55 protein-coding genes and 1 tRNA gene (1 of these 56 running past the window's edge) are annotated in these 55,380 nt (G+C 65.5%); 37 read left to right on the top strand and 19 right to left on the bottom strand.

The features are described from left to right. The 6 genes from rluB to truB form a co-directional block, all read left to right on the top strand. Positions 1–557, top strand: the 3' portion of a protein-coding gene (gene rluB, locus AC5WJ1_RS10120) for a 23S rRNA pseudouridine(2605) synthase RluB (RefSeq protein WP_195427496.1). Its footprint begins 1,324 nt before the window's first position; 557 of the gene's 1,881 nt are visible here — the last part of the coding sequence; its start codon lies beyond the left edge, outside the window; it ends in the stop codon at positions 555–557. 302 nt (positions 558–859) lie between these two features. Beyond that, positions 860–1,348, top strand: a complete 489-nt coding sequence (gene rimP / locus AC5WJ1_RS10115; RefSeq protein WP_029046198.1) for a ribosome maturation factor RimP — start codon at positions 860–862, stop codon at positions 1,346–1,348. Continuing rightward, on the top strand, positions 1,345–2,820 hold the full coding sequence (gene nusA / locus AC5WJ1_RS10110) for a transcription termination factor NusA (protein WP_029046199.1): 1,476 nt from the start codon (positions 1,345–1,347) through the stop codon (positions 2,818–2,820). Before rimP ends, nusA begins: the two co-directional genes overlap by 4 nt. Positions 2,821–2,913: 93 nt before the next feature. Continuing rightward, the gene (infB, locus tag AC5WJ1_RS10105; RefSeq protein ID WP_133096490.1) at positions 2,914–5,808 is read left to right on the top strand and encodes a translation initiation factor IF-2; all 2,895 of its coding nucleotides are present in this window, start codon (positions 2,914–2,916) and stop codon (positions 5,806–5,808) included. 59 nt (positions 5,809–5,867) lie between these two features. Further along, positions 5,868–6,236 (top strand): 30S ribosome-binding factor RbfA, encoded by a 369-nt coding sequence (gene rbfA, locus AC5WJ1_RS10100; RefSeq protein ID WP_029046201.1) that lies wholly within the window; start codon positions 5,868–5,870, stop codon positions 6,234–6,236. A gap of 85 nt (positions 6,237–6,321) precedes the next feature. Next, a complete protein-coding gene (gene truB, locus AC5WJ1_RS10095; protein WP_135705486.1) occupies positions 6,322–7,278 on the top strand; it encodes a tRNA pseudouridine(55) synthase TruB in 957 nt (318 codons plus the stop codon). Between the two features lie 24 nt (positions 7,279–7,302). Here the strand turns inward: truB and AC5WJ1_RS10090 are convergent, their stop codons facing one another. The 9 genes from AC5WJ1_RS10090 to AC5WJ1_RS10050 all read right to left on the bottom strand — a co-directional run bounded on the left by AC5WJ1_RS10090 (position 7,303) and on the right by AC5WJ1_RS10050 (position 16,800). Next, entirely contained in the window at positions 7,303–8,295 is a 993-nt protein-coding gene (locus tag AC5WJ1_RS10090) for a Bug family tripartite tricarboxylate transporter substrate binding protein (RefSeq protein WP_434033644.1), read from the bottom strand. Between the two features lie 67 nt (positions 8,296–8,362). Beyond that, entirely contained in the window at positions 8,363–9,070 is a 708-nt protein-coding gene (locus AC5WJ1_RS10085; RefSeq protein ID WP_135705484.1) for an AroM family protein, read from the bottom strand. Beyond that, the gene (locus tag AC5WJ1_RS10080) at positions 9,067–9,990 is read right to left on the bottom strand and encodes a DUF1177 domain-containing protein (RefSeq protein ID WP_135705483.1); all 924 of its coding nucleotides are present in this window, start codon (positions 9,988–9,990) and stop codon (positions 9,067–9,069) included. The genes AC5WJ1_RS10085 and AC5WJ1_RS10080 overlap by 4 nt, the downstream gene beginning before the upstream one ends. A 37-nt stretch (positions 9,991–10,027) precedes the next feature. Then, entirely contained in the window at positions 10,028–10,744 is a 717-nt protein-coding gene (gene pepE, locus AC5WJ1_RS10075) for a dipeptidase PepE (RefSeq protein WP_494476061.1), read from the bottom strand. Between the two features lie 21 nt (positions 10,745–10,765). Beyond that, entirely contained in the window at positions 10,766–11,554 is a 789-nt protein-coding gene (locus AC5WJ1_RS10070; protein ID WP_133096483.1) for an IclR family transcriptional regulator, read from the bottom strand. A 178-nt stretch (positions 11,555–11,732) separates the two neighbouring features. Next, on the bottom strand, positions 11,733–13,343 hold the full coding sequence (locus tag AC5WJ1_RS10065; protein WP_255519689.1) for a DHA2 family efflux MFS transporter permease subunit: 1,611 nt from the start codon (positions 13,341–13,343) through the stop codon (positions 11,733–11,735). 2 nt (positions 13,344–13,345) lie between these two features. Beyond that, positions 13,346–14,614 (bottom strand): HlyD family secretion protein, encoded by a 1,269-nt coding sequence (locus tag AC5WJ1_RS10060; protein WP_434033646.1) that lies wholly within the window; start codon positions 14,612–14,614, stop codon positions 13,346–13,348. A 44-nt stretch (positions 14,615–14,658) separates the two neighbouring features. Continuing rightward, a complete protein-coding gene (locus AC5WJ1_RS10055) occupies positions 14,659–16,215 on the bottom strand; it encodes an AdeC/AdeK/OprM family multidrug efflux complex outer membrane factor (RefSeq protein ID WP_133096480.1) in 1,557 nt (518 codons plus the stop codon). Positions 16,216–16,314: 99 nt separating this feature from the next. Further along, a complete protein-coding gene (locus AC5WJ1_RS10050; protein ID WP_195427502.1) occupies positions 16,315–16,800 on the bottom strand; it encodes a MarR family winged helix-turn-helix transcriptional regulator in 486 nt (161 codons plus the stop codon). 210 nt (positions 16,801–17,010) lie between these two features. On the opposite strand from AC5WJ1_RS10050, the gene typA reads away from it, so the two are divergent. Then, positions 17,011–18,831 carry a translational GTPase TypA gene (gene typA, locus AC5WJ1_RS10045; RefSeq protein ID WP_133096478.1) on the top strand — a complete coding sequence of 607 codons (1,821 nt, stop codon included), beginning with the start codon at positions 17,011–17,013 and terminating at the stop codon, positions 18,829–18,831. Positions 18,832–18,909: 78 nt separating this feature from the next. Here the strand turns inward: typA and AC5WJ1_RS10040 are convergent, their stop codons facing one another. Beyond that, positions 18,910–19,770 (bottom strand): sterol desaturase family protein, encoded by an 861-nt coding sequence (locus tag AC5WJ1_RS10040; protein ID WP_434033647.1) that lies wholly within the window; start codon positions 19,768–19,770, stop codon positions 18,910–18,912. Positions 19,771–20,029: 259 nt separating this feature from the next. Between AC5WJ1_RS10040 and AC5WJ1_RS10035 the strand changes: the two genes are divergently transcribed. From AC5WJ1_RS10035 to AC5WJ1_RS10010, 6 genes are all read left to right on the top strand, one after another. After that, the gene (locus AC5WJ1_RS10035) at positions 20,030–21,598 is read left to right on the top strand and encodes a methyl-accepting chemotaxis protein (RefSeq protein WP_494476060.1); all 1,569 of its coding nucleotides are present in this window, start codon (positions 20,030–20,032) and stop codon (positions 21,596–21,598) included. A 115-nt stretch (positions 21,599–21,713) separates the two neighbouring features. Next, positions 21,714–22,802: an enoyl-CoA hydratase/isomerase family protein gene (locus AC5WJ1_RS10030; protein WP_195427504.1), complete on the top strand. Its 1,089-nt coding sequence runs from the start codon at positions 21,714–21,716 to the stop codon at positions 22,800–22,802. Positions 22,803–22,961: 159 nt separating this feature from the next. After that, a complete protein-coding gene (locus AC5WJ1_RS10025) occupies positions 22,962–23,525 on the top strand; it encodes an NADPH-dependent FMN reductase (RefSeq protein ID WP_133096474.1) in 564 nt (187 codons plus the stop codon). 288 nt (positions 23,526–23,813) lie between these two features. Further along, complete coding sequence (dusA, locus tag AC5WJ1_RS10020) at positions 23,814–24,851, top strand: tRNA dihydrouridine(20/20a) synthase DusA (RefSeq protein ID WP_135705478.1); 1,038 nt, start codon at positions 23,814–23,816, stop codon at positions 24,849–24,851. A 962-nt stretch (positions 24,852–25,813) separates the two neighbouring features. Next, positions 25,814–26,092 carry a hypothetical protein gene (locus AC5WJ1_RS10015; RefSeq protein WP_135706287.1) on the top strand — a complete coding sequence of 93 codons (279 nt, stop codon included), beginning with the start codon at positions 25,814–25,816 and terminating at the stop codon, positions 26,090–26,092. Positions 26,093–26,195: 103 nt separating this feature from the next. Next, positions 26,196–26,271: transfer RNA gene (locus AC5WJ1_RS10010), tRNA-His, on the top strand. 445 nt (positions 26,272–26,716) lie between these two features. On the opposite strand, the gene AC5WJ1_RS10005 is transcribed toward AC5WJ1_RS10010, so the two are convergent. Then, a complete protein-coding gene (locus AC5WJ1_RS10005) occupies positions 26,717–27,241 on the bottom strand; it encodes a DUF1643 domain-containing protein (protein WP_135705476.1) in 525 nt (174 codons plus the stop codon). Between the two features lie 60 nt (positions 27,242–27,301). Here AC5WJ1_RS10005 and AC5WJ1_RS10000 point away from each other — a divergent pair, with 60 nt between their 5' ends. The 4 genes from AC5WJ1_RS10000 to AC5WJ1_RS09985 all read left to right on the top strand — a co-directional run bounded on the left by AC5WJ1_RS10000 (position 27,302) and on the right by AC5WJ1_RS09985 (position 31,224). Beyond that, positions 27,302–27,523 carry a hypothetical protein gene (locus tag AC5WJ1_RS10000; RefSeq protein WP_133096470.1) on the top strand — a complete coding sequence of 74 codons (222 nt, stop codon included), beginning with the start codon at positions 27,302–27,304 and terminating at the stop codon, positions 27,521–27,523. A gap of 420 nt (positions 27,524–27,943) precedes the next feature. Continuing rightward, positions 27,944–28,312, top strand: coding sequence for a hypothetical protein (locus tag AC5WJ1_RS09995; RefSeq protein ID WP_167884590.1), 369 nt, complete (start codon positions 27,944–27,946; stop codon positions 28,310–28,312). Between the two features lie 1,785 nt (positions 28,313–30,097). Next, positions 30,098–30,337 (top strand): hypothetical protein, encoded by a 240-nt coding sequence (locus AC5WJ1_RS09990; RefSeq protein ID WP_133096468.1) that lies wholly within the window; start codon positions 30,098–30,100, stop codon positions 30,335–30,337. Positions 30,338–30,873: 536 nt separating this feature from the next. Then, positions 30,874–31,224, top strand: a complete 351-nt coding sequence (locus AC5WJ1_RS09985) for a hypothetical protein (RefSeq protein ID WP_240745881.1) — start codon at positions 30,874–30,876, stop codon at positions 31,222–31,224. Here the strand turns inward: AC5WJ1_RS09985 and AC5WJ1_RS09980 are convergent, their stop codons facing one another. Then, positions 31,225–31,392, bottom strand: a complete 168-nt coding sequence (locus AC5WJ1_RS09980; protein WP_165971523.1) for a hypothetical protein — start codon at positions 31,390–31,392, stop codon at positions 31,225–31,227. 113 nt (positions 31,393–31,505) lie between these two features. Next, positions 31,506–32,162, bottom strand: coding sequence for a transcriptional repressor LexA (gene lexA / locus AC5WJ1_RS09975; protein WP_029048697.1), 657 nt, complete (start codon positions 32,160–32,162; stop codon positions 31,506–31,508). Positions 32,163–32,442: 280 nt separating this feature from the next. Between lexA and AC5WJ1_RS09970 the strand changes: the two genes are divergently transcribed. The 8 genes from AC5WJ1_RS09970 to AC5WJ1_RS09935 all read left to right on the top strand — a co-directional run bounded on the left by AC5WJ1_RS09970 (position 32,443) and on the right by AC5WJ1_RS09935 (position 38,482). Next, a complete protein-coding gene (locus AC5WJ1_RS09970; RefSeq protein ID WP_195427574.1) occupies positions 32,443–33,435 on the top strand; it encodes an asparaginase in 993 nt (330 codons plus the stop codon). Between the two features lie 112 nt (positions 33,436–33,547). Continuing rightward, positions 33,548–33,922 carry a 30S ribosomal protein S6 gene (gene rpsF / locus AC5WJ1_RS09965; RefSeq protein ID WP_029048699.1) on the top strand — a complete coding sequence of 125 codons (375 nt, stop codon included), beginning with the start codon at positions 33,548–33,550 and terminating at the stop codon, positions 33,920–33,922. Positions 33,923–33,999: 77 nt separating this feature from the next. After that, the gene (gene priB / locus AC5WJ1_RS09960; protein ID WP_133096466.1) at positions 34,000–34,299 is read left to right on the top strand and encodes a primosomal replication protein N; all 300 of its coding nucleotides are present in this window, start codon (positions 34,000–34,002) and stop codon (positions 34,297–34,299) included. Positions 34,300–34,302: 3 nt separating this feature from the next. Further along, positions 34,303–34,581, top strand: coding sequence for a 30S ribosomal protein S18 (rpsR, locus tag AC5WJ1_RS09955; RefSeq protein WP_006575387.1), 279 nt, complete (start codon positions 34,303–34,305; stop codon positions 34,579–34,581). Positions 34,582–34,612: 31 nt separating this feature from the next. Further along, entirely contained in the window at positions 34,613–35,065 is a 453-nt protein-coding gene (gene rplI, locus AC5WJ1_RS09950) for a 50S ribosomal protein L9 (RefSeq protein ID WP_135705474.1), read from the top strand. A gap of 185 nt (positions 35,066–35,250) precedes the next feature. Continuing rightward, complete coding sequence (locus tag AC5WJ1_RS09945) at positions 35,251–36,642, top strand: replicative DNA helicase (RefSeq protein ID WP_063238032.1); 1,392 nt, start codon at positions 35,251–35,253, stop codon at positions 36,640–36,642. A gap of 192 nt (positions 36,643–36,834) precedes the next feature. Beyond that, a complete protein-coding gene (locus AC5WJ1_RS09940; protein ID WP_029048703.1) occupies positions 36,835–37,461 on the top strand; it encodes a DUF47 domain-containing protein in 627 nt (208 codons plus the stop codon). 13 nt (positions 37,462–37,474) lie between these two features. Further along, complete coding sequence (locus tag AC5WJ1_RS09935) at positions 37,475–38,482, top strand: inorganic phosphate transporter (protein WP_133096464.1); 1,008 nt, start codon at positions 37,475–37,477, stop codon at positions 38,480–38,482. A gap of 70 nt (positions 38,483–38,552) precedes the next feature. Here the strand turns inward: AC5WJ1_RS09935 and AC5WJ1_RS09930 are convergent, their stop codons facing one another. The 5 genes from AC5WJ1_RS09930 to AC5WJ1_RS09910 all read right to left on the bottom strand — a co-directional run bounded on the left by AC5WJ1_RS09930 (position 38,553) and on the right by AC5WJ1_RS09910 (position 42,888). After that, the gene (locus tag AC5WJ1_RS09930; RefSeq protein ID WP_135705473.1) at positions 38,553–39,224 is read right to left on the bottom strand and encodes a C40 family peptidase; all 672 of its coding nucleotides are present in this window, start codon (positions 39,222–39,224) and stop codon (positions 38,553–38,555) included. A 47-nt stretch (positions 39,225–39,271) separates the two neighbouring features. Continuing rightward, positions 39,272–39,679, bottom strand: coding sequence for a hypothetical protein (locus tag AC5WJ1_RS09925; protein WP_133096462.1), 408 nt, complete (start codon positions 39,677–39,679; stop codon positions 39,272–39,274). Between the two features lie 129 nt (positions 39,680–39,808). After that, complete coding sequence (locus tag AC5WJ1_RS09920; RefSeq protein WP_133096461.1) at positions 39,809–41,512, bottom strand: PhoH family protein; 1,704 nt, start codon at positions 41,510–41,512, stop codon at positions 39,809–39,811. Positions 41,513–41,886: 374 nt separating this feature from the next. Next, complete coding sequence (locus AC5WJ1_RS09915; RefSeq protein ID WP_133096460.1) at positions 41,887–42,351, bottom strand: peroxiredoxin; 465 nt, start codon at positions 42,349–42,351, stop codon at positions 41,887–41,889. A gap of 147 nt (positions 42,352–42,498) precedes the next feature. After that, positions 42,499–42,888, bottom strand: a complete 390-nt coding sequence (locus AC5WJ1_RS09910; protein WP_133096459.1) for an Mth938-like domain-containing protein — start codon at positions 42,886–42,888, stop codon at positions 42,499–42,501. 366 nt (positions 42,889–43,254) lie between these two features. Here AC5WJ1_RS09910 and AC5WJ1_RS09905 point away from each other — a divergent pair, with 366 nt between their 5' ends. The 7 genes from AC5WJ1_RS09905 (at position 43,255) to crcB (ending at position 49,934) form a co-directional block, all read left to right on the top strand. Then, positions 43,255–44,490, top strand: coding sequence for a pyridoxal phosphate-dependent aminotransferase (locus AC5WJ1_RS09905; protein ID WP_133096458.1), 1,236 nt, complete (start codon positions 43,255–43,257; stop codon positions 44,488–44,490). Positions 44,491–44,539: 49 nt separating this feature from the next. Continuing rightward, the gene (locus tag AC5WJ1_RS09900; protein ID WP_494476059.1) at positions 44,540–45,850 is read left to right on the top strand and encodes a homoserine dehydrogenase; all 1,311 of its coding nucleotides are present in this window, start codon (positions 44,540–44,542) and stop codon (positions 45,848–45,850) included. Between the two features lie 32 nt (positions 45,851–45,882). After that, the gene (thrC, locus tag AC5WJ1_RS09895) at positions 45,883–47,328 is read left to right on the top strand and encodes a threonine synthase (protein ID WP_133096456.1); all 1,446 of its coding nucleotides are present in this window, start codon (positions 45,883–45,885) and stop codon (positions 47,326–47,328) included. A 185-nt stretch (positions 47,329–47,513) separates the two neighbouring features. Then, on the top strand, positions 47,514–48,755 hold the full coding sequence (locus AC5WJ1_RS09890) for a molybdopterin molybdotransferase MoeA (protein WP_494476058.1): 1,242 nt from the start codon (positions 47,514–47,516) through the stop codon (positions 48,753–48,755). Between the two features lie 36 nt (positions 48,756–48,791). Then, positions 48,792–49,049: a molybdopterin converting factor subunit 1 gene (gene moaD / locus AC5WJ1_RS09885; protein ID WP_029048714.1), complete on the top strand. Its 258-nt coding sequence runs from the start codon at positions 48,792–48,794 to the stop codon at positions 49,047–49,049. Position 49,050: 1 nt separating this feature from the next. Then, positions 49,051–49,554 (top strand): molybdopterin synthase catalytic subunit MoaE, encoded by a 504-nt coding sequence (gene moaE, locus AC5WJ1_RS09880; protein WP_133096454.1) that lies wholly within the window; start codon positions 49,051–49,053, stop codon positions 49,552–49,554. After that, a complete protein-coding gene (gene crcB, locus AC5WJ1_RS09875) occupies positions 49,554–49,934 on the top strand; it encodes a fluoride efflux transporter CrcB (protein WP_133096453.1) in 381 nt (126 codons plus the stop codon). Before moaE ends, crcB begins: the two co-directional genes overlap by 1 nt. Here the strand turns inward: crcB and AC5WJ1_RS09870 are convergent. Further along, positions 49,916–50,782, bottom strand: a complete 867-nt coding sequence (locus AC5WJ1_RS09870) for an alpha/beta fold hydrolase (protein ID WP_240745880.1) — start codon at positions 50,780–50,782, stop codon at positions 49,916–49,918. The genes crcB and AC5WJ1_RS09870 overlap by 19 nt on opposite strands. A gap of 239 nt (positions 50,783–51,021) precedes the next feature. Between AC5WJ1_RS09870 and AC5WJ1_RS09865 the strand changes: the two genes are divergently transcribed. From AC5WJ1_RS09865 to AC5WJ1_RS09845, 5 genes are all read left to right on the top strand, one after another. After that, complete coding sequence (locus tag AC5WJ1_RS09865) at positions 51,022–51,666, top strand: TetR/AcrR family transcriptional regulator (protein WP_135705470.1); 645 nt, start codon at positions 51,022–51,024, stop codon at positions 51,664–51,666. Further along, on the top strand, positions 51,663–52,445 hold the full coding sequence (locus AC5WJ1_RS09860; RefSeq protein ID WP_133096450.1) for an enoyl-CoA hydratase/isomerase family protein: 783 nt from the start codon (positions 51,663–51,665) through the stop codon (positions 52,443–52,445). Before AC5WJ1_RS09865 ends, AC5WJ1_RS09860 begins: the two co-directional genes overlap by 4 nt. A 78-nt stretch (positions 52,446–52,523) precedes the next feature. Next, on the top strand, positions 52,524–53,711 hold the full coding sequence (locus tag AC5WJ1_RS09855; protein ID WP_133096449.1) for a substrate-binding domain-containing protein: 1,188 nt from the start codon (positions 52,524–52,526) through the stop codon (positions 53,709–53,711). A 116-nt stretch (positions 53,712–53,827) separates the two neighbouring features. After that, entirely contained in the window at positions 53,828–54,598 is a 771-nt protein-coding gene (locus tag AC5WJ1_RS09850) for an ABC transporter ATP-binding protein (protein ID WP_494476539.1), read from the top strand. Next, the gene (locus AC5WJ1_RS09845; RefSeq protein ID WP_133096448.1) at positions 54,591–55,331 is read left to right on the top strand and encodes a branched-chain amino acid ABC transporter ATP-binding protein; all 741 of its coding nucleotides are present in this window, start codon (positions 54,591–54,593) and stop codon (positions 55,329–55,331) included. The genes AC5WJ1_RS09850 and AC5WJ1_RS09845 overlap by 8 nt, the downstream gene beginning before the upstream one ends. Positions 55,332–55,380 lie beyond the last annotated feature (49 nt).

Genomic DNA, 55,380 nt, shown 5'->3' with positions numbered 1-55,380 from the left:
CGCGCTACGGGCAGTTCCTGCTTCCGCGCGGCCTCAAGCGCGGCCGCTGGCAGGAGGTCGAGCCCAATGACGTCAAGGCGCTGATGACCGCCGTCGGCCTGAAGGTGCCAGGCAAGGGCGAGCAGTCCGGCAAGGGCGCGACCAAGGTCGGCGGGCGCAAGCAGCGTACCGAAGCGGCGATTGCCGGCATGCCGATGCATACCGGCATGGACGGCCTGCCGCGCTACGAGCAGGGCGGTGCGCGGGGCGGCAGCCGCGGCGGCCAGCCGGATCCGATGAAGACGTCGATGGGCTACATCAGCCACGGCCCCACGCTGCTGACCTCGCACGCGGCCAACCTTGGCGGCGGCCGCGGCACCGGCGCGCGCCAGGCGCGTGGTGGCGGTGGCGCCGGGCTTGGCGGGCAAGGCAAGCCGCAGCGTCGTGGCGGCGGCGAGGCGAACGGAAACGTCATGCCGAAGGCGGCGAAGGCAGGCGGAAATCGCGGCCAGCGTGGCGGCGGCGGTGGTGGCAATCGCGGAGGCAGCCGCGGGGGCAATCGCGGCGGCAATCGCTGAGTGCCTGATGCCGCGCACGGCGGGGTGACGACCCGCCGGCGCGGCGCGTAATCCGCGAGTATGTCTGGCTTTTGCCTTTTCGACATAATCCGCGTATAATTCAAGTCTATTCAAAAAGCCATCCTCGCCGAGGGTGGGCGAATGATGGGCATTGCGCCCATTTTTTTTTGGTTCGCCCGAATTCGGTCCCGCGCCCCGGCGCGTGCGGGATGGCGGACAGGCAGCACTGCAGCAGGGTCGTCCCGGACGGCAGCGGCGGGTTTGCCTGCCAACGGTGTTGATGGCCATTACTCGGGATAACAGTGCATCTGGCAGATTTGATCGAAACCACCCTTAACGGCATGGGATATGAGCTGGTTGAGCTCGAGCGTGCCCCGGCCGGATTGCTGCGTGTCTATATCGATCAGCCTGAAACCGGCATCGCCATCGAGGATTGTGAAAAGGTGAGCCGCCAGCTCACCCACGTGTTCACGGTCGAGAACGTCGACTACGAACGCCTCGAGGTCTCGTCGCCCGGACTGGACCGGCCGCTGAAGAAGCTGGCCGACTACGTCCGCTTTGCCGGCGCCGAGGCGCGCGTGACGCTGCGCCTGCCGGTGAACGGGCAGAAGAACTTCACGGGCATCCTGCGCGAACCGGCCGGCGAGGCTGGCGCGGAGAAGGTCGGCCTGGAGTTCGAGGGCAAGGATGGCCCGGCACTGCTGGAATTTGCCGTATCCGATGTCGACAAGGCACGCCTGGTGCCGGTATTCGACTTCAAAGGAAATCAAAGAAAAGGGAACAAGCAATGAGCCGCGAAGTTCTGTTGCTCGTCGATGCGCTTGCGCGTGAGAAGAACGTCGACAAGGATGTGGTATTCGGTGCCCTGGAGGCGGCGCTCGCCTCGGCCACCAAGAAGCGTTTCGAAGAAGACGTGGATATCCGGGTCGCGATCGATCGCGAGTCGGGCGAGCATGAAACCTTCCGCCGCTGGCTGGTCGTTCCCGACGAGCAGGGCCTGCAGGAGCCGGACAAGCAAATCCTTCTGTTCGAAGCCCGCGATGAGAACCCCAGCCTTGAGCTTGGCGACTACATCGAGCAGCAGATCGAGTCGGTCGAGTTCGGCCGTATCGGCGCGCAGGCCGCCAAGCAGGTGATCCTGCAGCGCATCCGCGACGCCGAGCGCGAGCAGATCCTGAACGACTACCTGGATCGCGGCGAGAAGATCATGACCGGCACGGTCAAGCGCGCCGACAAGAAGGGCCTGATCGTGGAATCCGGCCGCGTCGAAGCGCTGCTGGCCCGCGACCAGATCATCCCGAAGGAAAACCTGCGCACCGGCGATCGCGTGCGTGCCTATATCCTGAACGTGGACCGCGCCGCGCGCGGCCCGCAGATCGAGTTGTCGCGCACGGCCCCCGAGTTCCTGATCAAGCTCTTCGAAAACGAAGTGCCGGAAATGGAGCAGGGCCTGCTGGAAATCAAGGCCGCCGCGCGTGATCCGGGCGTGCGTGCCAAGATCGCGGTGGTGGCGCATGACAAGCGCATCGACCCGATCGGCACCTGCGTGGGCGTGCGCGGTACGCGCGTGACCGCGGTGCGCAACGAGATCGGCGGCGAGGCCGTGGATATCGTGCTGTGGTCGGAAGACCCGGCGCAGTTTGTGATCGGCGCACTGGCACCTGCGCAAGTGCAGTCGATCGTGGTCGATGAAGAGAAGCACAGCATGGACGTGGTGGTCGACGAGGAAAACCTCGCCGTCGCCATCGGCCGCAGTGGTCAGAACGTACGCCTGGCGTCCGAGCTGACCGGCTGGCAGATCAACATCATGACGCAGGAAGAATCGGCGCAGAAGCAGGCCGAAGAGAGCGATGTCGTGCGCAAGCTGTTCATGTCCAAGCTGGACGTGGATGAGGAAGTGGCAGACATCCTGATCGAGGAAGGCTTCTCCACGCTGGAAGAAGTGGCCTATGTCCCCATCAGTGAAATGATGGAGATCGAGGCCTTTGACGAAGACACCGTCAACGAGCTGCGCAACCGCGCGCGTGATGCGCTCCTGACGATGGAACTGGCCCGGGAAGAAAAGGTGGAAGAGGTGTCGCAGGATCTGCGCTCGCTCGACGGCCTGAACCCGGAACTGATCGGCAAGCTGGCCGAAGGTGATATCCACACGCGTGACGACCTGGCCGAACTGGCCGTCGACGAACTGGTCGAGATGACCGGCGTCACCGAGGAAGAAGCCAAGGCGCTGATCATGAAAGCACGGGAACATTGGTTCAACTGAGGGACACGGGGCCGGGCTGGCCAATACCAGCCCGGGCGCGCTTTCCGCATACGATTTGTCCCGACGAAGACACCAAGCATTGAAAGGGTTTGAATGGCAAGCACAACAGTTGCCCAACTGGCCGCAGAACTGAGTCGCAGCGCAGCTGCCCTGCTGGAACAATTGCAGGCGGCTGGGGTGGGCAAAGCTGCGCCAGAAGACATCATCACGGAATCGGATAAGACCAGGCTGCTGGACTATCTGAAGCGTTCGCACGGCCAGGCCGACGACAGCTCCCGGAAGAAGATCACGCTGACGAAGCGCGAGACGTCCGAGATCCGCCAGTCGGATGGCGCCGGCAAGACCCGCACGGTCCAGGTCGAAGTGCGCAAGAAGCGCGTCCTGATCAAGCGCGACGAAGCCCACCCCGAGGCGCACGCTGATACGGCCGAGGCTCAGCCCCCGGTTGTCGACACGGCCGAGCAGGCACGCCGCGAAGAGGAAGAACGACGCCAGGCCGAACTGCTGGCGCGCCAGGAAGCCGAAGCCAAGGCCGCCCGCGAGGCTGCCGAGCGCGAGGAAGCCGAGCGCCGTGCCCGCCAGGAAGCCCTGGAAGCGGAACAGCGCCGCCAGGCCGAACTCGCCGCCAAGAAGGCGGAGGAAGAGGCTGCTGCGTCGCGTGCCGTGACCGAGGCTGCGGAAGACTCCTCGCGCAAGAAGGCCGAGGACGAGAAGGCCCGTGTGGCCGCCGAGCGCGCCGAGGCCCAGAAGGCCGCCGACGAGGCCAAGGCTGCCGCCGACAAGGCTCGTGCCGAACAAGAGATTGCCGCGCGCAAGCGCCGCGAGGCTGCCGAAGCCGAAGCCCGCGCCATCCAGCAGATGCTGAATGCACCGGCTCGCGTGTTGAAGGCGCCGTCCGAGCGCAAGGCCGAAGAAAAGAAGGCCGAGCAGACCGGCACGCTGCACAAGCCGGTCAAGCCGGCTTCCGCGACCGCGACCGAAGCCAAGGCTGGCGACAAGAAGCCCGCCACCACGGCCACGACCACCACCACCGCCGACAAGAAGGGCAAGGTGGGTAAGCCTGGCACGTGGCAGGACGAAGGCAGCCGCAAGAAGGGCGGTGGCCTGAAGACGCGCGGCGATTCGTCGGGCGGCGTGGGCGGCTGGCGCGGTGGCCCGCGTGGCCGCGGCGGCCGTCAGCAGCAGCATGACGACAGCCGCAGCAGCTTCCAGGCGCCGACCGAACCGGTGGTGCGTGAAGTGCACGTGCCGGAAACCATCTCGGTGGCGGATCTCGCCCACAAGATGGCCGTGAAGGCGTCCGAGGTCATCAAGCAGATGATGAAGCTCGGCCAGATGGTGACGATCAACCAGGTGCTGGACCAGGAAACCGCCATGATCGTGGTGGAAGAAATGGGCCACAAGGCGTTCGCCGCCAAGCTGGACGATCCGGAAGCGCTGCTGGTGGTGGACGGTGAAGAGCACACCGACGCCGAACTGCTGCCGCGTCCGCCGGTGGTGACCGTGATGGGTCACGTCGACCACGGCAAGACCTCGCTGCTGGACTACATCCGCCGCACCAAGGTTGCCGCGGGCGAAGCCGGCGGCATTACGCAGCACATCGGTGCCTACCACGTGGAAACCGACCGCGGCGTGATCACCTTCCTGGACACCCCGGGTCACGAGGCCTTTACGGCCATGCGTGCCCGCGGGGCCAAGGCGACCGACATCGTGATCCTGGTGGTCGCGGCCGACGACGGCGTGATGCCGCAGACCAAGGAAGCGATTGCGCACGCCAAGGCTGCCGGCGTGCCCATCGTGGTGGCGATCAACAAGATCGACAAGCCCGAAGCCAACCCGGACCGCGTCAAGCAGGAACTGGTGGCCGAGCAGGTGGTGCCGGAAGAGTACGGCGGCGACTCGCCGTTCGTGCCGGTGTCCGCCAAGGCCGGTACCGGTATCGAAGACCTGCTGGAGCAGGTGTCGCTGCAAGCTGAAGTGCTGGAACTGAAGGCGCCGGTCGACGCCCCGGCCAAGGGCCTGGTGGTGGAAGCCCAGCTCGACAAGGGCAAGGGCCCGATCGCTACCATCCTGGTCAGCAGCGGCACGCTCAAGCGTGGCGACGTGGTCCTGGCTGGCAGCGCCTACGGCCGCGTGCGTGCCATGCTCGACGAGAACGGCAAGCCGACCAAGGAAGCCGGCCCGTCGATCCCGGTGGAAATCCAGGGCCTGTCGGAAGTGCCTGCCGCCGGCGAGGAAGTGCTGGTGCTGCCGGACGAGCGCAAGGCGCGCGAAATCGCGCTGTTCCGCCAGGGCAAGTTCCGCGACGTGAAGCTGGCCAAGCAACAGGCCGCCAAGCTGGAGAACATGCTCGAGCAGATGACGGAAGGCGAAGTGCAAACGCTGCCGCTGATCGTCAAGGCCGACGTGCAGGGTTCGCAGGAAGCGCTGGTGCAATCGCTGCAGAAGCTGTCGACCGCCGAAGTGCGCGTGCAGATCGTGCACGGCGGCGTGGGTGGCATCTCCGAGTCCGACGTCAACCTGGCGACGGCCTCGAAGGCGGTCATCATCGGCTTCAACGTGCGTGCCGACGCTGGCGCGCGCAAGCTGGCCGAGCACAACGGCATCGATATCCGCTACTACAACATCATTTACGATGCGGTAGACGAGATCAAGGCGGCGATGTCGGGCATGCTGGCGCCGGAGAAGCGCGAGACCACGACCGGCACGGTCGAGGTGCGCCAGGTCTTCCGCGTGCCGAAGGTCGGTGCGGTGGCGGGCTGTATGGTCACCGACGGCGTGGTCAAGCGGAGTTCGCTGGTGCGCGTGCTGCGCAACAACGTGGTCATCTTCAGCGGCGAGCTCGATTCGCTGAAGCGCTTCAAGGACGACGTCAAGGAAGTGAAGCAAGGCTTCGAGTGCGGTCTGTCGATCAAGAACTTCAACGATGTTCAGGAAGGCGACCAGCTCGAAGTGTACGAAATCACCGAGGTGGCGCGTACGCTGTAAGCGTCGCAAGCAACGGCAGGCCTCGGCCTGCCGTTGTCATCTCAGCAGAACAGTATTGAATGGCCAAGAAAGGCAATATCTCCTCCCGCAACCTCCGCATCTCCGACCAGATCCAGAAGGACCTGGCCGAGATGATCCAGCGCGAGCTGCGCGACCCGCGCCTGGGCCTGGTCACGCTGCAGTCGGTCACGCTGACGCCGGACTATGCCCACGCCAAGGTGCACTTCACCGTGCTGGGTGCCGAGCCGGCGACGGCCGAAGCCATCCTCAACGAGAAGGCCGGCTTCCTGCACTCGCTGCTGTACAAGCGCCTGCACATCCATACCGTGCCGACGCTGCGCTTCCTGCACGACACCTCGGTCGAACACGCGATTGAGATGTCCAAGCTGATCAACGAAGCGAACGCCACGCGTTCGAAAGACGACTGAGCCGGTGCCCGTGCCGCCAGGCATGGGCAACGCGACCGCCAGGGTCGCACGCCGCGCCGCATCAGCGTCGCTCCTGTTTCCTCCGATGACCGATTCCAACGCCGCCCGTCCGCCGCGCCTGCCGCGCCGCGATGTCCATGGTGTGCTGCTGCTCGACAAGCCGCTGGGCCTGTCGTCCAACGATGCGCTGGTGCGCGCCAAGCGCCTGTTGCGCGCCAACAAGGCCGGGCATACCGGCACGCTTGATCCGCTGGCCACCGGCCTGCTGCCACTGTGCTTTGGCGAGGCCACCAAGTTTTCGCAGGACCTGCTGGAAGCGGACAAGACCTATGACGCCGTGGTGCGGCTGGGTGCGCGCTCCAGTACCGGCGACGCCGAGGGCGAGTTGCTCGATGTCCGTGAGGTGACCTGCGACCGCGCCGCGGTGGAGCAGGCGCTGGCGCGCTTTACCGGCGAGATCGAACAGGTGCCGCCGATGCATTCGGCGCTGAAGAAGGATGGCCGCCCGCTGTACGAGTACGCGCGCGCTGGGCAGACGGTCGAGCGCGCCGCGCGCCGCGTCACCATCCATGCGATCGAACTGCTGGGTTGCGCGCTGCCCCCGGCGTTCACCACGGCCGCGTTCACCATGCGCGTGACCTGCAGCAAGGGCACCTACATCCGCACGCTGGCCGAGGATATCGGCGAGGCGCTGGGCTGCGGCGCCCACCTGACCGGCCTGCGCCGCATTGCCGTGGGCGACCTGACGCTGGACGGCGCGGTGACGCTCGAGCAGATCGAGCAACAGGACGATGCCGCGCGGCCGGACATGCTGGCCCCCGTCGACGCCTTGCTGCAGAAAAGTCCGCCCGTGACGCTGGACGAAGCTGCCGCTGCGCGCTTCCTGCAGGGACAGCGCATTGCGCACCGGGACCTGCCCGATGGCACCGATATCGCGGAAGGCGTGCTGGCGCGCGTCTATGCCGGCGCGCCGGCGCGCCTGCTCGGCGTTGCTCGCATGCGCGAGGGAGCCTTGCGGCCGGAGCGGCTGGTCAAGCTGTAGGCGCCGCTCCTCGCCGGGAGCGGATCAGTCGAGCGTGATTTTTGCTGCCTTGATCACGTCGGCCCACATCTTGCGATCCTGCGCCAGGAACCCGGCGAAGTGCTCGGGCGTGCCGCCGACCGGCTCGGAGCCGAACTCCGCCATCTTCTTCTTCACTTCCGGATTCGCCAGCGCCTTCACCAGTGCCTGGTTGTAGCGGGCCACGATCGGCTTGGGCAGGTCCTTCGGGCCGAAGATCCCTTGCCAGGTCGGCATATTGAAATCCTTCAGGCCGCTCTCGGCCAGCGTCGGCACGTCGGGCAACAGCGGCGAGCGCTTGCTGCCGGTGACGGCGATGGCGCGGACCTTGCCGGACTTGGCCAGCGATGCCGCCGTGGTGATGTTGTCCACGGTCATGGCGATATGGCCGCCCATCAGGTCGGTGATCACCGGCGTGGCGCCCTTGTACGGCGCGTGGACCATGTCGACGCCGAGGCGGTGCAGCATGGTCTCGGCGATCAGGTGGTTGGACGTGCCGACGCCCGCCGTGCCATAGGTGACCTGCGGCGTCTTCTTCACGTACGCGGTGAAGTCGGCCATCGACCTGACCGGCAATGCCGGGTTGATGATCACTACGTTGGGCTGCGTCGCCAGCATGGCGATCGGCGTGAAATCGTCCGGCTTGTACGGCGTGCCCTTCGCGTTGAGCACATGCGTGACCGCCATCGCACCGGCCGCGCCCATGCCGATGGTGTAGCCATCAGCCGGCGCCTTGGCCAGCTTGTCGGCAGCGATGTTGCCGCCCGCGCCCGGGACGTTTTCCACCACCACCGGCACACCGAGGCTTTCGGACAACGGTCCCTGCACCAGCCGCGCCAGCAGGTCGGCAGAACCGCCCGGCGCGAAGCCCACCAGCAACCGCACCGGCTTCGACGGCTTCCACTCCTGTGCATGCGCGCCCGTGGCCGCTACCGCGCCCAGGCTCATGCACACCATGCCGCGCAGCAGCGGCCCCATCCACTTCGCCACCTTTTCCATCGTTACTTCCACTCCAGCAGTGTCACGGGCAATCTGTCAGCGGGCTTGCCCTTACCCGTAAGCCACATCACAGGCGGCTTCCGGCGCGGCCTTCCAGCACCTGGCCGAGCAGCCTGGCCACCATCCGGTTCGAGAGCAGCACCGGCGCGCCGGCATGGCGCGCGACTTCGGCCCGCATCGCCTCGGTGTAGCCCATGCAGTGCATCATCACCAGGTCGCAGCCGCGCAGCGTCTCGCCTGCCTGTGCGAAGCGCCCCGTGCCCATATCGGTATAAGGCGAGGCATGCGTGACGCGCAGTTCGCAGGACACCGCCTCGATCAGGTGAAAACTGTCGACCTGGCCTTCGAGCGGCAGCACGATGCCGAGCCGCTTGCATCCCTGGGCGAGCGCGACGGTCAGGTGGTCCACCACCTGCTGCGGCTCAATTACCAGCGTGCGCATCGGTGGCAGCGCGGTGCCCGTGCATAGCGGCACGAGTGCGTCGAAGCGGCCATCGTCCAGCGATGCCATCAGCCGCGCCAGCATCGCCTCGGCCACGGGCTTGCCCATCACGGCCTGCGAGCCGTCGCGCAGGCGGCTGGCAAAGCGGTATTCGCCAGCGGCCGGAGCGAGTGCGGCGATCTGGTCCGCGTCGAGGTCGTCGAGGATGCCGAATTCTTCCGCCGCCACCGGCAGTCCCAGGTCGGCCAGCATCTGCGGGACCACGTCGGTCCGCGGCGCCTGGCCGATGGTGACGAAGGCCACGCGCGGCAGCCGTTCGGCCGTGGCGGTCATGCAGCCACCCCGACGGTTTGCAGGTGCGCCAGCGAGCCGTAGCGCCGTTGCAGTTCGGCCCACTCGTCCACGTCGTAGAAGGCGCACTGGCCCTGGCCGAACAGCTTCGCGACCTCGATACAGAAGCGCGTGGCCACATCCAGGTCATGGGCATTGGTCACGCCGGTCGCGCAGCCAGGCACCGTGGTCTGCGCGGTCAGCGCCACGCCGACCACCGGCGCATCGGTGACGATGGCCGGCTGCATGATCGAATTGACGTGCCACAGCCCGTTCTCGTAGGGCGTGATGTCCTGCGTGGTCAGCGGCAGCACCACCGGCAGCTCGCCGCTGACCCAGCCGATCAGGTCCAGCATGCGTTCGGGCAGGCGCAGCAGCCAGCCCTCCTTGGCCACCGGCGTCAGCGCGACGCCGCGCCGGTTGACGAAGCGGTTGCCGCGCGTGGTGTCGACCGACAGGATCGCCGCCATTTGCGGATGGACCTCGTGCGACATCATCGTGCGCATGGCGAAGGGCGACTTCATCATTGGCACCGGCTGGTGCGGCCGGGTGGCGGCATGCGGGCAGATGTGGGTGTGGATGCGGACCGGGCCGGCCAGCACGTCGCCGCCGGCGGCCATGTCGGCCAGCTTCAGCGCGGTGGCGACCGCGACGATCGCACCGTCGGCATCGGACACCAGGCCGGTCACGGCCGGGCGTGCGCCCACGCCGCCAAGGCGGCCGACCACGCCCAGCGCGGGCGCGTCGGGGTTGCGGCCGGGCAGGGTGCAGGCGAGGAAGTCGGTGCAGAGGCCGTTCTCTTCCACGCGCGTCACCGTTACGTCGCTGATGCCGCGCGCGCGCAGCAAAGCGGCAACGGCTGCGCCGTCGACATTGGCTGCGGACAGCAGCTCGATCGATTCAATCACCTGCTTGATGGACATCTTGCTTGGGTTCCTTGCTTTCCTGTATTGCGATGGCTCAGATGGCAGCGGCGCAGGCCGGCACGGACAATGCGCCGGGGGCGACGTCTACGATCTCCTGGCCAAGGAACCAGCGTGCGCCATGCGCGCCGCCCATCTCCATGCGATCGCCCGATACGCGCACCCAGTTGCCTTCGGGCAAGCCCAGCACCGGCACCTGCGGCTGCAGCACCGTGAACTCGGCCAGCCGCTGGTCACGCGTTTCGCCGCGGAAGCCGGGCACCATCAGGTTGAAGTAGTGCGGGTTGATCTGGAATGGGACCAGCGCGAGCGCATCGAGGCCGCCGGGGTCGGCGACCGGCATGTCGTTGGTGGTGCGGATGGTCGGGCAAGCGACGTTGGTGCCGGCGCTCCAGCCGATATAGCGCGCCGCGCCCGCAGCCACCTGGCGCGCGATGACGGGCAGCAGGCCGCGTTCGCGCAGGCATTGCAGCAGGCGGAAGGTGTTGCCGCCGCCGATGACGATCAGTTCGGCCGCTTCCACGGCCCGCACGCATTCGGCATCGGAGAGCCGGTGGGGCGAGTGCGCTTCGATGCCGGCCGGGGCCAGCGCGTCGCGCACCAGCGCTTCATAGGTGTCCCAGTCGCGCGTGACGCCGGCGAACGGGAGGAAGCAGGCGCGGGTGCGCCCGCCGGCCAGTTCGCGGAGCGCGTCGTGGGCATGGACGAGGTAGCCCGCGTCGCTGGTGGAGTTGCTGAGTAACAGGAGTTCCATGGGATTGAGCTGCCGGGATTGCTATTGCCCGGCGGTGTCGCCGGGATGAAGCCAGAGCGGATCGCCGATGCGCTGCCCGACCGGCGCCACTGCCTGCACCAGCGTTTCACGCAGCGCGTGGGCCTGGGCCTGGCTGACCTGCATCGCGGTGAACGACAGGCACAGGCCGCGCACATCTCCGGAAAGCGGATCGGCCAGCGTGGTGGCCACGGCGCCAATGCCCGGCATGCCTTCATTCACGGCGATCGCGCTGCGCTCGCGGCTGGCGCTTGCCACGCGCTCGGCCAGTTCGGCCACGGTAGCGGGGCAGCCAGCCGGCGCCTCGGGCAATTTGCGCGCGCCGGAAGTGCCATAGCGTGCGCTGAATTCGGCTTCCGGCAGGCGCGAGAGCAGGACGCGGCCCATCGCGGTGGTGAATGCCGGCCGGCGCGCGCCTGGCGGCGACAGCACTTGCACCGGGTTGCTGCCGTTCAGGCGCTGCAGCACCACGGTGTCGGTGCCGTCGAGCATCGACAGGTAGGCGGTGAAGCCGGTGGAGTCAGACAGCGCGGCCAGGATCGCCCGGCATTGCTCGTCGAACGGATGCGCCTGTGTCGCCGCCTGGGCGGCGCGGATCAGCAGTGTCCCGGGGCGGTAGCGCCGCGTCGATGGCTGCAGCTCCAGCAGCCGGTAGCGCACCATCTGCGCCAGCAGCCGCGAAGCCGAACTCTTGGCCAGGCCGAGTTCGTCAATGACGTCGTTGAACGTGACCTCGTGCCGGCCTTGTTCGAACATGGCCAGCACGCTTTCCACGCCCTCGAGAATGCTCACACCGTCGCTCCGTCTCTTTGGTTTTCCGTTTGGTTCCGTTTTTCGGAACCGTGGTTCCGTAAATCGGTTTGGAAATCATAGGACGGCCGAGGCCGGAATACAAGGGGTGCCGGTGGGTTCCGGCGAGAAGACAAAAAAGGGACGCTCGCAAGCGTCCGTCCCTAAGCAGGTGTATGCGTCAGTGTGCCGCCATCGCGTCCGCCGAACCGCCGCCGCCCTTGGCTGGCCGCGTGAGCCAGACAAAGCCGATCAGCACGAAGAACAGCATCCCCGAGATCCAGAAGATATCGTTGGCGCCCAGCATGGCTGCCTGCTGGCTGATGTTGCGCTCGATCACCCCCACGGCCTGCGCCTGGCTCATGCCCATCTGCGTCAGGTGGCTGAGCTGGCCCTGATAGGCCGGGTTGTACGGGTTCACCTGCTCGACCAGCTGCGCGTGGTGCAGCGCCGTGCGGTTTTCCCATACCGTGGTCGAGATCGAGGCGCCGATGCCGCCGAAGGTAATCCGCACGAAGTTCGACAAGCCCGATGCCGCCGGAATCTTCTCGGCCGGCTGTCCCGACAGGATGATCGACGTCAGCGGGATAAAGAACATCGCCATCGCCGCGCCCTGGATCAGCGTCGGCACCATCAGCGTCCAGGTATCGACCTGCGTGGTGAAGCCCGAACGCATCAGGCTGACGATGCCGAAGGTGATGAACGCGGCCGTTGCGACCCAGCGCGCATCCATCTTCGGCAGGTTGCGCCCGATCACCGGCGACAGCAGGATCGCGAAGATCCCCACCGGCGCCATCACGATGCCGGCATCCGTCGCCGTATAGCCGATGATGGTCTGCAGCCACAGCGGCAGGATTACCAGGTTGCCGAAGAACAGCCCATATGCCACCGAGATGGCGATCACCCCCGAGCTGAAGTTGCGGCCCTTGAACAGGCTGATGTCGACGATCGGATGCTTCTCATAGCTCTCCCATGCCAGGAAGAACAGGAAGCCGACAATGGCGACCAGCGTCAGCACCACGATCTCGGTGGAGTGGAACCAGTCCAGCTCCTTGCCCTTGTCGAGCATCAGCTGCATCGACCCCACCCAGATCACCAGCAGCGCCAGGCCGATGCGGTCGATCGGCAGCACCTTGGTCGGCGTCTCGCGGTCCTTGTAGATGGCCCAGGTGGCGTAGGCGGTGATGATCCCCACCGGCACGTTGATGTAGAAGATCCACGGCCACGTCATGTTGTCGGAGATCCAGCCGCCCAGCAGCGGGCCCATGATGGGCGCCACCAGCGTGGTCATGCCCCACAGCGCCAGCGCCATGGTGCTTTTCGCGGGTGGATAGCTCGACAGCAGCAGCGACTGCGACAGCGGGATCATCGGCCCCGCCACCGCCCCTTGCAGGACCCGCGCGGCCAGCAGCGTTTCCAGGTTGGGCGCGACGCCGCACAGCCACGACGCCAGCACGAACAGCAGGATCGACGTGATGAACAGCCGCACCGCACCGAAGCGCGTGGTCAGCCAGCCGGTCAGCGGCACCGAGATCGCATTGGCCACCGCGAACGAGGTGATGACCCAGGTGCCCTGGTTGGGCGCCACGCCGAGGTCGCCCGAGATTGCCGGGATCGACACGTTGGCGATCGACGAGTCCAGCACGTTCATGAACGTGGCCAGCGACAGCGCGATGGTGCCGATCACCAGCTTGCCGCCGGTCAGCGGCTGCGGCTGCTGCGGCGCCAGCGGCGCGGCAGGCCGCGCCGGCGAGCCGGCGCCGTGCTGCGCGGCGGTGATGGAGTTGGCCATGATCAGGTGCGGGCAGGCTTGGCGTTGGCGTTGTTGGCCGCGCTGGCGCCGTCGGTCCCATTGGTGGCGGGCAGGCTGACGGCGCGGCCGCCGTTGTTGGCGGTGATGATCTGGGCGATCAGCTGGTCGGCGTCCTGCGCCACCTTGTCATAGACGTCGGTCTGCATCGGCCTGGCCGGCGCGGCGTTGGCCATGGCGGCGCCTTCCTCGCGGCGCACGTCGACCTTCACCGTCATCGACAGGCCCACGCGCAGCGGGTGGTCCTTGAGCTGCTGCGGATCCAGCGCGATACGCACCGGCAGGCGCTGCACCACCTTGATCCAGTTGCCGGTGGCGTTCTGTGCCGGCAGCAGCGAGAAGGCGGAACCGGTACCGGCCGAGAAGCCCGCGACCTTGCCCTTGTACTCGACCTTGGAGCCGTACACGTCAGCCTCCAGCGTCACCGGCTGGCCGATGCGCATATGGGTGATCTGCACTTCCTTGAAGTTGGCGTCGACCCAGACCTGGTCCAGCGGCACCACCGCCATCAGCGGCGCGCCCGCGGCCACGCGCTGGCCCACCTGCACCGAGCGCTTGGCCACGTAGCCGGTCACCGGCGCCGGCATGGTCGAGCGCGCGAACGACAGGTAGGCCGAGCGCAGGTTGGCGGCGGCGCGCTGCACGTTAGGGTGCTTTTCCACGGTGGTCTGGTCGGTCAGCACCTTGTTCGAGGCCAGCTGCTCGCGCGCTGCCAGCAGCGCCGATTCGGCGGCCTTGACCGCCGCCTGCGCGTGCGAGATTTCTTCATTGGAGACCGCGCCCGAGCCGGCGATGGCCTGGCGGCGGCGCAGGTCTTCGCGCGCCTTGGCGACATCGGCCTCGCGCAGCGCCACATTGGCGGCGAGCGAGCCGTTGTTGACGTACAGCGTGCGCACCTCGCGCACGGCCTGCGCCAGCTGCGCCTCGGCCTGTTCCAGCGACACCTGGGTATCGGCGCGGTCCAGCTGGATCAGCGGCTGGCCGGCGGTGACGAGTTGCGTGTCGTCGGCGGCGATCGACACCACCGTACCGGCGACCAGCGGGGTCACCTGCACCACGTTGCCGGCGACGTAGGCATCGTCGGTGGTTTCGAAATGGCGGGCGTACATGCCCCAGTACACGCCGTAGCCGATGCCGGCGACAACGATCGCCGCGGTCAGCGACAGCAGCATGCGCTTGCGCTGGCCGTTGCCGTTGGGGGCCGGGGCTTGCTGGGGATTGCTGGTGCCGGCCGCTTGCTGGTTGTTGCTCATGATGTTCTCTGGTGAATCCTGTCTGCAATCACCGGGTGCGCGGATCAGCCGCGGGCGCCCGCCTGGGTCTTGTCCTGTTGCTGCGCCGTGCCGGCCTGGCTGTGGCCGGCGTGGCTCTCTTCGCCTTCGGCAGGTTCCTGGTAGCCGCCGCCGAGGGCCTTCATCAGGCCCATCTGCAAGTCGAGGCGGCGTGCCTGCAGGTCGGTCGCGAGCCGGCGCTGCTGCAGCACGTTGCTTTCCGCGTTCAGCACGGTCAGCTGCGTGCCCAGGCCCGCCTTGTAGCGCGTGGTCGCCAGTACGTAGGCGTGCTCGGCCAGGTCCAGTGCTTCGCGCTGGCTCTCGATCTGCTTGTCGACGCTGCGGATGCTGGTCATGGTGTCGGCGGTTTCGCGCAGCGCATCGACCAGCGCCTGGTTGTAGTTGGCCACGGCGATGTCATAGCCGGCATACTTGCCCTTCAGGTTGGCGCGCAGCCTGCCGCCCTCGAAGATCGGCAGACGGATGGTCGGGCCGATGCCGAAGGTGCGGCTGATGCCCATCAGCAGATTGGACGGGTCCAGCGCGGCCAGGCCGGCGAACGCTGTCAGGCTGACGTCGGGCAGGAATTCCTTCTTGGCGACATTGATGTCCTTGGATGCCGCTTCGACGCGCCAGCGCGCCGCCACCAGGTCGGGACGGCGGCCAAGCAGGCCGATGGTCAGGTCGTCGGGCAGGGTGGGTGTGGACTGGGCCAGCAGCACCGGCGGCTGGATCTGCAAGCCGCGGTCCGGGCCCTTGCCCAGCAGCGCGGCGAGCTGGTTGCGGGCCAGCGCGATCTCTTCGTCGACGCGCTGCAGGTCGGTCTGCGACGCGGCCACGGTGCCGCGTGCCTGCGTGGTCTCGACCTGCGTGTCCAGGCCGGCGGCCAGCCGCTGGCGCGACAGCTCGGTCAGGTCGCGGCGCTGCGCGATGGCGCGCTCGGCGACGTCGCGCTGGGCATACAGCGCGGCCAGGCGGGCGTAGTTGCGCGCGATCGAGGTCGCCAGGATCAGGCGCGAGGCCTGGCTTTCCGCCTCGGCGGCACGGTCGTCCGACAGCGCGGCTTCGAGCGCGTCGCGGTTCTTGCCCCAGAAGTCGAAGTCATAGGAGAGGCCGACCTGCAGCCGCGACTGGTTCTGCCACGAGCCGGCCAGCGGCGTGCCTTCGAACAGATCCTTCTCGGAGAAGCGCTGGCGGATCAGGCTGCCTTCGAACTCCACGTGCGGATATAGCGCGCTGCGGGTGGCATCGGCCATGGCGCGCGAAGCTTCCACACGCGCAAACGCAGCCTGCAGGCTGGGGTTGTCCTTGACCGCTTCATCAACCAGCGCGCTCAGCTGCGGGTCCTTGAACTGGTCTACCCAGTCCTGCGTGGGCCACTGGCCGTGTTCGCCGGGCAGGGTTTGCGAGCTGGCCATCGCGGCCGGCTCGGCCATGGTCTGCGTGCTGTGCGAATTGCCGAGCGCGGCGCAGCCGGCCAGCACCGCCGCGGCCACGGCGGTCACTGCCAGCATGCCCGCGCGGCGTGCCAGCTGGTGCGGGCGTGCCGACAGGGGGGCTTGTGAAGAGAGTGCTTGTTTCATGGTGTCGCTCCGTGTGCGGAGCCATGCTTTGTGACGGGTGGTGCGGTGTGGTCCGGCGTGCCGGACGGTCTGCCTTGCCGGGTTCCGGCCGGCATGCCGCTAGCCGCTGTTGTTATCGATGACCCGGCGCAGCATGGTCTTCAGCAACTGGAGTTCGTCGGCGGAAAACCCCCTGAAGTGCTGGGAAAGTACTTTGCAGAAGATGGTCGGCAGCAGGTCTGCCAGGGCCTGGCCCTGTTCGGTCAGCAACAGGTCGACAACGCGGCGGTCGTCGTCGCGGCGCTGGCGTTCGACCAGGCCGCGTTTTTCCATGCGGCTCAGCAGACGCGTAACCGAGCCCATGTCGGTGTTCAGTTCGCGCCCCAGGTCTGTGACGGTAGCGGCACGCCCGGTGGCAATCATGATCAGGCAGCTGGCCTGCGCATGCGTGATGTCCAGGCTGCTGACCTCCTGCTCGACGCTATGTGCCAGCGTGTTCTTCGCGCGTTGCAGCAGATAGCCGACGCTGTCGCACATCTGGTACTTGGCGGGATCGAACAGTGTGGTATCTGCTGCCGACGGTCCGGAGGTAGGGTCCTTTGACATCTTTGCCTTTGCAATCTTTGCTGAGGCAAATATATGTTCATGTTTAAGGATGCGCAAGAACGGAAATTCGTTATTTCGTTTTGTGAAATAATATTTGCTAAGGGAGTGACGGTTGAGTCAACGCATCTTGCGCCGCAACATGCTAGAATGTTGGGTTACCTCAGATTCTCCGACCCTCCTTGCGAGGGCCGCTCTTAGCGAGACGCAGCAATGACCCGCGCCATCCGAAACATCGCCATCATCGCCCACGTCGATCATGGCAAGACCACCCTGGTCGACCAGCTCCTGCGCCAGGCAGGCACCTTCCGCGACAACCAGCAAGTCGCCGAGCGGGTGATGGACTCGAACGACCTGGAAAAGGAACGCGGGATCACGATTCTCGCGAAGAACTGTGCCGTCGAATACAACGGCACCCATATCAACATCGTCGACACCCCGGGCCACGCCGACTTCGGCGGTGAAGTGGAGCGCGTGCTGTCGATGGTCGACGGCGTGCTCCTGCTGGTCGACGCGGTCGAGGGCCCGATGCCCCAGACCCGCTTCGTCACGCGCAAGGCGCTGGCGCTGGGCCTGAAGCCGATCGTGGTGGTCAACAAGATCGACCGTCCGGGCGCGCGCCCGGACTGGGTCATCAACCAGACCTTCGACCTGTTCGACAAGCTGGGTGCGACCGATGAGCAGCTCGACTTCCCGGTGATCTACGCATCGGGCCTGAACGGCTTTGCCGGCCTCACCGAAGACGTGCGCGACGGCGACATGAAGCCGCTGTTCGAGACCGTGCTGGACAAGGTGCCGGTGCGTGACGACGACCGGGACGGCCCCCTGCAGCTGCAGATCATTTCGCTGGACTACTCCAGCTACGTCGGCAAGATCGGCGTGGGCCGCATCTCGCGTGGCCGCGCCCGTCCGCTGCAGGACGTGGTGGTCAAGTTCGGCCCGGAAGGCAACCCGATCAAGGGCCGCATCAACCAGGTGCTGAAGTTCCAGGGCCTGGAGCGCGAGATCGTGCCCGAGGCCGAAGCCGGCGACATCGTGCTGATCAACGGCATCGAAGAACTGGGCATCGGCTGCACCGTGTGTGCGCCGGACGCCCAGGACGCGCTGCCGATGCTGAAGGTGGACGAGCCGACGCTGACCATGAACTTCTGCGTCAACACTTCGCCGCTGGCAGGCCGTGAAGGCAAGTTCGTGACCAGCCGCCAGCTGCGCGAGCGCCTTGACCGCGAACTGAAGTCGAACGTGGCGCTGCGCGTGGCCGATACCGGCGACGACACCGTCTTCGAAGTGTCGGGCCGCGGCGAACTGCACCTGACCATCCTGCTGGAAAACATGCGCCGCGAAGGCTACGAGCTGGCCGTGTCGCGTCCGCGCGTGGTGTTCAAGGAAATCGACGGCGTCAAGCACGAGCCGTACGAACTGCTGACCGTGGACGTCGAAGACAGCCACCAGGGCGGCGTGATGGAAGAGCTGGGCCGCCGCAAGGGCGAACTGCTCGACATGGCGTCGGACGGCAAGGGCCGTACCCGCCTGGAATACCGCATCCCGGCCCGCGGCCTGATCGGCTTCCAGGGCGAGTTCCTGACGCTGACGCGCGGCACCGGCCTGATCAGCCATATCTTCGACGACTACGCGCCGGTGCGCGAAGGCGGCCTGGGCGAGCGCCACAACGGCGTGCTGATCTCGCAGGACGACGGCGATGCGGTGGCCTACGCGCTGTGGAAGCTGCAGGACCGTGGCCGCATGTTCGTCAAGCCGGGCGATGCGCTGTACGAAGGCATGATCATCGGCATCCACAGCCGCGACAACGACCTGGTGGTCAACCCGATCAAGGGCAAGCAGCTGACCAACGTGCGCGCTTCGGGTACCGATGAAGCCGTGCGCCTGGTGCCGCCGATCCAGATGTCGCTCGAGTACGCGGTGGAATTCATCGCCGACGACGAACTGGTCGAGCTCACGCCGAAGAGCATCCGCCTGCGCAAGCGCCACCTGAAGGAGCATGAGCGCAAGCGTGCCGCACGCGAAGGCGCATAAGCGCTTTCGGTGTCAAAAAAACCGCGCTTTCGAGCGCGGTTTTTTTATTCCCGCCGCGTCACCAGATGCATCTGGCTCCTACGTTCCCGGAAGCACCTCCGTGGCAGACGCACGCGGGCTGCGCCATTCCGGCGGCTTCCACAGGTAGCGCAAATCCCGGTCGCGCCACGCATCCACGAACATGTCGCGCCATTCGTGGAAGGTCAGCGTCAGCGGATTGTGCGTGCGCACCTGCCGCGTGATGCCGTACACCGGCGCCTCCCGCTCGGGGACGAAGGTGCCGAAGAGCCTGTCCCATACCGTCAGCACGCCGGCGTAGTTGCGGTCGATGTACCGCGGGTTCCTGGCGTGATGCACGCGATGGACCGAAGGCGTATTGAACACCGATTCGATCCACGGCCGGCGCCGCCCCAGCCGCGTATGGACGAAGAACTGGAATGCCAGATTCAGGCCCACGGCCAGGATCACCCAGTCCGGCGTGAAGCCGATATACGCCAGCGGAATCCAGAACAGCCACATCCCGGACAGCGGATATGTCAGGCTCTGCCGGAACGCCGTCGAGAAATTCATGCCTTCCGACGAGTGATGCGTCACGTGCGACGCCCATAGCCAGCGCACGCGATGGCTGGCGCGGTGGAACCAGTAGTACAGGAAGTCCTGCAACAGCAGCAACAGCGCGAACGACCACGCCGTCTCCGGGACTGCATGCAATCCATGCCGGTAACACCAGCTATACACCGTCCGGATCATCAGCCAGAGGAAGAAGGCGTCCGAGGCCTGGTGCATTAGCGCGAGCGTCGCATTGGAGACGGTATTGCGCAGGCTGTACACCGACCGGTCGCGGCGTGCCCAGTACCAGGCCTCGCCGGCAATGGCCAACAGGAAGACCGGCGCAAACGCCAGCAGCACGAGTTCGGGATCGAGCGATTCGGTGGTCATCCCGCAAGTGTGCACATTTCATGCGGAATTGCTACGAGGAGTTCCTCCAAACATGCGCGATGACGCGGGTGAGCCGCATCGGGCGTATCCCCGCATTGCTGTACTGATGCGCAGTTGTGTCGCGCATTGGAAGGCAAGTAATCCGGGTTAAGGAACCGTTGTGCGCGCCGTAGATGAGCAGGGGGGCGGCATGCCACGTCCCCTGGTTTCGCAAACGCCTTCGCCCCGCATTTTTCGCCCTTCTAACCCCGGAGCTTCAATGTTCAAGAACACCACCATCGGAGCCAGATTGTGGTTCCTGACCATCGTTACCAACTTGTTGCTTCTGATTGTCGGTGCCGTCGGTTGGCTCGGCATGTCGCGCAGCAACGATGCCACGCGCCAGATCTATTCGCAGCAGCTGTCGGCAGCGGTGCATCTTGCCGAGGCGCGCTCGAACCAGCTGCTGGTGCGGGTGCTGCTCGACCAGGCCACCTTTGCCACGGACCCCGCCGACGCCAAGGCCCGCGCCGCGACCGCCGAGGGTTTTGCGCGCGATTCCGAGAAAGCATGGAAGGCCTACCTTGCGCTGCAGCGCCCGGCTCATGAGGAGAGAATGGTCGATGATGTCACCGCCAAGCGCGACGCACTGTTCAAGCAAGGTGTGGCACCCATGATCGCCGCGTTGCACGCGGCCGATCGCGATGCCGTGATGAAGTACGTGCTCGAGGAAATCCCCAGGCTCGACATCGCCTTCACCGCGGCCAATGCCGAACTCAACAAGCTGCAGCTGGCCAGCGCGAGGGAGGTCTACGAAGCGTCGCAGCACCGTTATCGCAACCTGTTCACGCTGTCGGTCATGGCACTGGTGCTCGGGCTGGCGTTCAGTACCGTGGTGGCGTGGCGCCTGCGCGGTTCGATCGTGCAGCCCCTCGATGTCGCCATCGCGCGCTTCGACAGGATCGCCGGCGGCGACCTGAGTGTCCAGGCAGCGGACGGCGGTGGCGTGCAGGCCGATGAGTCGGCGCGCAACGAAACCGCGCGCATGCTCGGCATGCTGGGCCGCATGCAATACAGCCTGGTGGCGATGGTGGGTGAAGTGCGCGGTGGTGCCGACGCCATTGCCTCGGCCAGCAAGCAGATCGCCAGCGGCAACGCCGACCTGTCGCAGCGTACCGAGCAACAGGCCGCATCGCTGGAAGAAACCGCATCGAGCATGGAAGAGCTGACCAGTACCGTGCGCCAGAATGCCGACAGCGCGCGTGAGGCGCGCACGCTGGCCACCGACGCCAGCGCGCTGGCAGAGCGGGGCAGCGAGGCGGTGTCGCGCGTGGTCGATACCATGCGTTCGATCGACGGCAGTTCGAGCAAGATCGTGGACATCATCGACGTGATCGAGAAGATCGCGTTCCAGACCAATATCCTCGCGCTCAATGCCGCCGTCGAAGCGGCGCGCGCCGGCGAGCACGGCCGCGGCTTCGCGGTGGTCGCGGGCGACGTGCGCGACCTGGCGCAGCGCTGCGCCGGCGCATCGAAGGAAATCCGCACGCTGATCGGCGCTTCGGTGGCGAACGTGCGCGAAGGAACGGGACTGGTCGACGATGCCGGCCGCGCCATGGAGGACATCGTCCACGCCGTGCGGCGCGTGAGCGGCATCATCGGCGATATCAGCGCGGCGTCGGACGAACAGTCGCACGGCATCGAGCAGGTCAACGTGGCGGTGTCGCAGATGGACAGCATGACCCAGCAGAACGCGGCGCTGGTCGAGCAGGCCGCCGCCGCGGCCGCTTCGCTGGAAGACCAGGCGCAGCGCCTGACGGCGCTGGTGGCGACGTTCAGGCTGGCCTGAACGCGGCCGCCGGCGGCGCACGCGCATGGCCCTTGCATGCGCCGCAAGCCGCCCACGGGGTACGCCTGCCGGTGCGACTGGCGTAAAATCGCCAGTTGCATTGGAGGAGCAAGACATGACTGAATTCGTCACGACCGAAGTCCACGGTGGCATCGGATACCTGACGCTGAATCGTCCGCAGGCGCTCAACGCACTGTCGCTGGACATGATCCGCGCCATGACCCAGGCGCTGCAGGCGTGGGCTTCGGCGCCCGAAGTGGTGGCGGTGGTGGTTGCCGGTGCCGGCGGCAAGGCATTCTGCGCTGGCGGCGATATCCGCTACTTCCACAAGGCGGCGCATGAAGGCGATCCGCTGCTCGACCAGTTCTTTGTCGAGGAATACGCGCTCAATTTCCTGATCCACCGCTACGCCAAGCCTTATATCGCGCTGATGGACGGCGTGGTGATGGGTGGCGGCATGGGTATTTCGCAAGGGGCCCGGCTGCGCCTGGTCACCGAGCGCACCAGGATGGCCATGCCCGAGACCAATATCGGCCTGTTCCCCGATGTCGGCGGCGGCTGGTTCCTGGCACGCACGCCGGGCCATATCGGCGAATACCTGGGGCTGACCGGCACCGCGATCAGCGCGGCCGATGCGCTGTACGCAGGCCTGGCCGATGCCTACCTGCCGGGCAACCGGCTGGCCGAGCTGGTCGCTTCGCTGCGCGCGCAGCAGTTTGCCAGCGGCGAGGCCGTCGTCGCGCATATCGATGGCTTCACCGCACCGCACCGCGCAGACTGCCTGCCTGCGCAAAGCACGCTGGCTGGCCTGTCCGCACAGATCGACGCATTGTTCTCCGGCAATACCGCGCAGGACATCCTGGCGGCCGTCAGCGATGCGCCGGGCGACTGGGCCGCGCAGACCGCTGCCATGCTGCGCAGCCGCTCGCCGCTGATGCTGTGCGTGTCGCTGGAGCAGATCCGGCGCGCGCGCGGCATGTCGCTCGAAGATGAGCTGCGCATGGAACTTGACATGATGTACTACGTGTTCCGCAATGGCGACGGCGTCGAAGGCATCCGCGCCCTGGCGATCGACAAGGACCACAAGCCGCGCTGGCAGCATGCCCGGCTGGATGAGGTTGGCCGCGAGACGATCCAGTCGTTCTTCGACAGCCCGTGGCGTACGGAAGACCATCCGCTGGCCGCGCTGGGCAAGGGCGCCTGACCGCCCGTTCACATGGCCGGGCGGCCGTGCGCGCCGCTCGCTTCGCGGCGGACCAGTCGCGACTCGGGTAGAGTGGTGGCTGGACCGGCGCGGCTAGCCATGCCAGCCATGGCGCCCGCACCGTCCGCTTCAAGTGTCCACACAGACAAGGGAGCCGTGATGAGCAATCCTCGTGATGTCGTTGTACTGGTGGGAAGCCTGCGCAAGGAGTCGTATAACCGCAAGCTGGCCAAGGCGCTGATCGCGCAGGCGCCGGCACAACTCAAGCTGGAGATCGTCGAGATCGGCGACCTGCAGCTCTACAACCAGGACCTGGACGACAAGCCGCCGCAGACCTGGGTCGCATTCCGCGACCGTGTGCGTCGCGCCGATGCGGTGCTGTTCGTCACGCCCGAGTACAACCGCTCGGTCCCCGCACCGTTGAAGAACGCCATCGACGTGGGCTCGCGCCCCTATGGCAGCAGCGTCTGGGACGGCAAGCCCGGCGCCATCATCAGTGCCTCGCCGGGTGCCGTCGGCGGGTTTGGCGCAAATCATCACCTGCGGCAGTCGATGGTTTTCCTCAATGTTCCGGTCCTGCAGCAGCCCGAGGCCTATATCAGCGGTGTCGACAAACTGCTCGACGAGCAGGGCGGCATTGCCAACGAATCCACGCGGGGGTTCCTCGACAAGTTCCTGACCGCGTTCGCCACGTGGATCGACAAGACTGCTGCCACACGATGAGCCCCTGGGCCCGGCCGCGTCCGGGCATTACTGATCGTTCATGGTCAGGATCGTCGAGTAGATTCAGATTTCGCCGCGCCGGCTGCGACCTTCGTTGCAGCCTGGTCGTGGCGGCCTGCGTCTCAGGCGAAAGATCTGCCAGGGTGGTAAACTCGTGCGCCTCCCGAAAAGCCGCAATACTGCTGCGGCTGCATTGTGCGACGCCTCCGCCGCACGGGAATCGCCTCCACCGGGCGTTGTTGATATCTGCGAGTAGCATGAGGATTGGTCGCGCCGATCCGTTCCAAGATGACCCATTTTCAAGGTAAACCTGCCGCGGCAAGTCCGCGCCGCGTCTCCGTGGCGCCGATGATGGACTGGACTGACCGCCATTGCCGCACCTTCCATCGCCAGCTCAGCCGCCATACCTGGCTGTACACCGAGATGGTGACCACCGGTGCGCTGCTGCATGGCGACGTGCCGCGCCACCTGGATTTCGATGCGGCCGAGCAGCCTGTCGCGCTGCAACTTGGCGGGAGCGAGCCGGCAGACCTGGCCGCGGCGGCGAAGTTGGGCGAGCAATGGGGCTACAAGGAGATCAACCTGAATTGCGGCTGCCCGTCCGAACGCGTGCAGCGCGGCGCTTTCGGCGCCTGCCTGATGGCGGAGCCCGAACTGGTTGCCGATTGCGTGAAGGCGATGCGCGATGCGGTCAGCATCCCGGTGACGGTAAAGCATCGCATCGGCATCGATACCATCGAGCACTACGATTTCGTGCGGGATTTTGTCGGCATGGTCGCGGAGGCGGGCTGCGACACATTTATCGTCCATGCGCGCAATGCCATCCTGAAAGGCCTGAGTCCAAAGGAAAACCGCGAGATCCCGCCGCTGCGCTATGAAGTGGCATACCAGCTGAAACAGGAATTTCCGCAGCTGGAGATCCTGATCAATGGCGGCATCGCCACCTATGACGAGATGGCTCGGCACCTGCAGCACGTCGATGGCGTGATGATTGGCCGCGAGGCCTACCACCAGCCCTATCTGCTGGCGGAAGTGGACGTACGCTTCTATGGCGACGCCGAGGCGGCAGTGCGATCGCGGCTGGATGTAGAACTATCGATGCAGGGTTACATCGGCGACATGGTCGAGCGCGGCGGGTACATGGGCGCCGCTACTCGGCATATGCTGGGGCTGTACCGCGGCGTTGCGGGAGGACGAGGCTGGCGCCGCGTGCTGTCCGATGCAAAGCGCATGCATGCCGCGCGCACTCGCGCCGATGTGGATGCACTGTTTGCAGAGGCGCGTACACACCTGCGTCCCCTGGCGTCACAGCCGCTGGCGGCATAGGGCGAGTCGCGCTGAGCGATCGAGCACCGGCCTGCTTTTGGGCGCTTGAATCGCTGCTCTAACACCGAATCGCCAAACTGTGCATGCCTCCCGGGAGCGTAGCGCACTCGACACTTGCAATGTCCGATCGCCCCGGAACTGGCGCCCGCAAAGGGATTCCCCTAATTCGCCGAGGCAGGGCACTTTTTTACACTGTGCCTGCCCTCGAATACAGGGCTTTCTTCAACTGATTATTCGGCCCGCTTCGGCGGGCTTTTTTTCGTCGGCGCGTCCGGCGCTCTTCGTTTACCCGAATGGTGCAATCCCCGGATGACAGTTACATTGCAACGGCCTTCAGGGCATTTGAGATCGCTAAAGTTAAGAGTCCGCGCTGCGGACTCTTTTTTTGGCCTTCTGCGGCCTTCTGCGATCGCGCCAGTCGAGCCGGTTTGACCGGACTGCATGAAAAAGAGTTCCATCGGTCATGCCGGCAGCGTTGGATCTATCGCGAAGTACGGCTGATGCCCACGTCCAGCGTTCCGTAGGCCGTAATTCCCGACTCCTGTCCATCGGCTCCGCCGGCCGCACAGCCCCCCAGGGCCGCGACCATCCCCAGCAGCAGCAAGACTCCCGCCAGACGTCCAAGCATCGTTGGCATGCTCCTTCCCCGCAATTCATCCTGAAGATGGTTGGGCCACTGCCAGTGCGCCAGGTTCCAGCGAATCATTGCAATAGCGAACCCCCGATGGGGCGGGCCGCCTGAGGGGAAGATCGAGGGGGGGCAATATCCCTCGGAGCAGAGTATCGCTGTGCGCACGACCGGCAAGAACCCTGCAGAGGTGGGGCTGTGCACGCCAAATCGCCTGTGGATTGGTGACTTACCGCAAAGGCCTCTCGCTGCCGCGCTCCGCGCCCATGTCTGGCGCCCTGGCCTGCGTGCTACGATTCTTCGCATCGCCACGGGCGAACGGACGGCAGCAAGCGTGGACAAAGGGAACGCAAACAACGAAGAGTCATTCGGCGAAGTGTTTGAGGACTTCAGGCTGGTCTGGGTCGCCGAACAACTGCAGGATGGCAAATGGACGGCGCGCTACTGCTGGCACCACGGCACCTCGGCAGCCGCGGCCAGGGCATTGCAGGAGGCCGTCCTCAACGGAAAGTCGCGCCGGTTGCTGGGCCACTTCGACACCGAGGCGGAGACCATTGCTGCAATCAAGGAGGCAGTGCTGCTGGAGGCCAAGTGGCAGCCGCGCAAGGTGTGATGCAAGCCCCCGAAAAAAATTTGTGCGGGATACTAGCCATCTCGGAAAAGTGTTTGTATAATCTTGGTTTTCGTCGATCAGCGCTTCGCTGATGACCTCTACGGTGGCTGTAGCTCAGTTGGTAGAGTCCAGGATTGTGATTCCTGTCGTCGTGGGTTCGAGTCCCATCAGCCACCCCAAAAATTCTTTGCAAAACAGCCGCTTACAAAAGCGGCTGTTTTGCTTTCTGGACATCCATACAGTGGTCTGTTCCCGCCATATTCCCACGGTGGGAATAGCCTTCCAATCTCGCCCCGGTCTCATGTTACTTTTCCGTAACAATGAGGAGAGAACATGGCGGGCGCGAAGGACTGGCAGAAGCTCGAGCACTTGGTCGCGGAAATTCAAGCGCGGTTGGCGCCTGGTGCGAAGGTCACGCACAACGCTAAGTTCCCGGGCTATGAATCGGAGACGCTCCGCCTTGACGCTGCACGGCTCTAGAGTGCCTTGCGTCTGACCATTTTGCTCCGGTCGTAGACCCGCGCTGTAATTGCTGGGTAGGCGTGTAGATCGGGCAGGGTACCGCGCTCGGATTTATGCATCCCTGTGTTGCGGGGTTGTCTCGATGATATTTCGCGGGTCCGGTCAGGCGGTGTACGGCCGCGGTTGGACTGTGGCCGCGACGTAGAGCGGATGCCTTGGACTGCCGTCATGGTTGAGTCCGAGGTGGTAAAGCAGGTTGCCGCGGCCGCACATGCGGACGATTCGCAGCACTTCCGCCGCACGCGCCGGTGCCGCTCTGTGCGATCCCCACGCGCAGATGACCGTCGAGCAGCCATCGATTGCATCCATGACAGCGCCGTCGTTGCGACCCGGCGGATCTCCGAGCGGATCCGGATGACTCAGCAGGCCATCCGGATCCGTCGATCGCAGTGGGAACAGGTTGACGACTTCGAGCCGGCCATACTTGCCGGCCAGCGCGCGCTGCAGGCACCTGGTGATGGTCGGGTCGCTGACGTGGTGGTCGGCCGTCGACGGGTTCAGCATGATGAAGCCGAGCGCTGGGCGGTTGTCGTCCCAGGCGCGCCAGAGGCGGTACCGGTACTGCTCGCAATCCGACAGGATGCATCCGCCCTCACCGTCCAGCGTGGTCTCGGTCAGTCGTTTCATAGCGGTTCCTGGGGGATTTGATCATGCTACGATCCTGAGACATTAGAAGTGGAGGCTGCCATGGAAGATGAGCTTTTTGCCACGGACACGCATGTGGCCCGGATAGCGGTTATGGAGACCGCTCCTGGACGGTTCAGAGGGTATGTGTATATCCGCCGTTTGGAAGAAGAGCCGGATGCAGAAGTGCCACACCAAACCGTGGAGGATTTCCCAACTAGAGATGAGGCGAAGGAAGCTGCGACATACCTGGCCACCAGGACGCTGAAAGAACTCGAGTTTTAAGTCTGTCGCTCGACCCTCCTGAACCCCACCACCCACACCGACGGATCGGGCGTCCCGCGCGCCGGCGCCGGTGATCGGGTCCGGCGAAGAGGGGATCCAGGACCAGTTCCTCCTCGACGTCGCCATCAACCCCGATGGCTGTGGCGATGCACGCCATGAACGATCATCAACGGGACACGATTTCTTACAACTGGGGGAGTCGCCCGTCGGTATTCTTGCGGCAAATTCGCCAACCGCAAACGCAGGTCACCATGAAACCCCCTCTCGTGCTCACCGTAGCTACGGCAGCACTTCTCACCGGCTGTGCTGTCGCTCCCTACGATGACGGCTACTACCACGGCGGATACTCGCGCCCATACTACGGCGGAGGTTACTCTGATTGGAGCGGCGCCAGGTACTACGGCGGTAATCGCAAATGGGATGGTGACTGGAATCGCGGCTGGGACCGGGACGAGAAACGCAGCAGGGGCCGCGATTGGAACGACGGTGACAACCGCAGTTGGAATCGTGGTGGAAATCAAGGCGAAAACCGCGGTGAGAAGCGTGGGTGGAATCGCGGCGATGAGCGAGCGGAGAATCGCGGCTCGGACCGCCGCGCCGAGCGTGGCGAAGACAGAAGCAGTGGCCGCGGCGGCAACCGCGCTGATGACCGTGGAGGAAATCGCGGGGGCGACGGCGGTAGAGGTCGAGGCGGAGATCGTGGCAACGATTGACAGGCCTGGAGCGCACAGAAGGTCGCGGATGTGGAAGCAAATTGCGCCGACTGCTCGCCAAAGGAACGCAAGATGAGGCAATCCAGCTTTCCGTACTTGGTCATGTTTGTTCCTGCTACGTTTGTAAGCGTGCCGGTCTCTGCCGGCTGTCACGCCTGGTTCTCACACGCGCGGCGCTCCGCTCTCGGGGTTTAGTCGTCGCCTTTCTTCAGGCGCTCGAATTCCGCTCGAAGCTCATCCTGTTGCACCATGTCGGGCACGTACCTGACAGGTCTGCGGCGAGGTTCAAGGCTTCCACGGTCGTCGCCTGCTACAGTCCATGACCTGCGCGAAAGTCAGGGCGTCTTCCTGTGACAGTTGCAGGGCAATCTGATACGAGTAAAGGAGTTGAGCAGGTCATTTACGTCCGGATTGCGCATGCGCAGGCCGATGTCGCGCGACTCCTCGTCCGTGAGGGCCGGCACATCCAGAGGTAGCGCTTTGCTTGGCATGGGCCGTCAGCGCAGGGAAAAACGAATGGTGGTGTCGTCCAGCGCAGCCCAAGCACCGACGGCGAGCCACACCTCAAGGGGGTGATCGATGGCCCACGCCGGGAATTGTCCATCCCTCGTTGTGCGGCACGGCACAGCACTGGTTGACTCTGTTGTGTCGCAAACAGATCAGGGCACGTTTCTTAAATGAAACTTAGGCCTAGGCTACCGTGACGATGAGGGTCTGCCAGGCGCACCATTGCATCCGGATTGGACCACCAATCTCCTGCTGTGCCTGATGTTGACCCCAAGCAGGTTGCAAGACGCAGGCCGGCCGTAAGGCCGATTTGACAATCGCCGGGGACACACTGTGAGTTCAACCAAAACCGTGCCTTGCTTACTATGCGCTGCACTCGCGCGACGCTGGCTTGACCGACAAGATCGCCTGCGCGGTAGTCAAATATACCGCTGCGCTGCCTGTGGCGGGAGATTCGCAGTTACTGGCGACGCTCTGGGTGCTATCGAGCAGGGGCGTTGGGATGTTCCTGAATTGAAGGCTGCGGTTCGGCAGAACATTGCTTCGGGCGCCCTGCCGCGCATCGAGGATGTTGAAGGTAGGCCCCGCTTGATCGCGGTCGGCCGCCAGGCATCCTGAACTCCGGCGCATGAATTGCGGTGCTATGAGCCAACGTATGTAGCGAAGCTACGGGCAGGCAAGCAGTGGGCGCCGATCGCTCTGAAGGCGCGTGCCGATTTGCGCGTTCTCTGTGGGTAGGCGAGGGGGCTCCGTTGCCTCGCAAACATTTCTTGCTCACCTCGGGCCGACACGCGTCGATGTCCTGCAGGGCGAGAACAGCGGCGCTGCTACCCATTGGCGGATCCCTCCTTCTGCCGTCGGGTGTATTCGCTGACCTCGCCGCTTGCACAGAATGGAGTGGGCCTTGGCTGCATAGGCCAAGGCCCGTTTGGGCTACCGAAATTCCCCCGTCAAAACAGATATGAGGCCTTGGCTGCATGGGCCCAAGGCTCTTACTACAGGTCCCCCGTCACATCATATGCCGCATCGCACAAGAGCTTCGTTATGAATTGTGATGCAGCGCACAATATTGTCGCGAGTCACTTTATGGCGCTCGTCGATCGCTTGCTCGGCGCGGTAAGCCGACCAGTAGAAGTGGGAATATCGGCCGTGCCATAAAAAGCCATTCTCCGCTGGACTACTGCGAAGAGACGGCCGAGAAGGGAGGAAATTCCGTTCGTGCGTTTTGCGCTGGCGGGTATGCGACCGAGTGCGGTGACCGAGCAGATGGACGAGGGCGATGAGGCTTGCCGTTGAAGCGGATGGGGCGTTCTTTCATCATGCTAGGATTCCTCTGAAACGATGGGAGCGCGCCATGTCGAGCCATGCCTTGGTCGAAGAAGGGGAGTATTTCTGCCACTGCACGGTCTGGAAGTCGAAATCTGGATCCTGGGAGGCATCGGTATTGTTCGAGCGCAGAATCGATCACGCAAACGAGTTTGTCCCAGGCTTGCGACACAAGATCAAAGCCACGTTCAATAGCGAGGAAGAGGCGATGGCTGAAGCAATTGCTTACGCAAAGGCTTGCGTCGAGAACACTAAGACCGGGCTGTAGCCTCATGCGGCCACTCCGAAGCATTTTGATTCCTTCGCCGACCAACTCGCCATCTCAGGCGCGTTGGCGCTTACCAGTGCTGCCGCCTTACACGCGCGGCGTTTCGGCCAGCTTCCTATGCAGGCGAACTGCACTTAGAGAATCGGAATAGACGGCGGCGCTGCGGCATGCTGCGGACGCTGCGCGAGCGGGACGACTTGGTCTTAAAGGGCTACGATGGGATAAGAGCTTTCGGCAATTCGCTCCATGAGACCTCACATCCCTCATTCCCATCATGCATACCGTACCGGTGATCCGAGGCACGGCTGGCGCCACTATTTGATCCTCGCGGCGGTGGTGCTCGGGCTGGGCCTACTCTTCCTGGCGTGGCCTGGCTAAACGCGCTTGCGCGGAGGGGATGGAGATCCCTGCGTCATCGTCTTGGACGCTCCTTTCAGTGCCAGCGACGCCCACAATCGATGTGGCTCCTGTACCATACGCGCCTTGCATTCCAAAGGGGTCGTATGTTCTTTCGAGCAGCGGTAATAGGGGCTGGCGTGGCAGTGGCCGCGATGATGGCCGGATGCGCCACCGGCACATCGGAGAAAGATATTCGTGCGCGTCCGCCGATGCGCTTGTTCACGCCGGCAAAAATGGCTGACGTTGCCAAATGCCTGCGCAACAATCTCGGCGACGAAGCCACGATGGTCAACCTGCCGGCACAGAACCAGATGGAAATCCGGATCGGACAGCCAAAGATCAGTGGCGAATTTGCGTATGCCTACCTGATCTCGCTGACCGCCAGGCCGGATGGCACGGCGGTCGAGTTGCGCAAGACTAATACATGGTTCCCGCAGATGACTCCGGAAGAACTGGAGACGGAAACCAAGGCGTGCGCGCGTAGCTGATCAGGCCAGCTTGCTAGTGGTTTCCAGTTCAAGCATCCTGCAGATCGCGGCCATGCTGCCTACCATGGTCCGGCGCTGCGCGCCCTGATAGACGCGCACGCCCTTGCACTGGCGGAAGGGCACCGGCTTGACCGGGCGGCGGGCGGCGACGTGGTGGGTTTGCGGCATGGTTGCACCTCTTTTTCAGGCAAAAGCGGGGTCAACACCCGGCAAGCCGGGCGGCGTCTGCAAAGCAATGGAAGCGGGTGGGTCCGCGCAGGCGAAGCGCCTGCCGTGACCGGCTAGAAGCCGGAGGATCGGATCAGGCCGACCGCGATGCCTTCCAGCGAAAACTCTTCGCGCCCCGGTTCAACGATGATGTTGGCGAAGTCCGGGTTTTCCGCGATCAGCTCGATATGGCCGCCGCGCCGTTGCAGGCGCTTGACCGTGACATCGTCGCCGAGTCGCGCCACCACGATCTTGCCGTTGGGCGCTTCGCTGGCCCGGCGCACGGCGAGCAGGTCGCCGTCGAGAATGCCGGCGTCGCGCATGCTCAGGCCGCGCACGCGCAGCAGGTAGTCGGGGCGTTCATCGAAGACCGAGGCGTCCACCTGGTATTGGCGGTCGATATGTTCGGCGGCAAGGATGGGGCTGCCGGCTGCGACGCGGCCAACCAACGGCAGCGTCAGCTGCAAAACGCCGGGGATGGGTAGCGAGAACTGGTCCGGCATTTCCGAGTCGCTGCGCGAAACCTTCAGGCGGATGCCGCGCGAGGCGCCAGGCGTCAGCTCGATCACGCCTTTGCGGGCCAACGCGCGCAGGTGCTCTTCCGCGGCATTTGGCGAGGAAAAGCCAAATTCGGCAGCAATCTCGGCACGCGTCGGCGGGAAGCCGGTACGGCGGATCGTATTGCGGATCAGATCGAAAATCTGCTGCTGCCGGGGTGTCAGGGTCGCCATGGGATCGCCGTTCCGTGCGGGCGCGCTGGGCAGGGTTGGATGGGCTGCCCAACGGGGTGGGCGGTCCCCGAAATCCTGCATCCGGCGGGCCGGGCACTGTATGTTTAAACAGTATGCTGTGATTTTATACAGTATCGGCGTCAGCGCAAGCAGAATTTTTGCTGGCGCGCGTGAACCGATCGGCCTCGGCGCGGGCCATTCCGGTGGAAGTCCGCCGTTACAATCGCGATTCCATCGCCCGGCGCATGTATTCCCGTCTGTTTCCTGAGCCCCAGCATCCATGACCCAATTGCCTCGCATCGTTGTATTGGCTACCGGCGGCACCATTGCCGGCGCTTCCGGCAACCCCGCCAGCAGCGCGCACTACCAGGCGGCCACCGTGCCCGTGTCGTCGTTGCTTGCGGCGGTGCCGGCGCTGCAGTCGGTGGCACGGATCGAAGCCGAGCAGGTGGCGCAGGTCGACAGCAAGGACATGACCTTTGCGCTGTGGGTCGCGCTGGCCGCTCGCGTCGAGCACTGGTCGGCGCAGGCGGATGTGGCGGGCATCGTGATCACGCACGGCACCGATACGCTGGAAGAAACGGCGATGGCGCTGCACCTGACCCAGGCGTGCCCGGTCCCGGTGGTGATGACGGCGGCGATGCGGCCGTCCACCTCGCTGTCGGCCGACGGGCCGCTCAACCTGCTCGACGCGGTACGGGTGGCGGCGTATCCGGATGCGCGCGGAAAGGGCGTGCTGGTGGTGCTGAACCAGCAGATCCATGCGGCGCGCGATGTTGCCAAGGCGCATACCTCGGCGGTGGATGCCTTCGTGTCCCAGTGCGGGCCGCTCGGGCTGGTGCAGGACGACTACGTGGGCTTTGCCCGCACGCCCCGGCAGGCATGGGCGATCGGTCCGATGCCGGGCGCATGGCCGGTGGTCGAGATCGTGGCGAGCTACGCGCAGCCGGGCCGGATCGCCGTCGATGCGCTGGTGCAGGCTGGCGTGGCGGGCCTGGTGGTGGCCGCCGCCGGCAATGGCTCGATACACGAAGTGCTGGCGGAGGCCCTGGTGGATGCCGCCGCCGCCGGAGTGGCGGTGGTGCGCAGTTCGCGCACCGGGGCAGGTCATGTGGCGATTCCGGCGCATCCCAGCCCGTCCGATGGCGTTTTTGTCTCCGCCTCGGACCTGAATCCGTATAAGGCGAGGGTACTGCTGGCATTGGCGCTTGCGGCGGATCCTGCGCTGGCACGGGATCCCGTGCGCCTGCAGGCCGCCTTTGCCAAAGCCTGAGCCAGCCTTGCCGCTTGCGCGCCCCGTTGGCGCCGGGCTATAATTTGAGGCTATTCAACCTTGCCACACCGGACTCGTGACGCCCGGGTGGCTAATCCCAAAAGGAGCGTCAATGCGTCATTACGAAATCGTCTTCATCGTCCACCCGGACCAGAGCGAGCAAGTGCCGGCCATGATCGAGCGCTACAAGCAGCTCGTGACCTCGCAGAACGGCAACGTTCACCGCGTGGAAGACTGGGGCCGTCGCCAGATGGCCTACATGATCCAGAAGCTGGCCAAGGCTCACTACGTTTGCCTGAACATCGAATGCGGCAAGGACACGCTGGCTGAACTGGAACACGCCTTCAAGTTCAACGACGCCGTTCTGCGCCACCTGATCGTGCAGACCAAGAAGGCTGAAACCGCTCCTTCGCCGATGATGAAGGAAGTGCAGCGCGAAGAAGCCCGCAAGGCCGCGCAAACGACCACCGAAGGCCAGGCCGCCTGAGTGCGGACTGCGGTGCGCGCCCAGGCTGACCATGTCGGCCCTGGCGGCACGGATGGCAAACGGCAAGAGGCCCCGCGTTGAACCAACTTCGGCTTGCCGCCACTTTGGCGGAACGCGATGCCCTGCGCTATACCCCGGCCGGAGTGCCCGTCGTGAACTGCATCCTGCAGTACAGCGGCGAGACGGTCGAGGCGGAAACGCCACGGCAGGTTGAGTTTGCCATCGCGGCAATGGGGATCGGGCCGGTGGGTCAGCGGCTTGAGCGGTTACCGCTCGGCACGCTGCTCGACTGCGAAGGATTCCTCGCCCGCAAGCACCGCAACAGCAAGGCTCTCGTCTTTCACATCACCGGATGTAAAGCATTCGTAAAGGATTGAATCATGGCATTCGTCAAACGTGACAACAAGAACAAGAAGCGCTTCCAGCAACAGAACCCGCTGTTCAAGCGCAAGCGCTTCTGCCGCTTCACCGTGGCTGGCGTGGAACAGATCGACTACAAGGATCTGGACACCCTGAAGGACTTCATCGGCGACAACGGCAAGATCACGCCGGCCCGCCTGACCGGTACCAAGGCCCACTATCAGCGTCAGCTGGATACGGCGATCAAGCGTGCGCGTTTCCTCGCGCTGCTGCCGTACACCGACCTGCACAAGAACTGATAGGCCCTAGGTCCGTAACGGAGAAAACACGATGCAAGTCATTCTGCTGGAAAAAGTCATCAACCTGGGCAACCTGGGTGACATCGTCAAGGTGAAGGACGGTTACGCTCGTAACTTCCTGATCCCGTCGAAGAAGGCGCGCCGCGCCACGCAAACCGCGATCGCCGAATTCGAAGTCAAGCGCGCCGAGCTGGAAAAGGCCGCCGCCGAGAAGCTGGTCGCGGCGCAAGCCGAAGGCGAGAAGCTGAACGGCCTGACCGTCCAGGTCAGCCAGAAGTCGGGTGTGGACGGCCGTCTGTTCGGCTCGGTCACCAACGCCGACATCGCCGTGGCCCTGGAAGGCCAAGGCTTCAAGGTCGAGAAGGCTCAGGTTCGCCTGCCGAACGGCCCGCTGAAGATGGTGGGCGACCACCCGATCAGCGTCGCGCTGCACACCGACGTCGTGGTCGACGTGACCGTGTCGGTGCTGGGCGAGCAGGTCTAAGACCCGCTGCAGCGGTGCCGCTGCGCGGCGCCGCCCGAAGCACTGCAAGCAGAAAAGGCAGGAGCCCTGGCTCCTGCCTTTTTTGTTGCCCGCTGGCGCTGGCCGGCAGATGTTGGACGCACGTCCGGCAAATGTCCGGTGTAGTGCGTCCTCCTGCCAGCGTCCCGCCGTTATAATCCCTCCCCATGAACGCGCCCGTCGCCGACCCCCAACTCGACAACCTCAAGGTCCCGCCGCATTCCATCGAAGCCGAGCAGTCGGTGCTCGGTGGCCTGCTGCTGGACAATGCCGCCTGGGACCGCATTGCGGACTTCCTTTCGGAGGCGGATTTCTACCGCTTCGACCACCGGATGATCTTCCAGAGCATCGCCCGGTTGATCTCGGCCACAAAGCCGGCCGACGTGATCACGGTCTATGAAATGCTGCAGGTTGCGGGCAAGGCCGAGGAAGTTGGCGGGCTGGCGTACCTGAATTCGCTGGCACAGAACACGCCCAGCGCGGCCAATATCCGCCGCTATGCGGAAATCGTGCGCGAGCGTGCGGTGCTGCGCAAGCTGGTTACGGTGGCCGACGATATCGCCTCGGCCGCCTTCGCGCCCAAGGGGCGGGAAGTCCGCGAGCTGCTGGACGAAGCTGAATCCAAGGTCTTTGCGATCGCCGAGGAAGGCGCGCGCGGCCAGGCCGGCTTCCAGGAAATCCAGCCGCTGCTGACGCAGGTGGTGGAGCGCATCGACGAGCTTTACCATCGCGACAGCACCAGCGACGTGACCGGCGTGCCCACGGGCTTCGTGGACCTGGACCGGATGACCAGCGGCATGCAGGGCGGCGACCTGATCATCGTCGCCGGCCGCCCGTCGATGGGTAAGACCGCGTTCTCGCTGAACATCGGCGAGCATGTGGCGGTGGAGCAGGGCCTGCCGGTGGCAGTGTTCTCGATGGAAATGGCCGGCACGCAGCTGGCCATGCGTATGCTCGGCTCGGTCGGGCGGCTGGACCAGCACCGGTTGCGTACCGGCCGCCTGCTGGATGAAGACTGGCCACGCCTGACGCATGCCATCCAGCGCATGAACGATGCGCAGCTGTTCATCGACGAAACTCCCGCGCTGAACCCGATGGAACTGCGCGCGCGCTCGCGCCGGCTGGCGCGCCAGTGCGGGCAGCTCGGCCTGATCATCATCGACTACCTGCAGCTGATGTCGGGCTCCGGCGGCGGTGAGAACCGCGCGACGGAAATTTCAGAGATTTCCCGTTCTCTGAAGGGCTTGGCCAAGGAACTCAACTGCCCGGTGATCGCGCTGTCGCAGCTGAACCGAAGCCTGGAACAGCGTCCCAACAAGCGTCCGGTGATGTCCGACCTGCGTGAATCCGGCGCTATCGAACAGGATGCCGACGTGATCCTGTTCATCTACCGCGACGAGGTCTACAACCCCGATTCGCAGGACAAGGGCACCGCCGAAATCATTATCGGCAAGCAGCGTAACGGCCCGATCGGCACGGTGCGGCTGACCTTCCTGGGCCAGTTCACCAAGTTCGACAACTTCACCGGCGGCCCGGCGTTCTTCGACAACGACACCTGACGAAGTCAAGCCGCCTGCAGAGATCGCGCCGCTGGCCGTCTCGTTTGTGCCAAATCGGCGGGCAATGTCCGCGTAACCCTGTAAAATATTGCGCTTTGATGACAGCCGCCGACCCGGCGGCTGTCGTGCTTCGCGTTCAATCCATCTGCAACACATCAGCAGCGCTACACGCGCCGCCTTAAGGAACATTCCATGTTCGGCCGATTCATGCCCACCGAGGGCAAGTTCTTCGAATATTTCAACCAGCACGCCGACTGCGCGGTGACCGCCGCCCACGAGCTCCAGGCCCTGGTCAACGACCTGCCCAACGCCGAGGCCCATGCCCGCCGCGTCCAGGCCACCGAGAAGAAGGCCGACCGGATCACGCACGACACCATCGACCTGCTGCACAAGACCTTCATCACGCCGCTGGACCGCGACGAGATCCACAAGCTCATCACGACCATGGACGATATCCTGGACCTGATGGAAGACGTGGCCGAGACCATCTCGCTGTACGACGTGACCAACCTGACCGAAGAGGCGCTGCGCCTGGCCGCAATCTGCGTGCAGTGCTGCGACCAGGTCAAGATCGCGGTGGGCCTGCTCGAGGACATGGGGAATGCCAGCACCATCCTGAAGACCGCCCAGCAGATCGACCAGCTCGAGTCCGAGGCCGACCGCGTGATGCGCTCGGCGATGTCGAAGCTGTTCCGCGACGAGACCGACGTGAAGCGCCTGATCAAGCTGAAGGCCATCTACGAACAGCTCGAGACGATCACCGACAAGTGCGAGGACGTCGCCAACATCATCGAAGGCATCGTCCTGGAAAACGCCTGAGGCGGCAATCGGCATGCAGACCATTCAAATGAGCCTGTGGGTGATTGCCCTGCTGGTGGCGCTCGCGCTGCTGTTCGACTTCATGAACGGCTTCCATGACGCGGCCAACTCGATCGCCACGGTGGTGTCCACCGGCGTGCTCAAGCCGCACCATGCGGTCGCTATGGCGGCGATGTGCAACGTCGTCGCCATCTTCGTCTTTCACCTGAAGGTGGCGGCCACCGTCGGCACCGGCACCATCGATGTCGGGATCGTCGACCACTACGTCATCTTCGGCGCCCTGGTCGGGGCGATCGCCTGGAACGTCATTACCTGGTACTACGGCATCCCGTCGTCGTCGTCGCACGCACTGATCGGCGGGCTGGTCGGCGCGGCGGTGGCCAAGGCCGGCACCGGTGCGCTGGTTGGCAGCGGTCTGCTGAAGACGGTGGCCTTTATCCTGATCTCGCCGTTCCTGGGTTTCGTGCTTGGCTCGATCATGATGGTGATGGTGGGCTGGACCTTCTTCCGCACCCCGCCGTCGCGTGTAGACCGCTGGTTCCGCCGGCTGCAGCTGGTGTCGGCCTCGCTGTACAGCCTGGGCCATGGCGGCAATGATGCGCAGAAGACCATCGGCATCATCTGGATGCTGCTGATCGCCAGTGGCCACGTGATGGCTGGCGGCCAACCCCCGACATGGGTGATCGTGAGCTGCTATGTGGCCATCGGCATGGGCACGCTGTTCGGCGGCTGGCGCATCGTGCGAACCATGGGGCAGAAGATCACCAAGCTCAAGCCGGTGGGCGGCTTCTGTGCCGAGACCGGGGGAGCGCTGACGCTGTTCTTTGCCTCGGCGCTGGGCGTGCCGGTATCGACCACGCATACGATCACAGGGGCCATCGTCGGCGTCGGTTCGGCGCAGAAGATGTCCGCGGTGCGCTGGGGCGTGGCCGGCAATATCGTGTGGGCCTGGGTGCTGACGATCCCGGCATCGGCCTTCATGGCGGCGATCGCATGGTGGATCGGGCGCCATATCCTGTAACGCAGGGTTGGACGGTCATGCAAAAAGCCAGGCAGCTGCCTGGCTTTTTGTTTGCCCGCGTGCCAGGCGCTCAGCGGTTGGCGAAGGCGGCGATGGGATCGTCGTCGTCGGGCAGCGGGGCCGGTTCCGGTACCGGCGGCGCTGGTGCGGGGGCCGGTATAGCAGGCGGCGGCAGGTTGATCGCGCCGGAAACCACGCGCCGCGCGCCGTTGTAGCGCGAGGCCCAGTATGGCTTGCCCATGTCTTCCAGCCGCACGGTGCCGCCGGACGATGGCGCATGGACAAAGCGGTTCTGGCCGACGTAGATGCCGACATGCGAGTTGGCGCGTCCGGTGGTGTTGAAGAACACCAGGTCGCCGGAGGCGACTTCGCTGCGGTCGAGCGTGGTGCCGCGGGTGCCCATGGCTTCGGTGGTGCGCGGCAGGTCCACGCTGGCGGCACGGGATACCACATAGCGTACCAAGCCGCTGCAGTCAAAGCCGGCATCCGGCGTGTTGCCGCCGTAGCGGTAGGGCGTGCCGACCAGCGACATCGCCTGGATCGAGATCTCCTCGAGTCCGGCGCTGGGATCGACCATGGGCTTGCCGGGCGTACGCGGCAAGCTGCCATGGCGAGAGGGTGGGGAACTGGCGCACGCTGCCAGCAGCAGTGCGGCGGCGCAGAGCAGCGGCATGCCGGCCCGGGCAAGCGGGCCTGGCAGTGCGGGAGGACTGGAAGAGCTAGGGGTACGGGGCAATGGCATCGCTGGATTCCGGTCGCCGGCCTGCCGGCGCACCGGAAGCCTTGACGCTACCAGCGTAGCTGGGCGTTGCGCGTACCGGTGCTGACCTTGATCGACTTGGCCTGGCCCTTGTAACTGGCTTCGATATTGTAGCTGCCTTCCGGCGCACGTATCAGGCAGCGGGGGCCGGCGGCGCGGAAGGTTGCGACCTCCTGTTCGTCGCGTACCAGCTTGACCGCGACGTCGGACAGGAACTCGCCCGCGGCGCCTTGCGTGAACAGGATGCCGATATTGAAATCCTTCTCGCGCGCGGCCAGCGCATCGCGCTCGTCTTCGGCGACACCGCCGCAGACATAGCTGACCGGACCCATGGTGCGAATCACCAGGTCGTCAGCCGCTGCGCGCGCCTGAAGCGGGCCGGCCAGGACCATGGCAGCGCCAATCAGCGCGGCCAGGCGGAGATGCTGTTGGTTCATCGACGCCTCCGGTTGGGGGTGCGGGACAACAAGCGGATGTGCGGACATCATAGCCGCATTGTGCTTGCCGTTCACGACAGCGGGCCGGGGCGACCGCCCGCAAGGCAGGCGTCCCGGCTGCCGCCCGCGTCAGAGCACGTCGCCGGCGTGGTCGGCCAGGCGCGAGCGCTCGCCGCGCGCCAGCGTGATATGCCCGCTGTGGCTCCAGCCCTTGAAGCGGTCCACCACGTAGGTCAGGCCGGACGAGCCTTCGGTCAGGTACGGCGTGTCGATCTGCGCGATATTGCCCAGGCAGATGATCTTGGTGCCGGGGCCCGCGCGCGTCACCAGCGTCTTCATCTGCTTGGGCGTCAGGTTCTGTGCCTCGTCGATGATGACGAACTTGTTGACGAAGGTGCGGCCGCGCATGAAGTTCATGCTCTTGACCTTGATGCGCGAGCGGATCAGCTCCTGCGTGGCGGCGCGGCCCCAGTCGCCGGCGCTGTCGTCGCTCTTCTGCAGCACTTCAAGGTTGTCGTCGAACGCGCCCATCCACGGCTGCATCTTCTCTTCCTCGGTGCCGGGCAGGAAGCCGATGTCCTCGCCGACCGGCACGGTGGCGCGGGTGACGATGATCTCGTTGTAGAGCTTCTGGTCGAGCACCTGCTCCAGGCCTGCCGCCAGCGCCAGCAGCGTCTTGCCGGTACCGGCCTGGCCCAGCAGCGTGACGAAGTCGATGTCGGGATTCATCAGCAGGTTGAGCGCGAAGTTCTGCTCGCGATTGCGCGCGGTCACGCTCCACACATTGTTCTTGTGGTGCGTGTAATCCTTGAGCGTCTGCAGCAGTGCGGTCTTGCCGTTGATTTCCTTGACCTGCGCGTACAGCGGCAGGCTGCCGTCGACCGGTTCCAGGTAGACGAACTGGTTGACCAGGAAGGAAGGCACCAGCGGTCCGGTCAGGCGATAGAACATCGCGCCGGACTTGGGATCCTGCCAGCTTTCCACGCCCTTGCCGTGCTTGGCCCAGAAGTCGCCGGGCAACTGCATGACGCCGGCGTAGAGCAGGTCCTTGTCTTCCAGGACCTGGTCGTTGTAGTAGTCCTCCGCCGGCAGCCCCAGTGCGCGCGCCTTGATGCGCATGTTGATGTCTTTGGACACCAGCACGACCTGGCGCTCGGGGTATTGCTGCTGCAGCGCGCTGACCACGCCCAGGATCTGGTTGTCGGCCTTGCCCTGCGGCAGGCCCTCGGGCAGCTTGATGTCGTTCAGCCGCGTCTGGAAGAACAGCTTGCCCTGCGCGTCGCGGTTGCCGAGCTTCTCCAGCGGCAGGCCCTCGTCGAGTACGCCGTCGGTGCCGCCCACCAGCGAATCGAGCGTGCGGCTGACCATGCGCGCGTTGCGCGCGACTTCGCTCATGCCCTTCTTGTGGTTGTCCAGTTCTTCGAGCGTCATCATCGGCAGATAGATGTCGTGTTCCTCGAAGCGGAAGAGCGAGCTCGGGTCGTGCATCAGCACGTTGGTGTCGAGCACGAACAGCTTGCTCGGGCCTTCGGCCTTGCGCGCGCGGCGCGAGGTGCCGGCCACGGGCTTGACCAGGCTGACCGGCGGCGCGCTGGCCGTGGGCGCGGGCCCGGCCGGGGTCTCGGTGCTGCGGGCGCGGGTACCACCGGCGGCGCGCGCCTTCACGGCAGGCGCCCTGGCCTCGCCGGTTTCCAGCAATGCCACGCGCTCGAGTGCCGGCACAGGTTTCTTCAACTGTGTGGCGGACTTGGCCTTGGGCACCGCGGAGACCGGAGCGAATTCGCTCGGGTCCAGCAATTGGGCAGGCTTGGCGGGCATGGTAGGCAGCGGCATGCTTGGCTTTCCTTTCAGGGGGACGAGAGAGGGGCTAAGGCGTCCGTGCCGCGACGCGCGACTGCGTCGTGGTCATGGGCCGGGGCATGCATGCGCGAGGCACCCGGCGCGGACAGGCGTGAGCGCAAACAAAAAAGCCGCCATGCCTGCATAACAGGGTTGGCGGCTTCTTTGCGGACCGGCGACACGGCAGGTCCGCGACCGGCCTGTGGCGCGAACCGCCTGGGCCGGGAAGTCGAATCAGCGTGGCATCCGGAATCTGAACTCATTACGGGCCAATGTATCCGAAGGTCCCGGGTTTGGCAATTGGGTTTGGCAACCCTTTGCGGCGCCGGCTGTACGCGGTGTCGCAGCCACGCAAAACACGCAGGACCTCAGATGGCGCGCACCAGTTCCAAAATTTCGTCGACATGGTTCGGCACCTTGATGCCGCGCAGCTCGTGCCGCAGGATGCCCTTGCCGTCGATGACAAAGGTGCTGCGCTCGATGCCGCGATACTCCTTGCCATAAAGCTTTTTCATCTTGATGACATCGAACAGTGCGCACACCGCTTCGTCGGCATCGGAGATCAGTTCGAACGGCAGCTCGAGCTTGGCCTTGAAGTTCTCGTGCGAACGGATGCTGTCGCGCGAGATGCCGAACACCTGCACGCCGGCCTTGGTGAAATCCTCGTACTGGTCGCGGAAGTTCATGGCCTCCGTGGTGCAACCCGGCGTGTTGTCCTTCGGGTAGAAGTACAGCACCACCGTCTTGCCGCGGAAGTCGGCAAGGCGGAAGGTGGCGTCGCCGGTCATCGGCGCGCTGAAGTCGGGTACGGCCTTGTTGAGACTGATCGTCATTCTTGTGGCTCCTGGGCAAGGGGCAGGGAGATTCGGGAAGGGGGGTGCTGCCACCTTAGCGGGAGCAGATTGGGGCGCGCACCCGGACTTCAAGCGTGGCGTGGGCTCAACTTCGGCGTGGGCGCACCACGCGATCCCGCTTCGACCTCAGGCAGCGCCGGCGGCCGGCTCGATCAGCAGCACCGCAGCCACCTTGCGGCCCTCGGCCATCAGGATGTTGTAGGTGCGGCAGGCGGCCTGCATGTCCATCGCGTCGACGCCCACATGGCGGCGCGAGAGCGATGCGGTCAGGCGCGGGTGCGGGAAGCGCAGGCGCGAGCCGGTGCCAAGCAGCACCACTTCGGGATTGAGTTCGGCCAGCTGTTCGAAATGAGCCGGCTCGAGTTCTTCGAAGCGGTTCACCGGCCAGGGCCGGATTTCGCCCTCGGGCATGACCAGGATCGAGGTGGTGTGGCGGACGAGGTTGATCTCGATATAGTCCGGCCCATAGGCCGTGACGGTATTCAGCGACTGGGGCTGGTCGGCGTGGAGTTTCACTTGGAGGCCTCTGCGGCGGCCGCCGCGGATTGCATGGCCGGCCCGTGGGGCGGAAGGCCGGCAGCGCGGGCGGTCGTGGTGTGACGGGCAGGACAGGCGCAGGGCCGGGCCATGGCCCGCGTTCGCTTGCCGTACGCGCCGGTGGCGTACGCTGCAATGCAAGAATCCCTGCCGAAGTCTGTCATAATCCGATAAATTATAGCTTTTGCCTCCCTGTTTGCCACGCCTGTGCCACGCGCGCGTTGCATTGCAGCGGACGGCGCCTCCGCGTTCTTCCAGATTTAGCCAGGTTTTCTGCCCGGTGCCGCCGACGCGGCACACTATGCCTGCCCGACAGCCTGACCGACAGCTTGCCCCGACATCGCCGTGAAACCCATCCAGAAATCCAACAAACTCAATAACGTTTGCTACGACATCCGCGGTCCGGTGCTGGAAAAGGCCAAGCAGATGGAGGAAGAAGGGCACAAGATCATCAAGCTGAATATTGGCAACCTCGCCGTATTCGGTTTTGACGCGCCGGAAGAGATTCAGCAGGACATGATGCGAAATCTGCCGAATTCGGCAGGTTATTCTGATTCCAAGGGCATTTTCGCTGCACGCAAGGCGATCATGCACTATACCCAGCAAAAAAATATCGAAGGCGTTGGCCTGGACGATATTTATGTCGGCAACGGCGCCTCCGAGCTGATCGTGATGGCGGTCAACGCGCTGCTCAACACCGGCGACGAAGTGCTGGTGCCGGCGCCGGACTACCCGCTGTGGACCGCCGCGGTCAGCCTGTCCGGCGGCACGCCGGTGCACTATATCTGCGACGAGGCCAACGAGTGGATGCCCGATCCGGCCGATATCCGCGCCCGCATCACGCCGCATACCAAGGCCATCGTCATCATCAACCCGAACAACCCCACCGGGGCGCTGTATTCGGATGAGCTGCTGCTCGAGATCGTCGCCATCGCGCGCGAGCATGGCCTGATCATCTTCGCCGACGAGATCTACGACAAGGTCCTGTACGACGGCGTCACCCACACCTCGATTGCCTCGCTGTCGACCGACGTGCTGACGGTGACCTTCAACGGCCTGTCCAAGAACTACCGCTCGTGCGGCTACCGCGCGGGCTGGATGGTGGTGTCGGGCGACAAGCGCCCGGCCATCGACTACATCGAAGGCCTGAACATGCTGTCGTCGATGCGCCTGTGCGCCAACGTGCCGGGCCAGTGGGCGATCCAGACCGCGCTGGGCGGCTACCAGAGCATCAACGACCTGGTCGCGGAAGGCGGGCGCCTGCGCCGCCAGCGCGACCTGGCCTATGAACTGATCACCGCGATCCCGGGCGTGACCTGCGTCAAGCCCAAGGCGGCGCTGTACCTGTTCCCGAAGCTGGACCTGTCGATGTACCCGGTGCAGGACGACCAGGAGTTCATCTACGAACTGCTGCAGGAGTCCAAGGTGCTGCTGGTGCAGGGCTCCGGCTTCAACTGGGCCAAGCCCGACCATTTCCGCATCGTGTTCCTGCCGCATGAGGAAGACCTGCGCGAGGCCATCGGCCGTATCGCGCGCTTCCTCGAGGCGTACCGGAAACGCCACGGCAAGGCAGCGGCCTGATTTCGCGGGCTGCGCCGCAACCCATCCTTAGCAACTCAGAAGATTGTCCATGAACCCCATCAAAGTTGGCCTGCTCGGCATCGGTACCGTCGGTAGCGGCACGTTCAACGTGCTCAAGCGCAACCAGGAAGAAATTCGTCGCCGCGCCGGCCGCGGCATCGAGATTGCCGTGGTGGCCGATCTCAACACCGAACGCGCGCGCGAACTGACCAACGGGGAAGTGGAGATCGTCAGCGACGCGCACCAGGTGGTGACGCGCCCCGACATCGACATCGTCATCGAGCTGATCGGCGGCTACGGCATTGCGCGCGAACTGGTGCTCAAGGCCATCGAGAACGGCAAGCACGTGGTCACCGCCAACAAGGCGCTGCTGGCCGTGCATGGCAACGAGATCTTCGAAGCCGCGCGCAAGAAGGGCGTGATCGTGGCCTTCGAAGCCGCGGTCGCCGGTGGCATCCCCATCATCAAGGCGCTGCGCGAAGGCCTGACCGCCAACCGCATCCAGTGGATCGCCGGCATCATCAACGGCACCACCAACTTCATCCTGTCCGAGATGCGCGACAAGGGCCTGGATTTCGACGTGGTCCTGAAGGAAGCGCAGCAGCTGGGCTACGCGGAAGCCGATCCCACCTTCGACATCGAGGGCGTCGATGCCGCGCACAAGGTCACGCTGATGAGCGCGATCGCCTTCGGCATGCCGGTGCAGTTCGACCGCGCGCACGTGGAGGGCATCACGAAGCTGTCCGCCACCGACATCAAGTACGCCGAGGAACTGGGCTACCGCATCAAGCTGCTGGGCATCACGCGCCGCCGCGACGACGGCGTGGAGCTGCGCGTGCATCCGACCCTGGTGCCGGCCGCGCGCCTGATCGCGAACGTGGAAGGTGCGATGAACGCCGTGCTGGTGCAGGGCGACGCCGTGGGCGCCACGCTGTACTACGGCAAGGGTGCCGGCGCCGAGCCGACCGCCTCGGCCGTGATCGCCGACCTGGTCGACGTGACCCGCCTGCACACCGCCGACCCGAACCACCGCGTGCCGCACCTGGCGTTCCAGCCCGACGAGCTGTCGAGCGTGCCGGTGCTGCCGATCGAAGAGATCAACAGCTCGTACTACCTGCGCATGCGCGTGGCCGACGAGACCGGCGTGCTGGCCGAGATCACCCGCATCCTGGCCGAGGGCGGCATCTCGATCGACGCCATGCTGCAGAAGGAATCGCGCGAAGGCGAGCCGCAGACCGACATCATCATCCTCACGCACATCACGCGCGAGAAGCACGTCAACGCCGCCATCGCCAAGATCGAGGCGCTGTCGACCGTGCTGTCCGACGTGACGCGCCTGCGCATGGAAGAACTGAACTAAGCGCAGCCACCGCATAGCCACAGCAGAGCCACATGAAATACCAGTCGACCCGCGGCCATGACATGCCGCAATCGTTCTCCGAGATCCTGCTCGGCGGCCTGGCCCCCGATGGCGGCCTGTACCTGCCCAAGCAGTATCCGCAAGTCACGGCCGACGAGCTGGAGGCCTGGCGCAAGCTGCCGTATGCCGACCTGGCCTACGAGGTCCTGCGCAAGTTCTGCGACGACATTCCTGCCGAGGACCTGCGCGCGCTGACGCGCAAGACCTATACCGCCGAGGTGTACTGCAACGCGCGCGAGGGCGATAACACCGCCGACATCACGCCGCTGCGCACGCTGGGCGAAGAAGGCGGTACGAAGCTGCAACTGCTGGGCCTGTCCAACGGCCCGACGCTGGCCTTCAAGGACATGGCGATGCAGTTGCTCGGCAACCTGTTCGAGTACGCGCTCGCCCGTGCCGGCCAGGAGCTGAACATCCTGGGCGCGACCTCCGGCGACACCGGCAGCGCCGCCGAATACGCGATGCGCGGCAAGCGCGGCATCCGTGTGTTCATGCTGAGCCCGCACCGCAAGATGAGCGCGTTCCAGACCGCGCAGATGTTCAGCCTGCAGGACCCGAATATCTTCAACATCGCCATTGAAGGCGTGTTCGACGACGCGCAGGACATCGTCAAGGCCGTCTCCAACGACCACGAATTCAAGGCCCGCCAGAAGATCGGCACGGTCAATTCGATCAACTGGGCGCGCGTGGTGGCCCAGGTGGTTTACTACTTCAAGGGCTGGCTGCTGGCGACCGACGGCCCGGGCCAGAAGGTCTCGTTCTGCGTGCCGTCGGGCAACTTCGGCAATGTCTGCGCCGGCCATATCGCGCGCATGATGGGGCTGCCGATCGACAGGCTGGTGGTCGCCACCAACGAGAACGACGTGCTCGACGAGTTCTTCCGCACCGGCGCCTACCGCGTGCGCAAGTCGGCCGAGACGTATCACACCTCCAGCCCGAGCATGGATATCTCCAAGGCCTCGAACTTCGAGCGCTTCGTGTTCGACCTGCTGGGCCAGGACGCCGGCAAGCTGGCTGCGCTGTTCCGCGACGTGGATGAGAAGGGCGGCTTCGACCTGGCGGGCACGCCGGAATTCGACCGCATCCGCGCATTCGGCTTTGTCTCGGGCCGCAGCACGCACGAGGACCGGCTGGCGACCATCCGCGACCTGTCGTCGCGCTATGGCATCACCATCGATACCCACACCGCCGATGGCGTCAAGGTGGCGCGCGAGCATCTCAGCGCCGGCGTGCCGATGGTGGTGCTGGAAACCGCGCTGCCGGCCAAGTTCGCCGACACCATCCGCGAGGCGCTCGGCCACGAGCCGGAGCGTCCGGCCAGGTTCGAGGGCATCGAGAGCCTGCCGCAGCGCTTTGAAGTGATGCCGGCCGACGCCGCCAGGGTCAAGGCCTATATCGCCGGCCACACCGGCCTGTAAGCACGCTGGCGCCAAGGGCACGCTGCGGCACCGCGGCGTGCCGTGTCCGCGCCAACTCGCTACAATCAGGCTGCGGGCCCGATCCCCGGCCCCCGGATTGCTTCCTGCTGTCATGGCGGAGGCGATGCGCGGGCCGTTTCTTTTTGGCCAACCCGCATGGGCCAACCCTTCCTGCACATCGCACCATGACCCAAGCCGCAGCACCTTCCCGTCCCCCGATGCTGACCATGGCCCAGGCGCTCGATGCGCTGCTGTCCGCCGCGCGCCCGCTGGCGCAGGTAGAGCAGGTCGACACGCTTGACGCCAATGGCCGCGTGCTGGCCGCGCCCGTGACCAGCACGCTGCGCGTGCCGCCGGCGGACAACACCTCGATGGATGGCTACGCCATGCGCGCCGCCGATGTCCCGGCAGCGGGCACGCGGCTGCGCGTGTCGCAGCGGATTCCGGCGGGGCATGTCGGCACCGAACTGCAGCCGGGCACCGCCGCGCGCATCTTTACCGGCGGCCTGATTCCGCCAGGCGCCGACGCCGTCGTGATGCAGGAGCAATGCACGGCGGAGGGCGAGGACGTGATCGTCAACCACGTGCCGCAATCCGGTGAATGGATCCGGCGCGCAGGCGAGGACATCGAGGCCGGCAGCGTGATCCTGCCCGCGGGCACGCGGCTGACGCCGCAGGCGCTGGGCCTGGCCGCGTCGGTCGGGCAGGCTAAGCTGGACGTGGTGCGCCGCGTGCGCGTCGCGGTGTTTTTCACCGGCGACGAACTGGCGATGCCGGGCGAGCCGCTCAAGCCGGGCGCGATCTACAACTCGAATCGCTTCACGCTGCGCGGCCTGCTGGAAAACCTGGGCTGCGAGGTCAGCGACTTCGGCATCGTGCCCGATACGCTGGCGGCCACGCGCGAGACGCTGCGCCGCGCGGCGCAGGGGCACGACCTGATCATCACGTCGGGTGGCGTGTCGGTCGGCGAGGAAGACCATATCAAGCCCGCGGTCGAGGCGGAAGGTCGCCTCGACATGTGGCAGATCGCAATCAAGCCGGGCAAGCCGCTGGCGTTCGGCCAGGTCAACAGCGCAGGGCCCGACCGGGCGTTTTTCCTGGGCCTGCCGGGCAACCCGGTGTCGAGCTTCGTTACCTTCCTGCTGTTCGTGCGGCCGTTCATCCTGCGCCTGCAGGGCGTTGCCGACGTGGCGCCGCGCCGCCTGCCGCTGCGCGCCGATTTCGAACTGAACAAGGGCGACCGCCGCAACGAGTTCCTGCGCGCGCGCATCAATACCGAAGGCGGGCTGGACCTGTTTCCCAACCAGAGTTCCGGCGTGCTCACGTCCACGGTATGGGGCGACGGGCTGATCGACAACCCTCCCAACCAGGCCATCGCGTGCGGCGATACCGTGCAGTTCATTCCGTTTGACGGCCTGCTCGCATAGCCGGCCCGCATTACCAGCATGTACACAGAGGCAGTCATGACCATCGAACTACGATTCTTCGCCAGCGTGCGCGAACAACTCGGCGTGGCCGAGGAGCGCGCCGAGGTGCCGGCCGAGGTCCGCACCGTGGGCGAGTTGCGCCAGTGGCTGCGCCAGCGCGGCGGCGCCTGGGCCGAGACCCTGGCCGAAGGCCGCGCGCTGCGCATGGCCGTCGACCACGCGGTGGCGCGCCCCGACACGGCGATCACCGATGGTTGCGAGGTTGCCTTCTTCCCGCCCGTTACCGGAGGCTGAGATGAGCGTCAGGGTTCAGCGCGAGGATTTCGACCTGGGCGCCGAGGTGGCGGCACTGCGCGCCGGCAACCCGCAGGTCGGCGCCGTGGCCAGCTTTATCGGCACAGTGCGCGATGTCAGCGAGGGCAGCGCCATCAGCGCGATGGAGCTGGAGCACTACCCGGGCATGACCGAGAAGGCGCTGGCGCAGATCGAGGCGGCGGCGTGCGCGCGCTGGGAACTGCTGGGCGTCACCGTCATCCATCGCGTCGGCCCGCTGCTGCCGCTGGACCAGATTGTGCTGGTCGCGGTCGCATCGAAGCATCGCGGCAATGCGTTCGCGGCTTGCGAATTCATCATGGACTACCTCAAGTCCGAAGCGCCGTTCTGGAAGAAGGAAGAAACGCCGGAAGGCGCGCGCTGGGTCGATGCACGCGTGACCGATGAGGACGCGCTGAAGCGCTGGGGTATCCAGTCGCTCAACGCCAGCGGAGAGGGTGGAGAGGGCAGCGAGGGCAAGCCCTGATGGGCCCGTTGGGGTTTGTCGCCGTCGGCGTCGGCGCCGCGGCGGGGGCATGGCTGCGCTGGGGTTTCTCGGTGCTGTGGAATGCGCTCAACCCCGCGCTGCCGTACGGCACGCTGGCCGCCAACCTGCTGGGCGGCTACCTGATCGGGCTTGCCGTCGGTTTTTTCGATACCCATGCCGGCCTGCCGCCCGAATGGCGCCTGCTGGCCATCACCGGTTTCCTTGGCGGCCTGACCACGTTCTCGACCTTTTCCAGCGAGGTGCTTGCCAACCTGCTCGCCGGCGACTACGGCTGGGCAGCGATGCACCTGCTGCTGCACCTGGGCGGCTCGCTGCTGCTGACCGCGCTGGGACTCTGGACTTACCGCGTGCTGGCCTGAGCCACCAGCGCGCGCAGCGCGGCATTGAATACCTGCGGCTGCTCCATGTGCGGACTGTGGCCGGCGCCGGCGATCACGGTGAGGCCCGCGTCGGGCCGCAAGTCGCGGGTGGCGATGCCTACTGCCGGGGCGTACAGCCGGCTGGCCTCGCCATACAGGTGGAACAGCGGCAGGCGCGCCGTGCGCAGCGTGTCGAGGAAGTCCTGCCTTGCCATGTCTTCCCATAGCGCGGCCAGCGTGGCGGCCTCGCAGCTCTGCGCCATCCGCGCAATGCGCTGCATCGCCGCGCCGTCGGGGCGCCGTCCTGCCGCCCACAGTCCCAATGCCACCGAAGGCGCCAGCCGCGGCCAGTCGGCGCGGATGCGCGCCGCCATCTGCCTGGCCTGGGTCATGTCGTAATGGCCGTGGAGTCCGTGCGGCCATTGCGGGTCGGTGACCAGCCGGGGCGTCATGTCGATGCTGCCAACTGCCGCCAGTGGACAACCCGGATGGTCGCGCAGCAGCGTCCATGCCACCATCGCGCCCATCGACCAGCCCGCCACGACCACATCGTCCAGCCCGAGATGGCCGACCAGCGCCGCGGCATCGCGCGCCAGCGCCGCGATGGTGGTGCCGGTGCCGTGCCGCGACAGCCCGTGGCCGGCATGGTCGGGCGCAATCACCCTGAATCCCGCCCGCGCCAGCGCGCGCTGGCCGTCGAAGGTTTCGCCGGTGACGGACCAGCCATGCAGCAGCAGCAGCGGCCGGCCGGCGCCGGCTTCGCGCCAGCCCGGCAAGGCGCCATGCGCCGGATGTGTGGAAAAGGGCGGGGCGGCGGCGCTGTCACAAGCCGAATCGGGAGCGTCCAACGACGTGTCTCTCCAGGCGGTAGGTGGGGGGGCGATGCAAGCGAGGGCAGGGTGCGCCTCTATTGACATCCACGCCGGTCAATTTATACGATGAAACATGAATCAGATATCAGGTTTTGCCTGCATATCGGTTTCCGGGGTGGCGGCAGGGGCGAGGAGGAGTAGGAGGAGGTGCCTGCGGCATGACCCGAAGCGGCTGGCATTCCCATGACAAGGCGCGCAGCGCCACCGGAGACAAGATGTCCCAGACCGAGACTGGCGAAGTCGGTGAAGCCACCGACATGGCCCACGCCGGCGGCATGTGCCCGCCCAAGACCGCGCGCGGGCAGAAGACCCGTGCAGCGTTGCTGCGCGCCGCCGAAAAGGTGTTCGGCGAGAAGGGCTACTACGCCGCGTCGATCTCCGAGATCACGCAGGAAGCCAAGGTCGCCATGGGCACCTTCTACCTGTACTTCAAGGACAAGGAAGATATTTTCCGAGCGCTGGTCGGCCACATGCTGGAGCTGGTGCGCACCCACCTGCGCAAGCACGTGGCCAACGCCGCCAGCCAGATGGAAGCCGAGCGGCTGGGCCTGAAGGCCTTTCTCTCCTTCGTTTCGCGCCACAAGAACCTGTACCGCATTGTGCTGGACTCGTACTCGGTGGACGAAACCATCTACAGCAGCTATTTCCAGGTCTTTGCCGAGCTCTACAGCCGGCGGCTGGAGCGCGCCGAAGAGCAGGGCGAAATCGTCCCCGGCGATGCCGAGGTGCGCGCGTGGTGCCTGATCGGCATCAGCAACTTCCTCGGCATGCGCTATGCGCGCTGGAAGCGTCCGGCCTCCATGGAGAAGGTGGTCGATACCGCCTTCGACCTGATCGCCCACGGCCTGCAGCCGCGATGACCACGGCCGCAGATCCGCTGGTCTTGCTCGAACGCCGGGACGGCGTGGCCCTGCTGCGCCTCAACCGGCCGCAGCGGCACAACAGCCTCGTGCCGGCGTTGCTGGAAGCCTTGCTGGCCGCACTGGACGAGGTCGAAGCCGACACGTCGGTCCGTGCCGTGGTGCTGACGCATGCAGGGCGCAATTTCTCGACTGGCGGCGACGTGGCGGCCTTTGCGGCGCAAGGCGATGGCATTGCCGCCTACGCCAGCGAGTTGCTCGCGCTGCTGAACCGTTCGATCCTGCGCCTCACGGCACTGCGTTGTCCGGTGGTGGCGGCCGTCGAAGGCTGGCTGACCGGCGGCTCGCTCGGGCTGGCGCTGGCCTGCGACATGGCCGTACTGGCGCAGGATGCGCGCATCGCGCCGTTCTACACGGTGGTGGGCTTCAGCCCGGACGGCGGCTGGACGGCGATGCTGCCGCAGCTGGCCGGTCCGGCACGGGCGCGCGCCTGGCAACTGAACAACACGGTCGTGGCGGCGCCGGATGCCGTCATGCATGGCCTGGCCTCTGCGCTGTCCGCACCCGGTGCGGCAGAGGCCGATGCAATCGCGCTGGCGCGCGGCGTGGCGGACAAGTTGCCCGGCAGCGTGGCGCATACCCGCGCGCTGCTGCGCTGGGACGCCGACGCGCTGGCAGCGGGCCTGGAACGCGAGCGCGCCGCCTTCGTCGCGCAAATCTCCAGCGCGGAGACCGCCGACGGCATGCGCCGCTTCCTTGCCGGGCGCACGCGAGAGTAGCCGGGCAGTAGAAATTCCCGCAGTTGCAGCAGGTTCCCGCCCTTCTAACGCAAAAGAACCCGAACACAGGAGACAGCCATGCAAAGCAACCCCCTCGCCGTACGCGCCCTGGTCATGGCCGCCGGCCTTCTTGCCACCGGCGCCGCGCTGGCCAAGGATATCCGCATCGCCCACGTCTACGACAAGACCGGCGCGCTGGAAGCGTATGCCAAGCAGACCCAGACCGGCCTGCTGATGGGCCTGGAATACGCCACCAACGGCACCATGACCGTCAACGGCAACAAGCTGGTGGTGATCGAAAAGGATACGCAGGGCAAGCCTGACGTGGCCAAGGCGCAGCTTGCCGCCGCCTACAGCGACGACCGCGCCGATATCGCCGTCGGCCCGACGTCGTCCGGCACCGCGCTGGCGATGCTGTCGGTGGCGGAGGAATACAAGAAGGTGCTGCTGGTCGAGCCCGCCGTCGCCGATTCGATCACCGGCGACAAATGGAACCGCTATATCTTCCGCACCGGCCGCAATTCGTCGCAGGACGCGATCTCCAATGCCGTGGCGCTGGACAAGCCGGGCGTGACCATCGCCACGCTGGCGCAGGACTATGCCTTCGGCCGCGACGGCGTGAAAGCGTTCAAGGGCGCGCTCAAGAACGCGAAGATCGTCCATGAGGAATACCTGCCCACCAACACCACGGACTTCACTGCCGGTGCGCAGCGCTTGTTCGATTCGCTCAAGGACAAGCCTGGCCGCAAGGTGATCTTCATCATCTGGGCCGGCGCCGGCAATCCGTTCAAGATCGCGGACCTCGATCCCAAGCGCTACGGCATCGAGATCGCCACCGGCGGCAATATCCTCCCGGCGATGACCAGCTACAAGAACTTCCCCGGCATGGAAGGGGCCACGTACTACTACTTCGGCATCCCGAAGAACAAGGCCAACGAGTGGCTGGTGTCGAACCACTACAGCAAGTTCAAGGCACCGCCCGATTTCTTCACCGCCGGCGGCATGACCGCTGGCATCGCGCTGGTCGAGGCGCTGAAGAAGACCAACGGAGACACCGGCACCGACAAGCTGATCATGGCGATGGAAGGCATGTCTTTCGAGACCCCCAAGGGCAAGATGACCTTCCGCAAGGAAGACCACCAGGCGATGCAGTCGATGTACCACTTCAAGATCAAGGTGGACCCGGCCTTTGCCTGGGGCGTGCCCGAGCTCGTGCGCGAGATCAAGCCCGAAGAGATGAACGTGCCCGTGCGCAACCAACGCTGATGAACGCGCCAGCCCCCTCCGCCCCCTCGGCCTCCTCCGCCCGCTCTGCCGGCCTGCCGGCGTCGCAGTCGCCCGCTGCGCAGCGCGGCACGGCCGCGGCGGCCGGCGCCCGGCCGCTGCTCGAGACGCGCGACCTGACCATCCGCTTCGGCGGCCATGTCGCGGTCAATGCGGTGTCGTGCGCATTCCGGCCGGGCGAGCTGACCTGCATCGTCGGCCCGAACGGCGCCGGCAAGACCACGTACTTCAACCTGGTCTCGGGGCAGTTGCCGCCCTCCGCCGGGCAGATCCTGCTCGACGGCGAGGACGTGACGCGCCTGCCGGTGTCGCAGAAGACCCGGCGCGGCATCGGCCGGGCCTTCCAGCTGACCAGCCTGTTCCCGCAGCTGTCCGTGCTGGAGAACGTGCGGCTGGCGGTGCAGGCGCGGCAGCAGCGCGGCATCGACCTGATCTCGATGTGGACCAGTCACCGCGACATACGCGCGCAGGCGCTGGCGATCCTGGAGCGGGTGGCGCTGGCGGGCAAGCAGCACCTGGTGGTGGCGTCGCTGCCGCATGGCGACCAGCGCAAGCTGGAAGTCGGCATCCTGCTGGCGCTGCAGCCGCGCGTGTTCATGTTCGACGAACCCACCGCGGGGATGAGCGTGGACGAAGTGCCGGTGATCCTGGACCTGATCCGCGAGATCCGCCAGGACCGCAGCAAGACGGTGCTGCTGGTCGAGCACAAGATGGATGTGGTGCGCTCGCTGGCGGATCGCATCATCGTGCTGCACAACGGCACGCTGGTGGCCGACGGCGACCCCGCCGAGGTGATCGCATCGCCGGTAGTGCAGCAGGCTTACCTGGGCATGGCGGAGGAAGAGAAGGAGGGCGGCAACCATGGCTGACGCGCAACACGCCACGCCGATCCTGCGGCTGCAGGGCGTGCAGACCCATATCGGCCCGTACCACATCCTGCACGGCGTCAGCTTCGACGTGCCGCGCGGCGGCGTGACCATGCTGCTGGGGCGCAACGGCGCCGGCAAGACCACCACGCTGCGCACCATCATGGGTTTGTGGCAGGCAAGCGCCGGCACGGTGAGCTTCGACGGCACGGACATCACGCGCCACAGCACGCCGTCGATCGCGCAGGCAGGCATTGCCTACGTGCCGGAGAACATGAGCGTGTTTTCCGACCTCACCGTGGCCGAGAACATGCGCCTGGCCGCGCGCAGCGGGGCCATCGACGAGCGGCGGCTGGACTGGGTCTTTCGCATGTTCCCGGCACTGAAGACCTTCTGGCACCAGCGTGCCGGCGTGCTGTCGGGCGGGCAGAAGCAGATGCTGTCGGTGGCGCGCGCGATCATCGAGCCGCGCAAGCTGCTGATCGTCGACGAGCCCACCAAGGGGCTGGCACCCGCGATCATCCAGAACATGATCCATGTCTTCCGCGAGCTCAAGCAGACCGAAGTGTCGATCCTGCTGGTGGAGCAGAACTTCAACATGGCAAAGTCGGTGGGGGATACGGTGGCAGTGATGGATGACGGACGCACCGTGCATGCGGGAACGATGGCGGCGCTGGCGGGGGATGACGGGCTGCAGCAGCAATTGCTGGGGCTGTCGCTGGCGGCACACCAGTAGCGCCGTGCAGGACTGATGGTTTGCTCCCCTCTCCCGCGTGCGGGAGAGG

The organism is Cupriavidus sp. MEYA8 (assembly GCF_059278825.1).
Note: the sequence above shows the minus strand (reverse complement) of the source record. Positions and strands in the feature narration are given on the sequence as shown.

What these genes read in the sequence shown, in the direction of transcription:
- nusA (WP_029046199.1), top strand. Translation starts at nt 1,345, where the DNA reads ATGAGCCGCGAAGTTCTGTTGCTCGTCGATGCGCTTGCGCGTGAGAAG.
- infB (WP_133096490.1), top strand. Translation starts at nt 2,914, where the DNA reads ATGGCAAGCACAACAGTTGCCCAACTGGCCGCAGAACTGAGTCGCAGC.
- rbfA (WP_029046201.1), top strand. Translation starts at nt 5,868, where the DNA reads ATGGCCAAGAAAGGCAATATCTCCTCCCGCAACCTCCGCATCTCCGAC.
- truB (WP_135705486.1), top strand. Translation starts at nt 6,322, where the DNA reads ATGACCGATTCCAACGCCGCCCGTCCGCCGCGCCTGCCGCGCCGCGAT.
- AC5WJ1_RS10090 (WP_434033644.1), bottom strand. Translation starts at nt 8,295, where the DNA reads ATGGAAAAGGTGGCGAAGTGGATGGGGCCGCTGCTGCGCGGCATGGTG.
- AC5WJ1_RS10085 (WP_135705484.1), bottom strand. Translation starts at nt 9,070, where the DNA reads ATGACCGCCACGGCCGAACGGCTGCCGCGCGTGGCCTTCGTCACCATC.
- AC5WJ1_RS10080 (WP_135705483.1), bottom strand. Translation starts at nt 9,990, where the DNA reads ATGTCCATCAAGCAGGTGATTGAATCGATCGAGCTGCTGTCCGCAGCC.
- pepE (WP_494476061.1), bottom strand. Translation starts at nt 10,744, where the DNA reads ATGGAACTCCTGTTACTCAGCAACTCCACCAGCGACGCGGGCTACCTC.
- AC5WJ1_RS10065 (WP_255519689.1), bottom strand. Translation starts at nt 13,343, where the DNA reads ATGGCCAACTCCATCACCGCCGCGCAGCACGGCGCCGGCTCGCCGGCG.
- AC5WJ1_RS10060 (WP_434033646.1), bottom strand. Translation starts at nt 14,614, where the DNA reads ATGAGCAACAACCAGCAAGCGGCCGGCACCAGCAATCCCCAGCAAGCC.
- AC5WJ1_RS10055 (WP_133096480.1), bottom strand. Translation starts at nt 16,215, where the DNA reads ATGAAACAAGCACTCTCTTCACAAGCCCCCCTGTCGGCACGCCCGCAC.
- AC5WJ1_RS10050 (WP_195427502.1), bottom strand. Translation starts at nt 16,800, where the DNA reads ATGTCAAAGGACCCTACCTCCGGACCGTCGGCAGCAGATACCACACTG.
- typA (WP_133096478.1), top strand. Translation starts at nt 17,011, where the DNA reads ATGACCCGCGCCATCCGAAACATCGCCATCATCGCCCACGTCGATCAT.
- AC5WJ1_RS10040 (WP_434033647.1), bottom strand. Translation starts at nt 19,770, where the DNA reads ATGACCACCGAATCGCTCGATCCCGAACTCGTGCTGCTGGCGTTTGCG.
- AC5WJ1_RS10035 (WP_494476060.1), top strand. Translation starts at nt 20,030, where the DNA reads ATGTTCAAGAACACCACCATCGGAGCCAGATTGTGGTTCCTGACCATC.
- AC5WJ1_RS10030 (WP_195427504.1), top strand. Translation starts at nt 21,714, where the DNA reads ATGACTGAATTCGTCACGACCGAAGTCCACGGTGGCATCGGATACCTG.
- AC5WJ1_RS10025 (WP_133096474.1), top strand. Translation starts at nt 22,962, where the DNA reads ATGAGCAATCCTCGTGATGTCGTTGTACTGGTGGGAAGCCTGCGCAAG.
- dusA (WP_135705478.1), top strand. Translation starts at nt 23,814, where the DNA reads ATGACCCATTTTCAAGGTAAACCTGCCGCGGCAAGTCCGCGCCGCGTC.
- AC5WJ1_RS10005 (WP_135705476.1), bottom strand. Translation starts at nt 27,241, where the DNA reads ATGAAACGACTGACCGAGACCACGCTGGACGGTGAGGGCGGATGCATC.
- AC5WJ1_RS10000 (WP_133096470.1), top strand. Translation starts at nt 27,302, where the DNA reads ATGGAAGATGAGCTTTTTGCCACGGACACGCATGTGGCCCGGATAGCG.
- AC5WJ1_RS09995 (WP_167884590.1), top strand. Translation starts at nt 27,944, where the DNA reads ATGGTGACTGGAATCGCGGCTGGGACCGGGACGAGAAACGCAGCAGGG.
- AC5WJ1_RS09990 (WP_133096468.1), top strand. Translation starts at nt 30,098, where the DNA reads ATGTCGAGCCATGCCTTGGTCGAAGAAGGGGAGTATTTCTGCCACTGC.
- AC5WJ1_RS09980 (WP_165971523.1), bottom strand. Translation starts at nt 31,392, where the DNA reads ATGCCGCAAACCCACCACGTCGCCGCCCGCCGCCCGGTCAAGCCGGTG.
- lexA (WP_029048697.1), bottom strand. Translation starts at nt 32,162, where the DNA reads ATGGCGACCCTGACACCCCGGCAGCAGCAGATTTTCGATCTGATCCGC.
- AC5WJ1_RS09970 (WP_195427574.1), top strand. Translation starts at nt 32,443, where the DNA reads ATGACCCAATTGCCTCGCATCGTTGTATTGGCTACCGGCGGCACCATT.
- rpsF (WP_029048699.1), top strand. Translation starts at nt 33,548, where the DNA reads ATGCGTCATTACGAAATCGTCTTCATCGTCCACCCGGACCAGAGCGAG.
- rpsR (WP_006575387.1), top strand. Translation starts at nt 34,303, where the DNA reads ATGGCATTCGTCAAACGTGACAACAAGAACAAGAAGCGCTTCCAGCAA.
- rplI (WP_135705474.1), top strand. Translation starts at nt 34,613, where the DNA reads ATGCAAGTCATTCTGCTGGAAAAAGTCATCAACCTGGGCAACCTGGGT.
- AC5WJ1_RS09945 (WP_063238032.1), top strand. Translation starts at nt 35,251, where the DNA reads ATGAACGCGCCCGTCGCCGACCCCCAACTCGACAACCTCAAGGTCCCG.
- AC5WJ1_RS09940 (WP_029048703.1), top strand. Translation starts at nt 36,835, where the DNA reads ATGTTCGGCCGATTCATGCCCACCGAGGGCAAGTTCTTCGAATATTTC.
- AC5WJ1_RS09935 (WP_133096464.1), top strand. Translation starts at nt 37,475, where the DNA reads ATGCAGACCATTCAAATGAGCCTGTGGGTGATTGCCCTGCTGGTGGCG.
- AC5WJ1_RS09930 (WP_135705473.1), bottom strand. Translation starts at nt 39,224, where the DNA reads ATGCCATTGCCCCGTACCCCTAGCTCTTCCAGTCCTCCCGCACTGCCA.
- AC5WJ1_RS09925 (WP_133096462.1), bottom strand. Translation starts at nt 39,679, where the DNA reads ATGAACCAACAGCATCTCCGCCTGGCCGCGCTGATTGGCGCTGCCATG.
- AC5WJ1_RS09920 (WP_133096461.1), bottom strand. Translation starts at nt 41,512, where the DNA reads ATGCCGCTGCCTACCATGCCCGCCAAGCCTGCCCAATTGCTGGACCCG.
- AC5WJ1_RS09915 (WP_133096460.1), bottom strand. Translation starts at nt 42,351, where the DNA reads ATGACGATCAGTCTCAACAAGGCCGTACCCGACTTCAGCGCGCCGATG.
- AC5WJ1_RS09900 (WP_494476059.1), top strand. Translation starts at nt 44,540, where the DNA reads ATGAACCCCATCAAAGTTGGCCTGCTCGGCATCGGTACCGTCGGTAGC.
- thrC (WP_133096456.1), top strand. Translation starts at nt 45,883, where the DNA reads ATGAAATACCAGTCGACCCGCGGCCATGACATGCCGCAATCGTTCTCC.
- AC5WJ1_RS09890 (WP_494476058.1), top strand. Translation starts at nt 47,514, where the DNA reads ATGACCCAAGCCGCAGCACCTTCCCGTCCCCCGATGCTGACCATGGCC.
- moaD (WP_029048714.1), top strand. Translation starts at nt 48,792, where the DNA reads ATGACCATCGAACTACGATTCTTCGCCAGCGTGCGCGAACAACTCGGC.
- moaE (WP_133096454.1), top strand. Translation starts at nt 49,051, where the DNA reads ATGAGCGTCAGGGTTCAGCGCGAGGATTTCGACCTGGGCGCCGAGGTG.
- crcB (WP_133096453.1), top strand. Translation starts at nt 49,554, where the DNA reads ATGGGCCCGTTGGGGTTTGTCGCCGTCGGCGTCGGCGCCGCGGCGGGG.
- AC5WJ1_RS09865 (WP_135705470.1), top strand. Translation starts at nt 51,022, where the DNA reads ATGTCCCAGACCGAGACTGGCGAAGTCGGTGAAGCCACCGACATGGCC.
- AC5WJ1_RS09860 (WP_133096450.1), top strand. Translation starts at nt 51,663, where the DNA reads ATGACCACGGCCGCAGATCCGCTGGTCTTGCTCGAACGCCGGGACGGC.
- AC5WJ1_RS09855 (WP_133096449.1), top strand. Translation starts at nt 52,524, where the DNA reads ATGCAAAGCAACCCCCTCGCCGTACGCGCCCTGGTCATGGCCGCCGGC.
- AC5WJ1_RS09845 (WP_133096448.1), top strand. Translation starts at nt 54,591, where the DNA reads ATGGCTGACGCGCAACACGCCACGCCGATCCTGCGGCTGCAGGGCGTG.